Annotated in this window: 44 protein-coding genes and 1 pseudogene (1 of these 45 cut by a window edge); 14 read left to right on the top strand and 31 right to left on the bottom strand. The window is 72.9% G+C overall.

What is annotated here, in order from left to right:
* The 7 genes from CRP52_RS40650 to CRP52_RS31590 form a co-directional block, all read left to right on the top strand.
* Positions 1-647 carry the 3' portion of a glycoside hydrolase family 6 protein gene (locus tag CRP52_RS40650; RefSeq protein WP_097239519.1) on the top strand. Its footprint begins 1,363 nt before the window's first position, so 647 of the gene's 2,010 nt are visible here — the last part of the coding sequence; the start codon falls outside the window, past its left edge; the stop codon is at positions 645-647.
* A 73-nt stretch (positions 648-720) separates the two neighbouring features.
* Positions 721-2,265 carry a cellulase family glycosylhydrolase gene (locus CRP52_RS31615; protein WP_097239518.1) on the top strand — a complete coding sequence of 515 codons (1,545 nt, stop codon included), beginning with the start codon at positions 721-723 and terminating at the stop codon, positions 2,263-2,265.
* 103 nt (positions 2,266-2,368) lie between these two features.
* Positions 2,369-3,373, top strand: coding sequence for a LacI family DNA-binding transcriptional regulator (locus CRP52_RS31610; protein ID WP_097239517.1), 1,005 nt, complete (start codon positions 2,369-2,371; stop codon positions 3,371-3,373).
* Positions 3,374-3,565: 192 nt separating this feature from the next.
* The gene (locus CRP52_RS31605; RefSeq protein ID WP_097239516.1) at positions 3,566-4,495 is read left to right on the top strand and encodes an ABC transporter ATP-binding protein; all 930 of its coding nucleotides are present in this window, start codon (positions 3,566-3,568) and stop codon (positions 4,493-4,495) included.
* Positions 4,492-5,238 (top strand): ABC transporter permease, encoded by a 747-nt coding sequence (locus CRP52_RS31600; RefSeq protein WP_218893143.1) that lies wholly within the window; start codon positions 4,492-4,494, stop codon positions 5,236-5,238. The genes CRP52_RS31605 and CRP52_RS31600 overlap by 4 nt, the downstream gene beginning before the upstream one ends.
* Before the next feature lie 46 nt (positions 5,239-5,284).
* A complete protein-coding gene (locus CRP52_RS31595) occupies positions 5,285-6,406 on the top strand; it encodes a sensor histidine kinase (RefSeq protein WP_179852987.1) in 1,122 nt (373 codons plus the stop codon).
* A complete protein-coding gene (locus CRP52_RS31590) occupies positions 6,403-7,005 on the top strand; it encodes a response regulator transcription factor (protein ID WP_097239514.1) in 603 nt (200 codons plus the stop codon). Before CRP52_RS31595 ends, CRP52_RS31590 begins: the two co-directional genes overlap by 4 nt.
* Before the next feature lie 19 nt (positions 7,006-7,024).
* Here the strand turns inward: CRP52_RS31590 and CRP52_RS31585 are convergent, their stop codons facing one another.
* From CRP52_RS31585 to CRP52_RS31530, 12 genes are all read right to left on the bottom strand, one after another.
* Positions 7,025-8,131 carry a thiopeptide maturation pyridine synthase gene (locus CRP52_RS31585; RefSeq protein ID WP_097239513.1) on the bottom strand — a complete coding sequence of 369 codons (1,107 nt, stop codon included), beginning with the start codon at positions 8,129-8,131 and terminating at the stop codon, positions 7,025-7,027.
* On the bottom strand, positions 8,128-10,527 hold the full coding sequence (locus tag CRP52_RS31580) for a lantibiotic dehydratase (protein ID WP_097239512.1): 2,400 nt from the start codon (positions 10,525-10,527) through the stop codon (positions 8,128-8,130). Before CRP52_RS31580 ends, CRP52_RS31585 begins: the two co-directional genes overlap by 4 nt.
* Positions 10,524-12,377, bottom strand: a complete 1,854-nt coding sequence (locus CRP52_RS31575; RefSeq protein ID WP_097239511.1) for a TOMM precursor leader peptide-binding protein — start codon at positions 12,375-12,377, stop codon at positions 10,524-10,526. Before CRP52_RS31575 ends, CRP52_RS31580 begins: the two co-directional genes overlap by 4 nt.
* A 14-nt stretch (positions 12,378-12,391) precedes the next feature.
* The gene (locus CRP52_RS31570; protein WP_097239510.1) at positions 12,392-13,837 is read right to left on the bottom strand and encodes a nitroreductase family protein; all 1,446 of its coding nucleotides are present in this window, start codon (positions 13,835-13,837) and stop codon (positions 12,392-12,394) included.
* Between the two features lie 5 nt (positions 13,838-13,842).
* Positions 13,843-14,820, bottom strand: a complete 978-nt coding sequence (locus CRP52_RS31565) for a thiopeptide-type bacteriocin biosynthesis protein (protein ID WP_179852986.1) — start codon at positions 14,818-14,820, stop codon at positions 13,843-13,845.
* Between the two features lie 67 nt (positions 14,821-14,887).
* Positions 14,888-17,560, bottom strand: coding sequence for a lantibiotic dehydratase (locus CRP52_RS31560; protein WP_097239508.1), 2,673 nt, complete (start codon positions 17,558-17,560; stop codon positions 14,888-14,890).
* Positions 17,557-19,143, bottom strand: coding sequence for a SagB family peptide dehydrogenase (locus tag CRP52_RS31555; RefSeq protein ID WP_179852985.1), 1,587 nt, complete (start codon positions 19,141-19,143; stop codon positions 17,557-17,559). The genes CRP52_RS31560 and CRP52_RS31555 overlap by 4 nt, the downstream gene beginning before the upstream one ends.
* A gap of 11 nt (positions 19,144-19,154) precedes the next feature.
* A complete protein-coding gene (locus CRP52_RS31550; protein WP_179852984.1) occupies positions 19,155-20,828 on the bottom strand; it encodes a TOMM precursor leader peptide-binding protein in 1,674 nt (557 codons plus the stop codon).
* Positions 20,821-22,803: a hypothetical protein gene (locus CRP52_RS31545; RefSeq protein WP_097239505.1), complete on the bottom strand. Its 1,983-nt coding sequence runs from the start codon at positions 22,801-22,803 to the stop codon at positions 20,821-20,823. Before CRP52_RS31545 ends, CRP52_RS31550 begins: the two co-directional genes overlap by 8 nt.
* A gap of 120 nt (positions 22,804-22,923) precedes the next feature.
* On the bottom strand, positions 22,924-23,091 hold the full coding sequence (locus CRP52_RS31540) for a thiomuracin/GE37468 family thiazolyl RiPP peptide (RefSeq protein ID WP_097239504.1): 168 nt from the start codon (positions 23,089-23,091) through the stop codon (positions 22,924-22,926).
* 61 nt (positions 23,092-23,152) lie between these two features.
* A complete protein-coding gene (locus CRP52_RS31535; RefSeq protein WP_097239504.1) occupies positions 23,153-23,320 on the bottom strand; it encodes a thiomuracin/GE37468 family thiazolyl RiPP peptide in 168 nt (55 codons plus the stop codon).
* Positions 23,321-23,387: 67 nt separating this feature from the next.
* Positions 23,388-24,452 (bottom strand): LLM class flavin-dependent oxidoreductase, encoded by a 1,065-nt coding sequence (locus CRP52_RS31530; protein ID WP_097239503.1) that lies wholly within the window; start codon positions 24,450-24,452, stop codon positions 23,388-23,390.
* A 328-nt stretch (positions 24,453-24,780) separates the two neighbouring features.
* Between CRP52_RS31530 and CRP52_RS31525 the strand changes: the two genes are divergently transcribed.
* Both CRP52_RS31525 and CRP52_RS31520 read left to right on the top strand, forming a co-directional pair.
* A complete protein-coding gene (locus CRP52_RS31525) occupies positions 24,781-26,835 on the top strand; it encodes a radical SAM protein (protein WP_097239502.1) in 2,055 nt (684 codons plus the stop codon).
* A 212-nt stretch (positions 26,836-27,047) separates the two neighbouring features.
* Positions 27,048-27,467: a winged helix-turn-helix transcriptional regulator gene (locus CRP52_RS31520; protein WP_097239501.1), complete on the top strand. Its 420-nt coding sequence runs from the start codon at positions 27,048-27,050 to the stop codon at positions 27,465-27,467.
* A 197-nt stretch (positions 27,468-27,664) separates the two neighbouring features.
* Here the strand turns inward: CRP52_RS31520 and CRP52_RS31515 are convergent, their stop codons facing one another.
* The 3 genes from CRP52_RS31515 to CRP52_RS31505 all read right to left on the bottom strand — a co-directional run bounded on the left by CRP52_RS31515 (position 27,665) and on the right by CRP52_RS31505 (position 32,393).
* Positions 27,665-28,915: a D-arabinono-1,4-lactone oxidase gene (locus CRP52_RS31515; RefSeq protein WP_097239500.1), complete on the bottom strand. Its 1,251-nt coding sequence runs from the start codon at positions 28,913-28,915 to the stop codon at positions 27,665-27,667.
* Between the two features lie 80 nt (positions 28,916-28,995).
* Entirely contained in the window at positions 28,996-30,924 is a 1,929-nt protein-coding gene (locus CRP52_RS31510) for a phosphatase PAP2 family protein (RefSeq protein WP_097239499.1), read from the bottom strand.
* Positions 30,925-31,031: 107 nt separating this feature from the next.
* On the bottom strand, positions 31,032-32,393 hold the full coding sequence (locus tag CRP52_RS31505; protein ID WP_097239498.1) for a jacalin-like lectin: 1,362 nt from the start codon (positions 32,391-32,393) through the stop codon (positions 31,032-31,034).
* Between the two features lie 274 nt (positions 32,394-32,667).
* Between CRP52_RS31505 and CRP52_RS31500 the strand changes: the two genes are divergently transcribed.
* Complete coding sequence (locus tag CRP52_RS31500) at positions 32,668-35,085, top strand: SpoIIE family protein phosphatase (protein WP_097239497.1); 2,418 nt, start codon at positions 32,668-32,670, stop codon at positions 35,083-35,085.
* A gap of 127 nt (positions 35,086-35,212) precedes the next feature.
* Here CRP52_RS31500 and CRP52_RS31495 read toward each other — a convergent pair whose 3' ends face one another.
* Positions 35,213-36,556 carry a DUF1254 domain-containing protein gene (locus CRP52_RS31495; protein WP_179852983.1) on the bottom strand — a complete coding sequence of 448 codons (1,344 nt, stop codon included), beginning with the start codon at positions 36,554-36,556 and terminating at the stop codon, positions 35,213-35,215.
* Positions 36,557-36,986: 430 nt separating this feature from the next.
* Here CRP52_RS31495 and CRP52_RS31490 point away from each other — a divergent pair, with 430 nt between their 5' ends.
* Both CRP52_RS31490 and CRP52_RS31485 read left to right on the top strand, forming a co-directional pair.
* The gene (locus CRP52_RS31490) at positions 36,987-37,682 is read left to right on the top strand and encodes a FadR/GntR family transcriptional regulator (RefSeq protein WP_097239495.1); all 696 of its coding nucleotides are present in this window, start codon (positions 36,987-36,989) and stop codon (positions 37,680-37,682) included.
* 10 nt (positions 37,683-37,692) lie between these two features.
* Entirely contained in the window at positions 37,693-38,685 is a 993-nt protein-coding gene (locus tag CRP52_RS31485; RefSeq protein WP_257032954.1) for an RICIN domain-containing protein, read from the top strand.
* Between the two features lie 115 nt (positions 38,686-38,800).
* On the opposite strand, the gene CRP52_RS31480 is transcribed toward CRP52_RS31485, so the two are convergent.
* Positions 38,801-39,379 carry a helix-turn-helix domain-containing protein gene (locus tag CRP52_RS31480; protein WP_097239494.1) on the bottom strand — a complete coding sequence of 193 codons (579 nt, stop codon included), beginning with the start codon at positions 39,377-39,379 and terminating at the stop codon, positions 38,801-38,803.
* Between the two features lie 42 nt (positions 39,380-39,421).
* On the opposite strand from CRP52_RS31480, the gene CRP52_RS31475 reads away from it, so the two are divergent.
* The gene (locus CRP52_RS31475; protein WP_257032953.1) at positions 39,422-40,678 is read left to right on the top strand and encodes an alpha/beta hydrolase family protein; all 1,257 of its coding nucleotides are present in this window, start codon (positions 39,422-39,424) and stop codon (positions 40,676-40,678) included.
* 199 nt (positions 40,679-40,877) lie between these two features.
* Here the strand turns inward: CRP52_RS31475 and CRP52_RS31470 are convergent, their stop codons facing one another.
* The 10 genes and pseudogenes from CRP52_RS31470 to xylB all read right to left on the bottom strand — a co-directional run bounded on the left by CRP52_RS31470 (position 40,878) and on the right by xylB (position 50,933).
* The gene (locus CRP52_RS31470; protein WP_257032952.1) at positions 40,878-41,876 is read right to left on the bottom strand and encodes an aldo/keto reductase; all 999 of its coding nucleotides are present in this window, start codon (positions 41,874-41,876) and stop codon (positions 40,878-40,880) included.
* Complete coding sequence (locus CRP52_RS31465; protein ID WP_097239492.1) at positions 41,873-42,637, bottom strand: SDR family NAD(P)-dependent oxidoreductase; 765 nt, start codon at positions 42,635-42,637, stop codon at positions 41,873-41,875. The genes CRP52_RS31470 and CRP52_RS31465 overlap by 4 nt, the downstream gene beginning before the upstream one ends.
* A gap of 11 nt (positions 42,638-42,648) precedes the next feature.
* On the bottom strand, positions 42,649-43,500 hold the full coding sequence (locus CRP52_RS31460) for a fumarylacetoacetate hydrolase family protein (RefSeq protein WP_097239491.1): 852 nt from the start codon (positions 43,498-43,500) through the stop codon (positions 42,649-42,651).
* A gap of 34 nt (positions 43,501-43,534) precedes the next feature.
* Entirely contained in the window at positions 43,535-44,296 is a 762-nt protein-coding gene (locus CRP52_RS31455; protein ID WP_097239490.1) for an SDR family oxidoreductase, read from the bottom strand.
* The gene (locus tag CRP52_RS31450) at positions 44,293-45,336 is read right to left on the bottom strand and encodes a zinc-dependent alcohol dehydrogenase (protein ID WP_097239489.1); all 1,044 of its coding nucleotides are present in this window, start codon (positions 45,334-45,336) and stop codon (positions 44,293-44,295) included. Before CRP52_RS31450 ends, CRP52_RS31455 begins: the two co-directional genes overlap by 4 nt.
* A gap of 80 nt (positions 45,337-45,416) precedes the next feature.
* Positions 45,417-46,298, bottom strand: coding sequence for an amidohydrolase family protein (locus CRP52_RS31445; RefSeq protein WP_257032951.1), 882 nt, complete (start codon positions 46,296-46,298; stop codon positions 45,417-45,419).
* Between the two features lie 41 nt (positions 46,299-46,339).
* A complete protein-coding gene (locus tag CRP52_RS31440; RefSeq protein ID WP_097239487.1) occupies positions 46,340-46,687 on the bottom strand; it encodes an L-rhamnose mutarotase in 348 nt (115 codons plus the stop codon).
* A pseudogene (locus CRP52_RS31435) lies at positions 46,684-47,929 on the bottom strand (hypothetical protein); the annotation flags it as partial. The pseudogene CRP52_RS31435 and the gene CRP52_RS31440, both read right to left, overlap by 4 nt.
* Positions 47,930-48,234: 305 nt before the next feature.
* The gene (locus tag CRP52_RS31430) at positions 48,235-49,428 is read right to left on the bottom strand and encodes an ROK family transcriptional regulator (protein WP_097239486.1); all 1,194 of its coding nucleotides are present in this window, start codon (positions 49,426-49,428) and stop codon (positions 48,235-48,237) included.
* 74 nt (positions 49,429-49,502) lie between these two features.
* Complete coding sequence (gene xylB, locus CRP52_RS31425; RefSeq protein ID WP_097239485.1) at positions 49,503-50,933, bottom strand: xylulokinase; 1,431 nt, start codon at positions 50,931-50,933, stop codon at positions 49,503-49,505.
* A 94-nt stretch (positions 50,934-51,027) separates the two neighbouring features.
* Between xylB and xylA the strand changes: the two genes are divergently transcribed.
* Entirely contained in the window at positions 51,028-52,200 is a 1,173-nt protein-coding gene (gene xylA / locus CRP52_RS31420) for a xylose isomerase (RefSeq protein WP_097239484.1), read from the top strand.
* Positions 52,201-52,272: 72 nt separating this feature from the next.
* On the opposite strand, the gene CRP52_RS31415 is transcribed toward xylA, so the two are convergent.
* From CRP52_RS31415 to CRP52_RS31400, 4 genes are all read right to left on the bottom strand, one after another.
* Positions 52,273-53,361, bottom strand: a complete 1,089-nt coding sequence (locus CRP52_RS31415) for an aldose epimerase family protein (RefSeq protein ID WP_257032950.1) — start codon at positions 53,359-53,361, stop codon at positions 52,273-52,275.
* Positions 53,362-53,443: 82 nt separating this feature from the next.
* Positions 53,444-54,952 carry an L-arabinose isomerase gene (araA, locus tag CRP52_RS31410; protein ID WP_097239483.1) on the bottom strand — a complete coding sequence of 503 codons (1,509 nt, stop codon included), beginning with the start codon at positions 54,950-54,952 and terminating at the stop codon, positions 53,444-53,446.
* An 11-nt stretch (positions 54,953-54,963) separates the two neighbouring features.
* Positions 54,964-55,641 carry an L-ribulose-5-phosphate 4-epimerase gene (locus CRP52_RS31405; RefSeq protein WP_218893142.1) on the bottom strand — a complete coding sequence of 226 codons (678 nt, stop codon included), beginning with the start codon at positions 55,639-55,641 and terminating at the stop codon, positions 54,964-54,966.
* A complete protein-coding gene (locus CRP52_RS31400; protein WP_257032949.1) occupies positions 55,638-57,335 on the bottom strand; it encodes a ribulokinase in 1,698 nt (565 codons plus the stop codon). Before CRP52_RS31400 ends, CRP52_RS31405 begins: the two co-directional genes overlap by 4 nt.
* Positions 57,336-57,671 lie beyond the last annotated feature (336 nt).

The following is a 57,671-nucleotide window of genomic DNA, read 5'->3' as shown; positions in this document are numbered from 1 at the left end:
CGCAGTTCCGGCAGCTGGTGCAGAACGCCTACCCGGCGTTCGGCAGCACCGGCGGCGGCACCGGCCCGACCGCGCCGGGCGCCCTGACCGTCACCGGCACCACCAGCAGCAGCGTCTCGCTCGGCTGGACGGCGTCCACCGACCCGGCCGGCGTGACCGGCTACACGGTGTACCGCAACGGCACCAAGGTCGCCACCGTGACCGGCACCAGCTACACCGACTCCGGGCTCTCGCCCGCCACCGCGTACCAGTACACCGTCACCGCGCAGGACGCGGCCGGGAACGTCTCCCCCGCCTCCGCAGCGGTGACCGCCACCACGGCGACCTCGGGCGGTGGCAGCAGCAACGGCTGCTCCGCCACCTACGCGGTCGCCAACGACTGGGGCAGCGGCTTCACCGCCAACGTGACCGTCACCAACACCGGCACCGCGGCGACCAAGTCCTGGACCGTCAACTGGAGTTGGGCCGGCAACCAGCAGATCACCAACAGCTGGAACGCCACCACCGCCCAGAGCGGCAGCGCGGTCACGGCCACCAGCCAGTCGTACAACGGCGCACTGGCGCCGAACGCCACCACCAGCTTCGGCTTCCAGGCGACCTCCGCGGGCGGCAACACCGCTCCGTCGCTGACCTGCACCGCGAGCTGACCTCACCCGGCCGGGGCCGCACCGGCGGCCCCGGCCCCCACCCCGGCCCCGGCCCACCCCCGAGGAGCTCGGCATGCCCGGAACCGCACCTCCCCGTACCACCGCCGCCCTGGCGGCCGCCACCGCCGCGTGCGCCGCCCTGGCCGTACTCCCCCTCACCGCCTCGGCGGCCCCCGCCACCGGTCTTTCCTGCAACGTGACGTACGCCGTCGGCAACGACTGGGGCAGCGGCTTCACCGCCAACCTCACCATCACCGACACCGGCACCACCCCCATCAACGGCTGGACCCTCGGCTACACCTACCCCGGCAACCAGACCCTCCAGAGCGGCTGGAACGGCACCTGGACCCAGACCGGACACACCGTCACCGTCACCAACCCCTCCTACGCCCCCACCATCAACCCCGGCACCGGCTACACCACCAGCGCCAACTTCTCCTACACCGGCCCCAACACCGCCCCCACCACCTTCACCCTCAACGGCACCCCCTGCGGGCCGCAGTCGACCCCGTCGCCGCGCCCCACCCCCACCCCGACCCCCACTCCGCCCCCGAGCGGCCCGGCCCCGGCCGTGCACGTCTCGGGCAGCACGCTGGCGAAGGCCGACGGCACCCCGATCACCCTGCACGGGGTCAACCGCTCCGGCGCCGAGTTCATGTGCGTCCAGGGCCACGGCATCTTCGACGGCCCGGCCGACCAGGCCTCCGTCACCGCGATGAAGTCGTGGCGCGTCAACGCCGTCCGCGTCCCGCTCAACGAGGACTGCTGGCTCGGCCACGCCAACGTCGACCCCGCCTACGCCGGCCAGGCCTACATCGACGCGGTGCGCGGCTACGTCGACCTGCTGCACCGCAACGGCCTGGTGGCGATCCTCGACCTGCACTGGACCGACGGCGCGTACACCGGCCCGTCCGCGGGCTGCTCCGACGCCGACGCCACCTGCCAGAAACCGATGCCGGACGCCGCCGGCGCGCTCCCGTTCTGGACCTCGGTCGCGCGGACCTTCAAGGGCGACGACGCGACCGTCTTCGACCTGTTCAACGAGCCGTACCCGTCACGCGCCACCGGGAGCGAGGACAGCGGCTGGGCCTGCTGGCGCGACGGCGGCAGCTGCCCGGGGATCGGCTTCCGGGTCGCCGGCATGCAGGCGATGGTCGACGCGGTGCGCTCGACCGGGGCGGACAACGTCCTGATGCTGGGCGGTCTGGAGTACGCCAACGACCTCACCCGGTGGGCCGCTTACCAGCCGGCCGATCCCCTGCACAACCTAGCCGCGTCCTGGCACTCGTACAACTTCAACAGCTGCAGCACCGGCTCCTGCTGGGACGCGCAGATCGGCCCGCTGGCAGCCCAGGTGCCCGTCGTGGCCGGCGAGTTGGGCGAGAACGACTGCGCGCACGGCTATCTGGACACCCTGCTGCCGTGGCTGGACCGGCACGGCGTCTCCTATCTCGCCTGGACCTGGAACATCTGGGACTGCAGCAGCGGCCCGGCGCTGATCAGCTCCTACGACGGCACGCCGACGGCCTTCGGCGCCGGCTACCGCGCCCACCTGACCGACCTGACCGACCTGACCGGCCTGACCGACCTGACCGGCTCAGGGCGTCGGATCCCTTGACGCGGGTCGTTCAACCGACCAAGCTGACACACGTGGTGGCCTGCTGTGGGGCGCAGGTCCGGGGTGCGGTTCCCGTGTCGAGGATCGATCCAGGACGGCCTCCGTGTCCCAGCCCTTCCCGAGCACCGACCCCGCTCCGACCCTGGCCGAGGTAGCCCGCCGGGCCGGTGTCTCCATCGCGACCGCCTCCCGCGTGCTGAACCGTTCCGCCCGGGTCTCCGCCGAGGTGGCGGCCCGGGTGGAACGGGCGGCGCGCGAGTTGGCGTACGTCCGCCGCCGGGCAGCCAGTGCCCGGGGGACGGGCGTGGTGGCCGTCGTGGTCTTCGCCGATCCGCTGCAGTACCACGCGGACACCTTCCCGGTCCGGCTGCTGACCGGGCTTCGGCGCTCCCTGCCGGGCGCGGAGCGGGAGTTGGCCGTCTTCACGGTGCCCAGGCGCTCCCGGCGGCCGCCGCTGGTGCGCTACCTGTGCGGCGGCCACGTCGACGGCGTGCTGCTGGTCGGCCCCTGGGGGGACACCGCGCTCATCCGGCTGCTGCACGCCGCCCGGGTCCCCGTGGTGGCGCTGGGCCGGCCGCCGGAGCCGGGCACGGTGGCGTTCGTGGACGCGGACAACCTCACCGGCGCCAGGGAGGCGGTACGGCGGCTGTGCGCGTCCGGGCGGCGGACGGTGGCCACCATCGCCGGGCCGCCGGACACCGCCGCCGGGGCGGACCGGCTGGCCGGCTACCACCAGGCGATGGCCGGGTCGGCCGCGGTCCGGCCCGCCGTGGCGTACGGCGACTTCAGCAGCGCCTCCGCTGAGCACGCGATGCAGTGGCTGCTGGACCAGCGCCCCGAGCTGGACGCCGTGTTCGCCGCCTCCGACCAGATGGCCGCGGGAGCCCTCAGGACCCTGCGCCGGCACGGCCTGCGGGTGCCCGAGGACGTGGCGCTGATCGGCTTCGACGACGCCCCCGTCGCGGCGCGCTGCCGCCCGGGGCTGACCACCGTGCGCCAACCGGTGGAGGAACTCGGAGCCCGCGCCCTGGAGTTGCTGCTGCGCAACCCGGCACCATGCGAATCGGTGGTGCTCCCCACCCGGCTGGTCGTCCGGGCTTCGGGGTGAACGCGCCCGGCACCTCCCCCGTCCTCGGCGCCGGACAGGCCCTTGTGGGTTCACCAGCCCCCGCTATAGTGCGGGCACGCCCCATCGCCGCTCCCGAGGACGCCCGGGCCGGCCGGGGTTGACATTTGTCATCTCGGGCTGGTGACGGGGCGGCACTGCCGAGCGCCGTCACCGGCCGGGAGTCTGGTGACCATGGAAACGACACAGGCGGTGCTGACGGCCGAAAGCCTGCGGTACCGGTACGGAGAGACGGTGGCGCTGGACGGCGTGGACCTGCGGGTCGACCCGGGAGAGTGCGTCGCGCTGCTCGGACCCAACGGGGCCGGCAAGTCGACGCTGGTGATGCTCGCGGTCGGGCTGCTCGCACCGCAGCAGGGCACCGTGCGGATCCTGGGCGGCGATCCGCGCCGCGCGAAGACCCGCCGGCACCTGGGCGTGGCGCAGCAGACCCTGGGATTCCCGAGCACGCTGACGGTCAGCGAGCTGGTGGGCGGCGCCGCCGTCCGCGGCGGGCTGCGGGCCGCGGCGGCCGGCCCGGTCCTGGCGGAACTCGGGCTCACCGAGCTGGCGCGCAGACGGGCGTCGAAACTCTCCGGCGGCCAGAAGCAACGCGTGCAGCTGGCGATGGCCCTGGTCACCGACCCGGCCCTGCTGGTGCTGGACGAACCGACGGTCGGCCTGGACACGCAGGCCCGGCGGCACTTCTGGCAGATCCTGGCCCAACGCCGGGCGCAGGGCACCGCCGTGCTGGTGACCACGCACCTGATCGAGGAGTCGGGCGCGGTCGCGGACCGGGTGGTGGTGCTCGACCGCGGTCGGATCCTGGCGGACGCTCCGCCGCAGGAGCTCGTCTCCCGGTTGCCGGACCGCACGGTGACCGTCCGGACCGCCCTCGACCCGGACGGACTGGAGCGGCTGCCGGGCGTGCTCCGGGTCGGCCGGGAACGCGATCTGGTGACGATCCAGACCCGTTCGCCGGAGCAGCTGCTGCGCCTGCTGCTGGAACAGGATCCGGAGTTGTCGGAACTGCGGGTGCAGGACGTCGGTCTGGCGGAGGCCGTGGTCGCACTGACCGACCACCGTGAGCCGTCGGAGAACCCCCGGGAAGGCAGGGCGGCATGAGCGTGCTGATGGGACGGGTCTTCCTTGGCGAGCTGCGGGACGAACTCCGCTCGATCGTGCGGGAACCCACCTCGTTGTTCTTCGGCGTCCTGATGCCGGTCGGGTTCTTCGTGCTGTTCAACCTGCTGTACGGGCACGACGCCGTGCAGGGCCTCTCGGCCGGTACGGCGATGGTGGCCACGTTCGGCACCTACGGCGTGATCACGGTGGCTTCGCTGCAGCCGGGGGTCGGGGTCGCCCAGGACCGGGACCTGGGCTGGCTGCGCATGAAGCGGGTGTCCGCGGTGCCGATCTGGATCAGCCTCGCAGCCAAGGCCACCGCCGCGCTCCTCTACGGGGTGGGCGTGCTGGTGCTGATGGGGGTGGCGGCCGCGGCGTTCGGCACGCTCCACGCCTCGCCCTGGGCGCTGGCGCGGGTGGCGCTGGTGCTCCTGCTCGGCAGCGTCCCGTTCACGCTGTTCAGCGTGGCGGTCGGTTTCCGGTTCCGCCCGGGTGCGGCGATCGCGCTGCTCAACGCGGTGCTGTTCCCGCTGGCGGTGCTGTCCGGGTTGTGGATCCCGATCCGGCTGCTGCCCTCGGCCGTGCGGGAGATCGCCGAGTTCCTGCCCACCTACCACCTCGCCCAACTCGGGCTCGCCCAGCTCGGTGACGGCACCGCGCTGATCCATGTGCTCGCCCTGGTGGTCACCACGGTGGTGGCGGCCGGTGCGGCGGCGACCTCCTACCGGCACGCGCGGCTGTGACGCCCATGCGACCCGGCCCGACCATCGGAACCGACCTGGACGAGACGTGAACACGAGCGACTTCGACGGCACCGCCGCCCGGTCCGTGGCCGAGCGACTGCGGACCTGGGAGTGGATCTACCTCGGCTACCTGCTGTTCCTGCCGGCGCAGCCGTACTTCTCGCCGGACCCGGCGTGGTGGGAGTGGCCGCTGACGATCACGGTGTGCGCGGCCACGGTCCTGCTGTACGCGCTGGCCCTGCTGCGGGGCCCGTCCGGGTGGAACCTCTGGGCGTCGCTGGTCCCGATGGCCGTGCTCGGCGCGCTGGCCACGCCGTTCAACGCCGCCGCGAGCGTGCTGTTCATCTACGCGGCGGCCGCCGCGGGCAACGCGCTGCCGTGGCCCGTCGCGCGGCGGTGGTTCACCGCGCTGACCGTCCTGGACTGCGTCACGGCGCTGCTGTCGCAGGTGCCGCTCCTCTACCGGCTGCTGGGCTTCGCGTCGGCGCTCGTCATGGTCTGGGTGGTCGGGCTGCTCGAACTTCAGCAGCGCGACCGTCGGCAGGAGCTGGAGAACCAGCGGCTGCGGACCTCGCAGGTCGAACTGCTCGCGACGCTGGCGGAGCGCGAACGGATCGCGCGTGACCTGCACGACCTCCTCGGGCATTCGCTGACCGCCGTGGTGATGCGCGCTCAGCTCACCAAGGAGCTGGTGCTCGCCGATCCGCAGCGGGCGCGCGCCGAGGCCGAAGAGATCGAGCGCAACGCGCGGGAGGCGCTGGCCGCGGTGCGCAGCACGGTCACCGGCTGGCGGCGGACCAGCATCCGCGCGGAGCTGGAGGTGGCCCGGCGTACGCTGGCCGGGACCGGGGTGGCCCTGCAGGTGAGCTGCGCGGAGGAGCCGGCCCTGGTCGCGGCGACCGAGCACGAACTGGGGCTGGCGCTGCGGGAGGCGGTGACGAACGTGGCCCGGCACGCGCGGGCCTCCACCTGCCGCATCGGGCTGGACACGGACGGGGAAAGGGTGCGCTTGGTGATCGCGGACGACGGGATCGGCGGCGACGCCGCGGAGGGCACCGGGCTGACCGGGCTCCGGGAGCGGGTCGCGCGCCTCGGCGGCGCGGTGCAGCGCTCCGGGTCGGCCGGGACGACGCTGACCATCACGGTGCCGAAGGCGGTGGTCGGATGATCCGGGTGGTGCTGGCCGAGGACCAGGGCATGGTGCTGGGCGCGTTCGCGTCCCTGCTGGACCTCCAGGCGGACATCACGGTGGTGGCGACCGCGACCAACGGCGACGACGCCCTCCTCGCGGTGCGCGAGCACCGGCCGGACGTGCTGGTGACCGACATCGAGATGCCCGGCCGTACCGGTCTCGACCTGGCCGTGGAGCTGAACCGGCTGGGCGACCCGACCCGGGTGCTGATCGTGACCACGTTCGCGCGCAGCGGCTACCTGCGGCGGGCGGTGGATGCGGGGGTGGCCGGGTACGTCCTCAAGGACGCGCCGATCGGTGAGCTGGCGGCGGCGCTGCGCCGGGTGCACGCGGGCGAGCGGGTGGTCGCGCCCGAACTGGCGGTGGCCGCCTGGGACGCGGCCGATCCGCTGACGGAGCGGGAACGCGAGCTGCTGCGGGCGGTCGCCGAGGGAGCCGGCAATGCCGCGATCGCGGCGCGCCTGTGCCTGGCCGAGGGGACCGTCCGCAACTACCTGTCCAGTGCGATGGCCAAGTTGGGTGCGCGCAACCGGACCGAGGCGGCCACGATCGCGCGCACCCGCGGCTGGCTCTGAACGCGGGTGCGCGAGCCGGTCACAGGCGGCCGCCGCTGTCGACGAAACCGATCAGGTCCTCGATCCGGCTCATCGCGGTCACGCCGTGGACGTCCTCGACGGCCCGGGAGACCACGTGGCAGATCAGGTTGCGTTCCAGCTCGCCGATGCCGATCCGGTTCATGGCGAGGTAGAGCCAGTTGAGGACGACCCGGTACTGCTTGAAGGTGTTCCAGCCGCCGAGTTGGTCGGCCGCCGGGCGGTGGCTGCCGAGCGCCCGGTGGAACGGGCTGCGGTCCGACCAGGCGCTCCAGCTCGAACCCCAGTCCTCCGGCTCGCCGTTCGGGTCGGTGTCGAGGGCCAGCTCGCCGGTGCCGATCAGCCCGTCGGCCTGGTTGCGGTAGCGGAGCAGGGTGTCGAGGAGGGCGCTGAACGGCACGACCTCGTGGTGGTCCGCGGCGCCGGTGATCTCGACGACCCGCTGCCGGAAGGTCTCGGCGTTGGCCTCGTAGATCCCGTCGAAGCGTTCGCGCAGGCCGTCGGGCATCTTCGCCAGGAAGGCGTCGGCGTGCCCGCGGTAGGACATGTAGCCGTAGGTCACCGGCGGGAGGAACCGGTTCGCCGCCGCGATGAACAGGTCCACCGCGAGCGCCATCTTCGAGCCGCCGCCGCGGATCCAGTCGAGGACGTCGAACACGAGGTCGTTGGTGTCGACGTAGTAGTCGGCGAGCAGGTCCGCCGCGGCCGGGCTGCCGAGCACGTGCTCGCGCCGGTCGTGGGGCTCGGTCTCGACGGTGTTGTTCGGCGCCCACGGAGTCAGCAGCCCGCGTTCGCACTCCTGCGCGGCCAGCCGGACGTGCTGGGCGTGGGCCGCCCCCTCGTCGAGGACGACCGTCGACGGATGCGCCCGCAGGTAGGGCTCCAACACGCCGGCCACGGCCGGTGCGACGACCTCGTCGAAGACCTCGGGGCTCGCCTGGATCGGGATGCGGACGTGCGGCCCGCGCCGCCAGTGCGGCTGGAAGTACACCCGCTGCACCGAAGGGGCCACCCGCGCGATGAACGGGCGGACCGCGTCGAGCAGCAGACCGGTGCGGTCGTGCTCGTGGTGGAACACGTTCACGGTCCGCCACGGGGTCTCGGTCATTCCTGGTCTCCTCGGCAGTTGAGCTCGATGACGTACTCGGTCACTCTCGGCACCTTCTGGTGGTCGAGGAGCGCGGTCTCGGGCCCGGGCGTGACCTCCTGGAACACGGCCGCGCTCGCCGGATCCCTGGCCAGTCGCTCGAAGGCCAGGACGAGCGGCGGCGAGCCGATGTCGACGTACACCGGCTTGCGGCTGCGGTCGCCCGCGAACGGACCGGCCCCGGAGGCGCCGGTCCGCAGCACGGACACGAAGAACCGCAGGGGGAGGCCGTGTTCGGTCAGCCAGGCCGTCAGCGCGAGCAGGAAGTCCGCGTCGGACTGGCCGGCCGCGCGGCGCGGCAGTGTGCCCGGCTGCGCCACCCAGGTGGCCCGCCGCAGCACCACGCGTCCGATGCTCAGCCGCGGCGCGTGCAGGAGGCGGCCCTGCCCGGTTCCGGCGCTCGCGTCGTGCTGGAGCGGCTGGTCGGGCCGCAGCAGCAGGGGGTTCTCGCCGAACGCCTCGATCAGCAGCGCCATCACCGGCGGGAGCTGCCGCTCGTAGGACAGTCCGCCGTGGACCGGACGGACGATCGATCCGCCGTCGAACAGGGCCGGCAGTCCGTCGCCGTCCACGCCGACCGTCAGCCGGGCGGGTGGCGGGTAGTCGAGCCGGTCCGGCAGGGCCGGTTCGCGCTGGTTGAGCGAGGTGGCGAGGGTCTGGGTGAACTCGGCGTACGTCGGTGCGCCCGGGTGCACCACGTCGACCGGGAGCGGGTCGTCGGAGAGGTGGCGCAGCAGTCGGCGCAGCTGCGAACGGGCCCGGCCGAAGCCGGAGTTCACCGCGTTGACGATCAGTTCCTCGCCGTCGCGCTGGGCGTAGACGGCGACCGAGCCGACCGGGCGCACCCAGGCCGGCAGCGTGGCGAGCACCTTCTCGATCCGCTGACGGTCCGGCATCGCGCGCCGGACCTCGGCGATCAGGTCCACCAGCCGGCGCACCTCCGGGACCGGGCCGGCCGCGAGGGTCGCGGCCGGGGTCGGGTCGAAGGCGATCGCGGCGGGGTGCAGCCGTCGGACCTCGTCGCCGTCGCGGAGGAGGTCCGCGTAGAAGCGGTCGAACGGGACTCGCGCCCCGGTGCCGTAGTGCTCGCGGACGAACGCGGCGACCGCCAGTTTGAACGGCAGCGTGCAGTCGAAGACCGCGAGCAGCCGGCAGGCGAGGGCCAGGTCGTCCAGGGCCTCCTGCCAGGACGGCAGGCCCGCCTCGACCACGGTTCCGGGGATGACCGACTGCTCGGTCACCACGTCCCGCAGTTTGCCCGTGATGCCGAGGCCGTTCAGCTGCTCGTGGAGCGCCTGCCCGAGCAGGACGCGGTCGGCTCCCCGCGCGCCGGCGTACGACCGCAGTTGCTCCCGGACCGGGGCCAGGGCGGGGATCCGCTCGGCCAACTGCCGTATCGGATCGATGCCGTGGTCGTCGAAGTCCGGCTGGAGCAGGAGCAGTCCGCTCGCGAGGAGTGAGCGCAGGTACCCGGCCGTCTGCTCCGGCGGCGCGGGGAAGCCCGCCGCCAGCGCGGCGAGGGTCGGACGGCCGGCGGCGGCGCGCAGGCAGTGCCGCAGCGGTGGGGTCAGCGGCAGGGTGAGGAGGTCCTCCGCCGGTGCCGGGCCGAGGAAGCGGACGGTGTCGGCTTCCAGGCGCGCGCTGGGGTTGACCCGGACCGTCGGCTCGGTCGCGGCGGCGGCCAGCGGGGTGAGGACCGACAGGTCGAGTTCGACGATCGAGCGCGCCGGTTCGGTCGTGGCCCAGTGCAGGGCCGGACCGTCCGGGACGAACCGGCCGAGGCCGCCGGCGGTGAAGGTGCTGAACGGGCTGGTCTTGACGGCGGCGCGCGCGGCGTAGCCGGCCAGCCGGATCAACTCCGCCCGCCCGGGCCGCCGTCGGAGCACCGTGTGCAGGGTGGGGCTGGCGTGGGCGAGGCCCTGGTCGAACCGGGGGTCCGCACCGATCTCGCGCAGGGCCGCGTCGACGGCCCTGGTGGCTTCGGCCAGTACGGTCGGCAGCTGTGCGCGGTCGGCGCGGTACCGGCCCAGCTTTCGGCCGAACCCGGCGATGTCCGCGGTGAGTTCGACGCCGAGGGCCGAGGCGACCGGCGGTTCGGCGAGCAGCCGGGCCGGATCGCGCAGCTGGTGGACCGTCCGGCGCAGCGCGACCAGCCGGGGCTTGGCCGCTGGGTCGGGCAGCGCGCCGATCACGGCGTGGCAGCGGTCGGACAGCGCGGCGGCGTCGGCGGTCAGTTCGGCCGCCGTGCGGGAGAGCGCGACCAGCTCGCGCCGCAGCCGGTGGTCGACCAGGCGGTCGACCACGTCCGCGGGCAGGCCTGCGACGCGTACTGCGAAGGTGGTGGCGTGGGCGGTCATGGGAACGGGTGGGGGTGGGGGTTCAGGTCGGCCTCGGTCAGCGGGCGCGGCGCGTGGCCGAGCCGGTGGGGCACCTCCCGCAGCCGGGGCAGCCCGGCGGTGCGCCGGTTGCGGTGGCCGAAGGTCATGGACAGGGCGCCGGGCACGATCACCTTGACGCAGTGCAGGTCGGCGGCCCGGTGCAGGGGCGAGGTCTGGTCGACGACCACGACGTCCATGCCGCCGGCCAGCATCCGGTCGACGGCCTCGGTCAGGTCGTCCCGCAGGTCGGTGTTGAGCGGCCAGGGGTTGCGGGCGATCACCTCGTCCCAGCCGGTCAGGCGGTCGCCGTCGAGCAGGAAGGAGAAGCGGTCGAACGCCGCGGGCGTCGCGTTGGCCAGCGAGTGGTCGGTCATGATCCGCACGAGTTCGGGGTCGGCGGCCATCCGCCGGGCCCGTTCGGCCTCGGCCGGGTACCTGGCCTGCTCCTGTTCGACGATCGGCGCCAGCTCGCCGAGGGCGGTGAGCACGGCGGCGACCGGGTCCAGCGCCGAGCCGCTGGTGCAGACGACCTTCGGCCGGGTGCCGTCGCCGGTGGTGTCCTGGGCGAGGACCCAGAACGCGCGGATCCCCTCGGTCAGGGTGATGTCGAAGGCCCGCGCCCGGCACCCGGTGCGCTCGATGCGTTCCACGAGCAGCCGGATGCGCGGGTCCGGTGCCCGGGCGAGGTCCACCTCGGGGACGGGCAGCCTGGCGTACCAGGTCATCAGGAACGCGTCGCGCTCCACGACTTCGAGGATCCCGTGCAGGACCGCCTCCTCGACGCAGCCGCCGAGCGCACAGCCGTTGGAGATCTCGAAGGTGAACGGCTTGTCCGACCGGGCCCCGGGCTGGAACTGCGTCCGGTAGTAGGCGTGGGTCTCCGGCACGAGCACCGGCCGGGCCCGGCCGAAGGAGTAGGCCCACACCCAGGACACCACGGCGTCCTCGGTGAACGGCTGGTGGGCGCAGTCCGGTTCCAGGTAGCGCTCCGGGGCGAGCAGGCCGAGCGAGCGCGGGTCCAGGGCGTCCCCGGCGAGTTCCGCGTAGCTGCCGCGCACGACGGTCCGCTTGCCCCAGGGCCACTGGCCGCCGAGCCGTTCCAGTGCCTCGGCGACCGCGGTGGCCCGGCTGGAGGCGAAGTCCCGGGTGCGTCCGAACCCCGCCTCGCCCCGGTAGCCGTACTCGGCCAGGACCGATTCGGTCAGCGGGACCATCGAGTCGCGCATCCCGCGCGGCGGGGCGACCACCCCGGTCTCGGCGTCCACGTAGAGCTCGGTCAGCCGGGACTCGGAGAGTTCGCGGATCCGGCTGGAGCGGGCCCGGGGCTTGGGCCGGGCGGCGGGCACGATCACGGCCCGTTCCGCGGTGTCCTCGGGCAGTGCGCCGCAGACCGCGCACAGCGGGTCCGGGAGGAACGCGTGCCGGGTCAGCGACAGGTCGCGCAGGTCGAGGTACCAGCAGCAGTCCGCGGCGATGCCGGAGTGCAGCACCTCGCACACGGCCTCGGCGGCGAAGCCGGACAGCCAGCCGGACGGGCTGGTCGCGATCCGGTCGTCCGCGCGCAGTTCGGCCGTCCAGGGCGCGCGTTCGGGCGCGGCGGCCCGCCAGGTCTGCACGCACCAGGCGCAGCCGCGCTCGCCGGGCCGGACCAGCGGGCCGATCACCACCCGGTCGAGTTCGGTCCACACCGGCAGCCACGGCTCGCCCCGGTCGTGCGCCGCGGTCCAGTCGCCGGTGTCCCAGCCGTCGCGCGCCACCACCAGCATCGAGGGTGGGCGCCGGGCGATGGCGTCGGCCAGCAGGCCCTCACCGAGGACGGTGTCGCTCACGAGTGTGGTCCCCCTCACCAGGTCAGCCGGAACTCGGGGCGCAGCCCGGCGGGGTGCTCGGTGCCCAGTTGCGCCACCAGCAGGCTGCGCTTGCGCCCGTCCAGGCCGAACCAGGCGTCCAGCAGGTGGGTGAGCACGTCGTTCTGGATCCGGCCGGCCACGTCGACGGCCGCGGCGGCGAGGCAGGCCCGGTGCAGTGCGGCGCCGGCGGCGGCCTGCTGCACGCGGTACCAGCGGGGGCCGAACCGCTCCTCGGCCGCCTCCGCGTCGCCCACCGGCAGCAGCCACAGGTTCGCCGTGCGGGCGCCCTGCTGGGTGAGCGCGGCCAGCGCGGCTTCGCGCAGCCGCCGGCGCGGGTCGCCCTCGGAGACCAGCTCCAGGCAGTGCTCGTCGGGAAGGTAGCGGTACGCGCCGTCCGGGACGCCGGCCACGTCGGCGATGACGCAGTAGAACTCGACCAGGTTGGCCGGCAGGTCCCAGCGTTCCTGCCGCCCGTAGGCGGTGAGGATCGTGGCCAGCCTGCCGATCGGCAGGGTCTCGCCCTTGAAGCCGCGCATCGCCGCGTGGCGGGTCCGCGTGCCGGCGCGCAGGTCCACGGCCGCGTGCGGCAGGGCGATCCGCCCGACCTCCCCGGCGGGCGCCTCCCCGGCGGGCGCCTCTCCGGCGGGCGCGGACGGCAGTGGTTGCGGGGCGGGCCGGCTCTGCCGGAGCACGGACGCGTGCGCGGCGAGGGCGCGCGGGAAGGCGGCCAGCGAGGGGCCCTCGAACGCGGCGGGCACCGGGGCGACCAGCTCGACGACGGCGTGCACCCCTTCCGCCCTCGGGTCGAGCCCCAGCAGTTCGGTGAGGTCGGCGTCGGGGAAGCACAGCCGGGCCGTGGCGTCCTCGTCGGTCCCGACCACGAGCGCCTGGGCCACCTGGATGCCGGCCTCCAGGCAGGCGAGCCGGTAGTACATCTCGCCGTACTTGGCGGCCAGCCGCCAGAAGACGCTGGTGTGCACCAGGACGGTGGTGGCCGGCCGGGAGGCCACCCGGCTCAGGTAGTCGCCCGACCGCAGGCGCACCAGCTCGTGCCGGGCCGGGTCGTAGTAGTGGACGCCGGTCGGGACCTCGGAGTCGGGTCCGGCGATCACGTACCACTCGGCGCTGTACCGGGCGCCCCCCGACGGCGTCGGACGCCGGGTCACCAGCCACTGCAGCGGATCGTCGTCCGGGATGGCCTCGAAGCTGTCGGTGAACGGCAGCATGTCCAGCGGGGTCAGCCACTGGGACCGGGTGATGCCGCCGAGCTCGGCGAGCAGCCCGCCCAGCCGGTGCGCGGACTTCTCGGGCGGCCAGGGCAGCGGGTGCCGTGGTGCGCCCGGGTAGCTCTTGACCAGTCGGGGCGGGTACGCCTCCGGGTTCGCCACCTCGGTCGGCGTGTGCACGCTCTCCTGGTAGCGGGTCGCCTCGTCGCTCATGGGGGTCACACCGCGCACAGGTCGAAGGCGGTCCTGGTCAGCAGCAGCCGCAGGTGGGACTCCTGGGCCAGGCTGATGCCGAGGCGGTTGCACATCAGGTGGGTGCACCGCTCCACGATCAGCTGCGGGACCAGGTGGTTGATGTGCTGCAGCACGTCGGCCGGGGCCTCGAAGTCGGGGTAGGCGTCCAGCCGGCCCAGCAACTCCAGCTCCACCAGGGTGTCGTTGGCCTCGCGCACGGTCCGCAGCCAGCTGCCGGCCACCGACGCGTCCGGCAGCGCCACTCCCCTGGTCGCCGCCCACACCTGCTCCAGGGAGGCGCGCAGCTGGGGCTTGTTGGCCTCGAAGTGCCGCTCGAAGTCCGGCGCTCCCAGCAGTTCGGCCGCGGTGCCGCCGCTCTCGACCATGAACCGTGCCTGGTAGGCGAGTTCGGGCAGGATGCCGGTGAAGACCGTACGGTTGGCGGCCAGCATGGCGAAGGCGTCCATGGCGCGCTGCCCCGGGGTCCGGCCGCGGGCGATCAGTTCGAGCGCCAGCACGCTGGACGCCATGAACTGCTTCTCGACGGCTTCCAGGGACCGACCGGTGCCGAACGCCGCGGTCTCGGGGACGTAGTCGATGAACGCGACCGAGTTGTCCGGGTGCAGCACCGCGTCGTAGTCGGCCATCCGCTCCAGGGCGGCGAGTCCGGCCGCGGACTCGGCGTAGGCCTGTTCGGTCAGCGTGGACGTCGACGGCAGGGTGCGGTAGAGCTCCGCGGCTGACTCCTCGATGACCGAGCGGACCTCCTGGACGTGCTCCGGCCGGGTGCGCAACCGCACGCGGACGTGCGGGCCGCCCTCCCAGTAGCGGAGGAAGAAGAAACCGTCCACCAGTCCGGCCCGGCCCAGCCGCTCGACGGCGGGCTTCACGGCGCCGACGATCACGGCGTCCTGGTCGCCGTGGTAGAAGAGGTGGGCGCTGACCCATGTGTGCGCAGACACCACCTCAGGCACCTCAGGCATCTCGGTCGTCTCGGACAGCTCGCGCGTGTCAGGCATCTCGGACGTGTCAGGCATAGGTGACTCCGGGCTCGTTCAGTTCCACGATGTACTCCGCCACGTGCTCGCCGCGGACCTGGCCGGGATCCGGCAGCATCTCGCTGATCTGCACGATCGCGTTCGGCTCGGCGAGCCGGCGTTCCAAACCGAGCAGCAGCAGCATGCTCGCGAAATCCACGTAGTTCGGTTTGGTGTCATTGCTCGGCCCCCGGCCGTTCCCGCCCCCGCCCAGGGCGGCCGGGTCGAGGACGGTGACGAAGCACCGCTCGGGGATGCCGTGTTCGGCCAGCCAGGCGGCCGTCCGCAGCATCCAGGCCGCGCCGGTCTCGGCGTCGGCCCGTCGGGGCAGCCGGTCCGCGCGGGTCATCCACATGGCGCGGCGCAGCACCACGTTGCCCACCATCAGCCGGGGCAGGTGGCGCACGCCGTCGTCCGTGCGCGGGTCGGCGGTCATCCTGAGCTCGGTGTGCGCACCGAACCAGGTGTTGGACTCGCCGAAGGCCTCGATCATGAACCGTGCGGCGGGCGGCAGCAGCCGGTCGGCGCCGAGGCCGGGGTGCACCGGGCAGATCCGTCTGCCCAGCCGCCGCGACACCAGCGCGAGCAGCCCGTCCTCGCCGCACTCCACGTGGAGGTCGTTGACCGGGAGCCGGTCCTCGTCCGCGCGCGTGCTGCGCACACCGGGGTAGTCGACGACCAGCCGCACACCCGGCTTCCTGACGTTGACGGCTGAGCGGGCCACGGCCTCGAACTCGGCGAAGAGCACGCCGTCGTGCTCCGCGGCCGGCCCCGGTTCGTCCGGGACGCCGGCGTGCAGGTCGAGCACGTCCATGATCTGCCGGACCCGGTTGCGGCCGCGGCCGAAGCCGCATCCGATGCTGTTGACCACCAGTTCCGGGCCGTGCGCGGCGTCGGCGAGCTGGCAGTAGACCGCGAGCGAGGTCGGTGTGCGGACCCACTCCGGCCATTCCCCGGCCAGCTTGCGCACCTCCTCGGGGTCGACGCGGACCACGCCGTCCCGGTCGGGCGTCCGCTCGCCCAGCAGGCGCTTTCCGGCGGTGCGCAGGCGGTGCAGCTCGCGCACGGCCTCGACCGGGCTGTCGGCGTCGGCGAACCGGCTGTGCGCCAGGCGCGAGCCGCGCCCGGCCGGGCCCGGGACGGCGGCGGACTGCTCGGCCAGGACGTCCCGGTAGAACACCAGCAGCGGGATCTGCGCGCCGGCCGGGTACCTGCTCCGGAACAGCGAGCCGAGCGTGAGCTTGAACGGCAGGTCGGGACCGATCAGGCCGAGCAGGGTGCGCACCGCGTCGAGGTCGTCCAGCAGCGGTCGCCAGCTCTCCCGGTCCAGCACGGCTGCCGTTCCGGGGTGCACCGCGTTCTCGTAGAAGCTGTACCGGCCGAACTCCTGGGCCATCTTCGGGTTGTGGGCGTGGGCGTGGTCGCCGACCTCGCGCAGTGCGGTGTCCAGGGTGCGGACCACGGCGTCGCGGACGGCGACCCGGTCGCCGGGTTCGGTGATCGTCGGGTAGCTCGACAGCGCCTCGGCCAGCTCCTGCAGGGTCCGGTCCAGCCGTTCCAGACCGGGTCGGCGGCGCCGGTGCAGCCAGGCGCGCAGGTCGGCGACCGGGTCCGCGGACTGGTCGGCGAGCGGCGGGACCAGCTCCAGCAGGCCCAGCGTCACCAGCCGGCGCAGGAACACGTCGACCTGGTTCCCCTCGGCCGCCAGGGCCAGCAGCGTGCCCCGCAGGTCGTCGAAGGTGCTCCCGTCCGCGGCCAGTTGCAGCACCCGGCGCAGGGTCGGGGTGAGCGCGAGGCCGTGCACGTACTCGCCCGGCCGGCGGCCCAGGAACAGCAGGGCGCCGTCGAAGACCGTGGCGCTGGGGTTGATCCGGATCCGGCAGCCGCCGAGGAGCTCCGGGCGTTCGCCGACGGCCCGCGCGATCCGGTGCAGCGATCCGACGCTGACCTCGGTCGCGGTCACCGCGGCGGGCCGCCCCGCGGCCGGTCGCCCGGCCGGCTCGACGATCTCCTCGGCCCGGCCCCAGGCGGCCAGGCCACTGCTGGTGAACGTGGAGTACGGGCTGGTCTTCGCCGCGGAACGGGCCAGGTACTGCGCCAGGCGCAGCACGGTCTGGCGCTGCGGTGCGCGGCCGGTGTCGAACCACTTCCGCAGGGCCAGGAACACGTCCGGGTTGGCGTGCACGAGGCCGAGTTGGAAGGCGGGCAGCCGAGCGGCGTCGAGCAGGGCTTCGTAGCTCGCGGCCCAGTCCTGTTCGAGGTGCTCCGGCAGTGCCGCCATGAGGCGGTCGCGCTCGGCGACCCGTGCCGTCCACGCCCGGACCGGAGCCGCCAGGTCGGCGGGGACGTCGGCCAGCCGTGCCGGGTCGACCCGGCGGCCGCGGTGCACGGCCCTGCGCACGGCGACGAGCCGGGCCTTGAGCACGCCGTCTCCGGTGGCACCGATCGCCGTGTGCAGCAGCCTCGACAGCTCGTCGGCCTCGGCGGCGATCTCGGCGCGCAGCGGCACCAGCGCGGTGGCGGTGCGCCAGCTCCGTGTGCACCGCAGTCCCTCCAGGGCGGCGACCGGGCTGCCGGCGAGGCGGACCACGGCGGCCGGGCCGGGCACGTACCGGGCCGGCTCGGAGCCGGCGCCCTTCGGTGCGTCCCGCTGTGCGTCCGTCATTCCGCCGCCTCCGGCTCGACGGGCACGATCACGCGGCCGCCCGGTCCGGTCCTGGCCAGCAGGATCTGGAAGAGCGGGGAGTGGCGTGGCTCGGTGAGTCCGAGCGCCGTGCGCACGCCCTCGGCGTGGTAGGCGTTGACGATCCGGCCGGAGAGGCCCTGTGCGGCGGCGGCGACGCACACGCGGTGCGCGAGCAGTCCGGCCTCCTGGTTGAGCACCCGGTAGCCGCGGTCGCCGAAGGTGTCGAAGGCCCAGTCGCGGTCGGCGACGAGATGGATGACGGCGTTCATGTCCTTGAAGACCGGGCCGGGGATGGTGACGCGTTCGATCGCGGTGACGGCGTCCGGGCCGGAGTCGGCCGGGCCGACCGGGTGCAGTGCGCCCGTGTGCCGGTCGAGCCGGTAGCAGCCGGCCGGTACGCCGGTGAGGTCACCGACGGTCAGGAAGACCTCCACCGGCACCGGTGCGCCCGCCGGGACGGCGTCGCTGCTGACCCCCGTGCGGAGCCGGGCCAGTCGCGCCCACAGTTCGAGGCCGTCGACCTGCGAGGCGACCGGCCGGAAGATGCCGGGACCGGAGTCGCGGGCTCGCAGCACCTCCGCCAGGTTCACCTCCGGCACCTCGGTCGCGGGCAGGGCGAGCGGCTCGGCACCGGGTACGGCAGGTACCACTGGATCCGGCGGTTCGGCTGTCGCGAAACCCGCGGTGTCGGTGCGGAAGGACGCGCGGTTGACCGCCGTCAGCCGCGGACAGGCCTGCACGACGTCCAGTCCGCTGCGGACCACGGACGGCTCGATCGGGTCGATGGTCGCGGCCAGTGCCGCCGCCGTCTCCGTGCCCTCGCGGCGCCGGATTCCGGCCTCGGCAGCTGCACCGGTGCCGGCGAGGTGGAGCGGCAGGACCACGAGCGCCGGCTCCTCGTCGGGGTCGAGCCCCAGCAGCTTGTTCACCGGCTCGTCCAGGAACTGGTGGTGCACGTGTGCCCGCAGCCCCATGGGCCGCGCGACCAGGTCGAGGTTCCCGGTGAGCAGACCGGCCTCCTGGGTGCACAGCCGGTAGGCGTAGTCGCGGTAGATGTAGGCGGCCTTGGAGAACAGCCCGGAGAGCACGAACACGGCCTCCGGCAGCTCCGCCGCGGTGCCGGTCGCCCTGGACAGCAGCTGTCGGTGGTCCCCTTCGCGCAGCAGCACCAGCGCGTGGTGCGGGGCGTCGTAGTGGTAGACGCCGTCGGCCAGGCACACGTACAGCTGGATGGCGAACAGGCAGCGTGCGGATGCGACCATCCGGTGGTAGGGCCAGGTCCCGTTGGTGTCGAACTCCTGCCGGGAGATGCCGTAGCCGTAGTGCAGCAGCGTCGACAGCGCCGACGCGTCGAACGCCTCGACGCCGCCCAGCTCCCTGGGCACCCTGGTGGTCAGCGGGCGCCGGGGCCGGCCGCGGTAGATCTTGAACTTCAGCGGCTCGTCCGGATTGGCGTACTCCGACTGCCGGGTCTCCATCGCCTCGGCGAGGTCCTCCAGGCTGACCCGCAGGAACTCCCGGCCGACGCCGGCCCCGTGCCGGCTCAGGTCTGAATCGTTCACGGTCGCCTCGATCACGGAAAGGGATGCGGGTGCGGATTGCGCACCTCGGGCAGCCTGGGCAGCCCGGTCACCCGCCGCGCCGCGTGTCCGAAGGTCATCGGCACCGAACCCGGTGCCATCACCTTGACGCATCTGAAGCCTCCCGCTGTCTGTTCCATGGAGGTGGTGTCGACGGCGACGACGTCCAGGCCGGCCGCGGCGAAACGCCGCACGGCCTCGTCGAGGTCCGCACCGATGTCGGCGTTGCTCGGCCAGTGCCAGCGTTGGAGTCCCTGCTGCCAGGTCGATGTCACGGGGTCGTCGAGCAGGAAGGAGTACCGGTCGAAGGTGGCCGGGTCGGCCGCGCAGAGCAGGTGGTCGGCCATCGACACGACGTCGTCCGGGTGCTCGGCCAGGTGCCGGGCCCGCTCGCTCCACTGCGGGTCGAGCGCGAGGACGGTCACGTAATCGACGGTCTGGCTCAGTTCGTGCAGCGCGGCCAGGATCGCCTCGGCCGGACGCAGCCCGCTGCCGCCGGTCGACACGGCCCTGGGCCGTCCGGTTCCGCTGACGTCCTCGGCGAGGGTCCAGAACGACGGGATCCCGTGGTCCTGTGTGGTGTCGAAGACGTGCACCCGGTACCCCTGGCGCTCGATGCGTTCGGCCACCAAGGGGATCCGGCGGTCGGGGACCGTGGCGAGGTCGATCCGGGGCAGCGGGGTCCGCCCGTACCAGGCCATCAGGAAGGCGTCGCGTTCGGCGACTTCGAGGACACCGTGCAGCACGGCCTCCTCGTAGCAGCCGCCGAGCGCGAAGCCGCTGGAGATCTCGCAGGCGAACCGGCGCTCGCCGTCGGGCATCGGCGCCCGGTAGTAGACGAAGCTCTCCGGTACCAGCACCGGCCGGTCGCGGCCGAAGGAGTAGCCCCACACCCAGTCGGTCGGCGCGTCCTCGGTGAACGCCCGGTAGGGGAAGTCCGGGACCAGGAACCGGTCGTCGGGGTACAGGCCGAGCGTGCGGGGATCGATCGCGGTGTCGGCCACGTCGGCGTAGCCGGCCCGGACGCCGGTCCGTTTGGCCGGCCCGTACCCGGCGAGCCGTTCCAGCGACTCGGCCACCGCGATGGACCACGCGGACGCGAAGTCCCGGGTGCGGCCGTAGCCGGCCGGCTCGGTCGAGGCGCCGGGCACGGCCAGGACGGCCCCGGTGAACGGGAAGGCGTGCCGGGTGTAGGAGGTGACCGACGGGATCAGGCCGCTCTGCGCGTCGACGTAGGTCGCCCGCAGTGCGTCCTGGTCCAGCGGGCGCAGGCGGCTCGACCCGGGCGACGGCTTGGGCCGCGCGTGACGGACGGGCTTCGCGCCCTGCTCGGTGTCGGCCGGGAGCACCGAACACGCCGGACAGTGCGGATCGGTGAGGAAGGAGTGGCGGGACAGGGCGAGCGTGGCCGTGTCGACGATCCAGAACCGCTGCGCCCCGGGCCGGGCCGAGGCCAGCCCGGCGACGGTGTCGGCCAGGAAGCTGGGCAGGTTCCGGTCGGGTGCCGCGGCGAGCGTCCCGGTGGCCGTCCCGGCGGCCATCTCGGCGGTGCGTTCGGTGGAGGCCGAGGCGGCGCGTCGGGTGCGCAGGCACTCCGGGCAGCCCGGCGCCCACGGCCCGACGACCACCTGCTGCGGTTCGCGGAGCACCTGCGGCTGGTCAGCCATGGACGACCACGGCACGCGCCACGAACGGACACAGCCGGGCCAGGGCGGCATCGTGGTCCAGCGGGACCGCGACCACCCGGCCGCCCTCCCCCGCCAGCCTGCCCACGACCTCGTCCAGGGTCACCGAACGGGGCGGCGCCGCGACTGTACCCGGGGCGCCGGGCCCGCGCAGGTGCGCGGGCAGCTCGGGCACGGGCGCCGGCGCGTAGCCGGGCTGGTCGGTGGCCCGGGCCTGGTAGGCGAGCAGCGTCCGCTCCAGCCCCTGCTCCAGCGCCACGGCGGCGTCCAGGTCGCTCACGTACGCGACCGTGCCCGCCAGCGTCGTGAACGCGAACGTGGGCAGCCCGACCAGTTCGGACAGGTCGTGGACCTGGTACGACTGGCCGACGATCTCCAGCAGCTTCCGGTAGCGCTCACCGCGCGGGGTCAGCTCCGCGGCGGCCGGGTCCAGCCGCGGCAGCGGTCCGGTCGCGGTCGCCAGTGCCGCGGCCACGGTGTCGTTGGCCGCTGCGACCACCGCGGCGCGGACGGCGTCGGACCAGTCGTTCCCGGAGGCCGCGGTCCGCGCGGGGAAGACCTCCGCGGCGTCGACCGCGACCGGTTCACCGGTCAGCACGTCCAGGCCGTGCAGCCGGTCGCCCTTGCGGGAGTCGACCATGACGGCCGCGTAGCGCTCGACCGCATGCCGGACCGCCCGCTGGCGGGACTCGACCACGCTCTCGCCGCAACCGTGGACGGGGAACGGACCGCCGGCCAGGCCGACCGGGTCGGAGACCACGACCTCGCTGACGAACAGCGGCAGTTGTTCGTAGTCGCGCTCGGTGACCTCGGCGAAGACACCGGTCCGCGGGTCGACGAACTCCACCGCACGGCGGGCCAGTTCCTCGTCGTCGACGGGCGCCGCGGCTGCCAGGGCGGTGAGCCGTGCCGGGTCGTCGGGAACCACGGGCAGGGCGAGCGGGTGCGGCAGGAACGCGTGCTTCGAGGTCTCCAGCGTCTCCAGGTCGAACCGGACCAGGTGGTCGGCCCCGGCGCCCTCGTCGATGCCGGTGAGGTGGCGGAAGGCCGCGAAGCACAGCTGGTTGGCGACCAGTGCGACGGTGGGGCCGCGCAGGAACTCGCTCGGGGCCGCCTCGGGGTGGTCCCGCAGATCCGCGCCGACCAGGTCGGGTGTGAGCGCGAACAGTCGACGCCATGCCGAGTCCCAGGCGGTGGCGTCGTCGCTGCTGCCGATCACCGGGCCGACCCAGGCCTCGTCACCCGAGACGACCGCCTGGGCGAATGCGGCCCCCGCGGCGACCGCGGCGGCGGGCAGCCGCCGGGCGCGGTCGATCATCGGCCGGTCGGCGACGTGCAGCACCATGGCGGCGCCCGCGGTCACCCGGTCGAGCCGCTGGGCGTCGGCGTCCAGGTAGACGATCCGCTGCTCCGGGTCCTGCGCCCGGGACGCGTCCAGGTGCTCCGCGACGCGGTCACGGTCGAACGGAGACTCGCCGAACGGCGCGAGCGGGACCGTGCGCACACCGGCGCGCAGCTGCGAGTGGGCCAGGGCCTGCAGCAGCGGGCCGGATCCGGCCAGCACGACGGGGCTCTCGCGGTAGGTCTCGAAGCGCAGCTCGGGTGAGTCGGTGAAGTACTCGATGAAGGAGATGTTGGCCGCGTAGGTGGCGGCCAGCTCGCCGGACAGCGTGTGCGGACGGTCGTCCAGCACGTTCTTGACGTACCCCTTGGCGAGCAGGAGCGTGATCAGTTTCGCCACCGCGGCGCGGCTCGGCTCCGGCACGACGGCGCACAGTTCGCCGAGCGTCCTGGTGCCGTCCAGCATCGGCGCGATCCGCTGGATGAACTCGTAGGTCGACGCGCCCTTGAGCATCGACCCGCCCAGGTTGCTGCGGATGTACGCACCCTCCGGAACGCGCATGACGTAGACGTCCCCGCGCAGTCGCGGCCGTACCCGCTCGACATCGACTCCCATGACCACCGCTTCTTTGCGAACTCATTGATGACTGGCCAGCAGGAAGGACCGAGAGCCACCCGGTCCCCTTTGATGAACACGCACCGGCTAGAGCACATGTGCTGGGGGATCAGCACCGGATCAGGTGCAGGAGCAGCACGGACAGCAGCAGCAGCAGCTGCTGGCGCCGCCGGAAGCGGACAGCTCCGTGAGGCCGTAGCCGGCGGTCACCGACGCGGGCACCACCTCGCCCAGGTCCACCAGCTCGAAGGCGCTGTCCTCCAGCACCAGGTTGTCGAAGTCCTCCATGTCTTTCACCTCCTCCGCCGATCTCGTGTCACAAGCGCGTGGGTCGTGGCCGAGCACCGGATCAGGTGCAGGAGCAGCACGGGCAGCAGCAGCAGCAGCTGCTGGCGCCGCCGGAAGCGGACAGCTCCGTGAGGCCGTAGCCGGCGGTCACCGAAGCGGGCACCACCTCGCCCAGGTCCACCAGCTCGAAGGCGCTGTCCTCCAGCACCAGGTTGTCGAAGTCCTCCATGTCTTTCACCTCCCTTCCGTCGTCAGGTCGATGCGGCCCACACCCACATCGGGGCCGCCACCGAGGGTCAGAGTGCTTTCACCTCCGGCAGGACCCGGTCGCAGAAGAGCTCCAGGGTCTGCCGAGCTTCGGGGAGCGGCATCGCGCCGAAATCGACCTGCCAGAGGATCTGGTCGACGCCGCCGATGGACTCGTTGAAGGCGCGGATGCGGTCGACGACCGTGGCCGGCGATCCGACGATCGCGCCGCCCTCGGTGTAGAGCTTGCGCGGCTGCATGCCGCGCAGCATCCAGCCGAACCCGGAGTAGCCGCGGTAGGCGGTGGACTCCCTCCGGTCCCACGGGCTCACGGCCTCCGCCCACACGTCCAGGTAACGGCGCAGGTAGGTCTCGGCGATCTCGGCCGCGCGCTCGTCGGTCTCCGCGACCACCAGCGGCAGGCTGGCCGTGACCCGGGGCCGCAGCCCGGAACCGCCGTGCGCCGCCTCGAAGGCGTCGCGGTAGAGGGTCAGCTGGTCGCGGAACTCGTGCGGCGAGATCATCGGCGTGATCAGCAGCCCCAGTCCCTCCGTGCCCAGCCAGCCGAAGCTCTCCGGCGTGCGCACCGCGGCGCCCCACATCGGCGGGTGCGGTTGCTGGGTGGGCCGCGGCAGTCCGGTCACGTCGCGGTAGGAGAAGAACGGGGTCTGTTCGCTGACCTTCTCCTCGGTCCAGATCCGCCGCACCGCGCGGATGGTCTCGCGGAACCGGTCGACGCTCTCGTCCATCTCCACGCCCAGGGCGTCGAATTCGTCCGGCAGGTACGCCCGGGCGAACCCCACGTCGAGCCGGCCACCGCTGATCGCGTCCACCTGCGCGGCTTCCGCCGCCAACTGGATCGGGTGGTGGAAGACCGGGAGGACGCATCCGGTGATCAGCCTGACCGAGCTCGTCCGAGCGGCCACCGCGGACAGGAAGCCCAGCGGGCTGGGGCAGTAGCCGCCGTAGTGGTGGAGATAGTGCTCGGTCATCTTGACCGAATCCAGACCACCCGCCTCCGCCTGGACCGACAACTCCAGCGCATCGCTGAAATAGGCCTGCGGAGTTTTCGTCTCCGGAGTGCAGTCAGGAAGAAAAGAAAGCCCGAAGCGCACCGATACCACTCTCCCCATAACAGCCGGATTTCCACCAGATGAATCCCGGGGGTTCGTCACCCGAGCACTCCGAGGCCTGTCGGCACGCCACCGGGTGTTTCGCCGCTGACGCTACATCGGGCCCCCAGGGCCGTCAATGACGACCTGCATTCGCGGTCCAGCCTCAAATAAAGCTCAAATGGCACCGGTATCCCCGGGGATACCTACGGTGCCGGGAGTGCGTTATTGACGGCACTGCCCGGCGCTGGAAATGTTGGCAGCCGCCGGCAGCCCGAATAGCCGGGGCCTTACGCCGACGTGAACGGCACAGGAAAACGGACGGGTAGTCATGACCTCCACCATCGACACGAACGACGCCGCCCACGTCGGCGAGCAGCCGGCACCGGTGCCCGACGGGCGCAGGGCTGTCCAGCTCGTCGAGTTCACCGCGATGCAGGGGGTCCGGTACAGCATCACGCTCGGCTACCTCAAGGCGACCGCGGTCGCCGACCCCGTCCTCGACGCGGCCTGCGACTTCGAGATCAACGTGCGCGAGCAGAGCGGCGGGGAGCAGGCCACGAAGGAGCTGCTCGACACCTGGGACGAGCCGTTCGTCGTCGCCCTGACCGTGTTCTTCTGGAACCGCGCCCAGTCCCTGGAGCTGGCCCGCCAGGTCAAGGAGCGCTGGCCGAACTGCCGCGTCGTGGTCGGCGGCAACGACGTCAGCTACCAGCAGGAGCCGCTGTTCGCCGAGGCACCCTGGCTGGACGTACTGGTGCACGGCGAGGGCGAACTGCGCTTTCGCGACCTGCTGCACGCCTTCCTGACCGACCGGGACCTCGCCGCGGTTCCCGGCATCAGCTACTGGCGCGACGGCTCGGTGGTGACCACGCCGGACGCGGAGCGCATCACCGACCTCGACCGGGTCGTCTCACCGATCCTCACCCCGGTGTACTCCGACGAGGAGATCACCGGTTCGTCCATGATCGTCTACGAGACCAACCGGGGCTGCCCGTACGGGTGCGCCTTCTGCTACTGGGGCGGCGCGACCAACTCCAAGGTCCGCCAGTTCGACCTGGAGCGGATCTTCGCCGAGCTGGACCGGCTGATCCGGCTGATGCCCATGGACGCGACGCTGTTCATCGCGGACGCCAACTTCGGCATCCTGGCCCGCGACCGGCAGATCGCCGAGCACATCGTGGAACTCAGCCGGCGCCACGGCAAGCGCCTGATCGTCAGCACCAACTGGGCGAAGAACGGCAACGAGCGCATCGTGGAGATCGCGAGCATGCTCCACGCCGCCGAGCTGACCGGCGCGATCACGCTGTCCGCACAGTCCTTCGACGCGGACGTCCTGAAGATCGCCAACCGCGCCAACATCCGCACCGACCACTACCGCCGGCTGCTGTCCCGCTTCCGCGAACTCGACGTGCCCACCTACACCGACCTGATCTGGGGCCTGCCCGGAGAGACCTTCGACTCGTACCTCGACGGCATCGAGGAGGTGCTGACCGCAGGCGGATCCCCGGTGATCTATCCGCTGCTGCTGCTGAACAACACCGACTACTCGCGCGAGGCCTTCCAGGACGAGCACGCACTGCGGACGCGCTGGATGCCCGCCGACATCACCAACCCCGAACTCGTCGCCGACGTCGTCGTCGGGCACTCCGCCATGACGGCCGAGGAGTGGGTGCGCGGCATGGAGTTCCGGGTGTCCATGACGCTCTTCCAGAAGATCCTGCTGCGCTGCGCACTGCGCGTCCTCCACGCGACCACGGGCGTCCGCATGGTCGAACTGTGCCGGCACCTGTGGTCGTTCCTGCTGGACGACTGCACCGACCCGTTCCTGCGGGCCGTCGCCCGCGACGTCGCCGTCGTCTACCGGGACCCGTCCGCCCTGGACATGGCGCTGCTGAAGACCGTCATCGGCAACCAGGCCGTGGTGCCCGAGGAGGTGCACTACCAGGCGCTGCTGTGCCGGGCCGTGCGCACCGAACGCGCCACCGCCGATCTGCTCCACGCAGCCGTCGACCACCTGTGCAGCCGGCTGGCCGGCTCCGGGTTCGAGGTCGACCGCGTCCTGGTCGACAGTGCGCTGACCCTCGACCTCGCGGCGACGACGATCCTGCGCGCGAGTCTGCGTGGTGACCTGGTCGAGGCGGAGTTCGCCGTCCCGCGGCGGGGCTGGGACCTGCTCGTCGCGGCCGGCGACGTGCCGTCGAGCCTCGACACGAGCAACCAGGGGAACACCGTGCGCGGCACGGTGTGGGCGCCGCCACGCTGGGTCCACTACCCGATCAGCGTCTATGCGCTGTCCATCTGGCACGGTACCGGCCGGCCGCTGTACGACCTGCTGTTCGCGCTCCCGGACCAGCTGCCGAACCAGCTGCCGACCGTCGCGTGACCGCGGGGCACCCGGCGGGTTCCGGTCATGTCCGGGTCCGGGCCCGCCGGGAATTGACAGGCCCTCATCACCATGAACATCATGGGCACATCACACGCATCGCATATCTTGCGTACATCACGTGCATCATGCGCATCACGTACATCACGCACAGCCTGGGACACTCGCATCCTCCCAAGGCTGCAGCCGTGTCCCGTGGATGTTGGGGGACCATGACCACCGAAAACCCCGTCTGTTGCTCCGATGGCGCCGCCCGCCCGATCCTCGACCAGATCACCGACAAGTGGTCGATGACGGTCATGGCGGTGCTCGACGAGCCCCGGCGGTTCAACGAGATCAAGCGCCGCATCGACGGCGTGACCCAGCGGGTCCTGACCCAGACCCTGCGCCGTCTGGAGCGCAATGGGATGATCATGCGCCGGGTGCTGCCCACCTCGCCCGTCGGGGTCGAGTACTCCCTCACGCCACTCGGCGAGTCCCTGTGCGAGCCGTTCGGCCGGCTGTACGCCTGGGCCCTCGCCAACACGGAGGAGATCCGGGCGCATCAAGCGGACTACGACCGGCGGACGCACGGCTGCCGAAGCCAGGAGCCTTCCGTGCCACGGGAGTTCGAGACCTCGGAACGCTCCTGAGGTGGGGCGACGGGCGCACGGCTCCGACGCTCGGCTGCCGGGAAAACCGCACTCCTGCGGCAGTTGAGGACTCCTCGCAACTGATTGCGCGTCACTTCTCGCTGCGCCGGCTCCGATCCGTACCTGCGCGAAGAATTGAAAACATCACAACGGGCCCTCACGGCGGCTCAGGACCGACCGGTTGCGCGCCTGGCGCACTATCCGGCGGGGAAGTGACGGGCGAGGAAGCCGTTGCGGAACCTGCCCGCCGGATCGAACTCTTCCAGCAGCCTCCGGAAGTCCTCCCACCGCGGGTAGGACTCCCGGATCGCCTCGGGCGCCGTGCGGAAGACCTTGCCCCAGTGCGGGCGGGCGGCGAAGGCGGACAGCGCCTGCTCGACCGCCTCGACCGCGTCCGCCACGGCCACCGGATCGGGGTGCCAGGTGAAGTGGAAGGCGACGCAGTCGCGTTGGTAGGCGGGGCTGAGCCAGAGCGCGTCGGCCGCCACCGTGCGGATCTCACCGATCTGCAGGGCCGGCGCGATCCGCTCCCGGACGGCGTCCAGCGCGTCGAACGCGGCGACGGCGTCGGTGCGGGCGACGAAGTACTCGGACTGCAGTTCGTCGCCGCTGCTCGGCGTGAAGTCCGGCCGGAAGTGCGGGAGCCGGGTGTGCCACCGGCCCGGAACGCCCAGCTGTCCCGTGCAGGGTTCGGGCGGACACCCCGGCACGGGATGGCGCGGGCCGTCGGCGAGCACCGCGCCGAGCCAGGCCCCGGGGGCGTCGGGGCCTCCCCGCTGCTTGAGCCAGACCTGGTCGATCCGGTCCGTCCGCCAGCCCGTGAAGAGGCTGACGCTGTACGCCGCCGCCATGATCTCGTCGAACCGTTCGCGCAGCACGGCCGTCGGCAGGCCCTCGTAGACCCACTGCCGGACCTCGAACGCCGGCACCACGTCCAGGGTCAGCCGGGTGACCACGCCGAGGGCGCCCAGGGCCACGACCGACCCGGGGAACTCCGCGGCGCCCCGCTCGATCGTCACCAGGGCGCCGTCCGCCGTGACCAGCTCGACGGCGCGCACCGCCGTGGCGAGGCAGCCGTTGGCGCTCCCCGAGCCGTGCGTGCCGGTGGCACACGCGCCCGCCACCGAGATGTGCGGCAGCGACCCGAGGTTGTGCAGCGCGAGCCCCACCCGGTCCAGCACCCCGGCGACTTCGCCGAACCGCATCCCGGCGCTGACCGTGACCGTGCCGGCCCGCTCGTCCGGCTCGACCACCCGGGGCAGGCCGGCGACGGACACCAGGTCGCCCGTGGTGTCGGCGATCGCGTTGAACGAGTGCCCCGTCCCGAGGACCCGCACGGACCGGGCGCCCGCGACGATCCGCCGCAACTCGGCCACGGAGCGCGGCTCGTGGAACCGCTCGGCCCTGAACGTGATGTTCCCGGCCCAGTTGGTCGCGGCGACGGTCATTGGGTTGTGCCTCCTCGGTCTCGGGAGCACGCGGTCCGTTCGGCAGCGCACGGGGCGTGCTCAGCAGCGCACAGGAGTGCTCAGCAGCGGGTCAACCGCACCGCGAGACCGTCGTGGGAGTACAGCGGCCTCACCTCGTACCCGTCCGCGTCGACGGTGATGCTGCCGAACTCGCCTTGCAGCGTACGCCCGTTGAGCAGCGGCAGCACCACGTCCTCGTCCGGGTCGAGGGTGTCCGGCAGTTGCAGGAGGAGCTGGGCGCCCCGGCCGAGCGTCACCCGGCCCGCGACAATCAGTGCCGGGGAGTGGCAGTGGTGGAGCGTCAGCTCCAGGCCCGTCCCGGCGGCCTGGAGGAGGTCGCCGTGCACCCGGACGGCACCCCGCTCGGCGTCCACCCGCAGCGTGCCGCCGCGGACCTGGACGCTGCCTCGTCCGAGGGCGTCGCGGGACCCGGTCACCAGGACTCCGCCCGCCACCACGGTGGCACCGGTGTAGCGGTTGGTGCCGGTCAGGGTCAGCGTCCCGGTGCCGCGCTTGGTGAGACCGCCGGGGCCGGCGATGTCGTTCTGCCACGCGTCCGCCGCACAGAACCCGCCGTCGGCGGCGTTCAGCTCCACCGTCACGTCCCGCTCGAACGCGCCGTAGCCGTCGGCCGCCGCGAACAGGTTGAGCCGGCCCCACATCTCCGGGCCGTCCAGCAGGACGTAGCCGGAGGGCAGGGCCGTGGTGCGCAGCACCTCGCGGCGCTGGGCGGCGTCCAGGTAGGGCAGGCGGGTCTCCAGCAGGACCTCGGCGCCCTTGGGGACGGTCATCGGGACGTCCCGGCCGCTGCGGCGCAGGACGTACGTCAGCTTCGGCGTGACCTGCTCGGCGTTGGCCTCGCGGTCGGCGTACGGGTCCTCGGCCGAGGTGGCCCGGTGGGCGTAGGCGTACAGGGTGTCGGCGGTGCTGCCGGTCTTCGACCGGAAGTACGCGGCGGCCTGGCTGCGGGCGGCGGCCTTGAGGGTGGCGTTGCGCGGGTCGGCGAGGGTGGCGGCGGCGAGCGCGGTGGCGAGCGTGCGGCCGCCGATGACGTCGAGCGGGGAGTGCATCCCGGACATGATCCGGGTGTGGCTGAGCTCGAACGCCCGGGCGATCAGCTCCTGGAAGCGCTCGGGCACCGCGTAGGCCAGGGCCAGCGCGGACAGGTGGAAGGCGTTGGTGTGACCGCTCACGAAGCCGCCGTCGTCCGCCGGGGAGTTGCTGCGCTGGCGCAGCAGCTGCGGGGCGACCACGACGTCCGAGGCGTAGACCGGGTAGCCGAGGGCGTCGGTGGCACCGGTGTCGACCACCGCGCTGTCCTCGTTCATCCGCCACGGGCGCGGGTAGCGATAGGCGTACTTGGCCGGGTTGCCGGAGGCGTACGGTCCGCGCAGCGTGTTGACCAGGGTGACCACCTGCCCCAGCTCCGAGTCGACGGCCCCGGGGCCGATCGCGGACCCGGCGGGCGCGCCGGCCGGGACGGCGTCGTCGATCTTCGCGGGCGGGGTGGAGTCGGGCGCCGTGGTGATCGAGGTGACGGCCCGGGCACCGGTGCGGTACAGGTCGGCGAGCGGGCCCAGGCCGGCGATGACGGCGTAGCCCTGGTGCTGGCGGTCGTAGATGAACGCCTCCTTGGCCTGGTCCGCCGTGCGCTCGGTGGTGATCTCCACGCAGTAGCGCACGTTGGCGCGCAGCACGTCGGCCATCAGCGGCGAACCGTCGTTCCAGGACGTGCCGGTGTGCCAGATCCGGTTCATCCCGGTGAGGATGCGCACCGCGGCGTTCCCCTCCGGGGTGAGGTCGGCCATCGTGTTGGTGGCGTAGGAGTCCACGAAGGCCGCACCCGGGACGGGGCCGGCGGGTGCCGCGGCGGCCCGCTGCGGGGCGGCCAGCAGGCTCAGGGCGGTGGGCGCGGTGAGGAGGCCGACCGAGGTGGCTGCGGAACTGCGCAGGAAGCGGCGGCGGTTCAGGGTGGGCTGCTCGTACATTGCTGGTCTTCCTGCTGTGGTGTGCCGGGCGGGCGGAGCGGTGTGCGGGAGGGAGAACGCAGGTCCCCGGCCCGGGTGGCGGCCCGGGCCGGGGACGTGAGGGGCGGTCAGCGACGGGTGAACAGGAAGCCGAGCTTGTCGACCTCGTCGCCGGCGCGTCCGTGGAACCCGGCGAACTGCCAGCCGTCGGGCGCGGTGCGGGTCACGCAGTCGGAGGTGGTGGTGCCGCCGGCCAGGGACCGGCCCAGGTTGGTGCTGAACGAGGCGTAGAAGATCCGGGTGTGCCCGTTGTAGGAGCCCTGGCAGAGGGTGGCCGCGCTCACGTACTCGCCGCTGCCCAGGGTGAGCGAGGAGGCGGTGCCGCCGGAGCCGCCGTGGGTGAGGGTGGTGCCGTCGGCGAGGGTCAGGCCGACCTGGTCGACCCGGCTGCCGGCCCGCAGGCTGACCGTGGCGGCCCGGGCACCGGCCGGGATGCGGTCGATGTCGTCGTAGAAGTCGCCGTGCGGGCCGCCGAACTGATCGCTCGCCAGGTACGCCTGGTTCCGGCTCCAGCTGAAGCCGACGGCGACCGGGTCGTGGTCGGAGAGCATCTTTCCGGCGCCGTCCAGGAAGTCGGCGTGCTTGTTGGCGTACGAGGTCGCGGTCAGCGAGACGAGCGGGCTGCTGCGGTACAGGACCTTGTCGACGATCTCGCAGGTGTCGGTGGGCGCGTTCTGGTCGCACAGCAGCGGGTCGGCGCCGCGGGTCGGCGCCACGCCGCCGCGCTTCAGCTGCACCCACGCGTCGGTCAGCCGGTTGTCGGCGGCGAAGGCGGCGATGGTGTCGTCGGCGCGGGTGTAGCGCGTGTTGGTGTCCCCCATCACGACGACGGCGTTCCCGGCCGAGTGGGTCCTGACGTAGCCGGTGAGCTGCGCCAGGTTGGCGGCGCGGGCGGCCTCGTCGCCGGGCTCGGTGCCCGCGTTCGCGTGGAGGTTGTAGAAGTCCACGTAGACGCCCTCGGCCAGCCGGGTCCGCATGAAGGTGAACCCCTTGGGCGTGAGGCAGTCACCGGAGTCCAGCTGACAGTCGTTCCACTTGACCCGCTCGAAGTCGTCGGTGTCGTAGGCGAGGGCGGACAGGGTGTTGAGGCCGCTGCCGATGCCCGCCCCGCCGCTGGTCGCCGTGCGGTTCGGGTGGGAGTCGGCGGCGTACAGCGCGGCGTGGTAGTTGAAGTCCTCCTGGACGTGCACAACGTCGTACGGGGCGAGCCGGCTGCCGATGGCGGTGGTGCTGCTCTGCCGCTCGGTCGAGGAGCTGTTCACCACCTGCGGCAGGCCGGCGACGTTGTACGTCAGCACGGAGAAGGCCCCTCCCCCGGCGGCGGCGTGCGCGGCCGGCGCACCGACCAGGCCGGCGAGCGCGGTGGCCGCGCCGAGCGCGCCCGTGAGGACGGCGCGGACGAAGGGATGGCGGTGGCGGGGCTTGGACATCGGTGCTCCGTTCGGAGGACGGCCGCGGGGATCCGGTGCCCCGGAGCGTATGAGCGAACAATGAGCGCGTCAACACGGCCAACAGACCGCCATGAAGCTTCTGACCTGCAGTTTTACGATGCCATGCCAGGTTCTGCACAAAGATTCTGTTAGCGTTAACAGACTGTTCGTGGTGCGGCCGGACTCGGGAGCGCGCGCCCCGGAGGGCGGACCTAGGCTGTAGCCAGGCGCCGGGGTCACTCCGGCCTGCACGGCTGCCCGGACGGAGGCGCGCGTGGAGACGACCGGCGAGCAGGACGCGCCCACCGCCGTTGTCACGGTCGGCCCGGACGGCGTGGTGACCGGCTGGAGCGCGGGCGGGGTCCTGTTGCTGGGCTGGTCGGCGGAGGAGACCGTCGGCCGGCCCGTGGCCGACCTGCTGGTCGATCCCCCGCCCGGATTCCCCGGGAGCGACGGCGTCGGACCCACCGGCCTGATCACGCTGCGTCACCGGGACGGTTCCACGCTGGACGCCGTGGTGACGGCCCAACCCCTGCGCGACGCCGACGGCCGGACCCTGAGCCGGGTGGTGACCTTCCAGCGCTGGGACCGCCGCCCCGTGATCGCCGACCGGGCCTTCGAGCAGAGCCCCTTCGCCCTCGGCGTCTACGACCCCGACCTGCGGTTCCTCTGGGTGAACGCCGCCGCGTGCCGGGTGATCGCGCACACCGAGGAGCAGCTGCGCGGTGAGATGTACCGCGAGCTGTTCCCCGAGCTGGAGGGCGTCCCGTACACCGACAAGCTCTCCGAGGTGGCCAGGACGGGCGTGCCCGCGCGTCTCATCACGATCTTCAAGCCGCTCGGCAGCGCCTACGCGAACGCCTGGGCCACCAGCATCTGGCCGGTCCGGGACGCCGAGGGCACGGTGCGCGCGGTCGCCAACTGGGGCTTCGACATGAGCGCCGAGTACTGGGCCCGCCAGCGCCTGCTCATCCTCAACGAGGCCACCCGGGGCATCGGCCGGACCCTGGACGTGGTCAGCACCGCCCGGGAGCTGGCCGAAACCCCGGTGCCGGGCTTCGCCGACCTGGTCACCGTCGACCTCTTCGACGAGGTGCTGCGCGCAGAGGAACCGCCCGCCTCCGCCGCGGTCGCCGCCGGCGGCACCGTCACGCTCATCCGCGCCGCCCGGCACAGCGCGAAGCAGGCCCCCGAAGGATCCCCGGGACCGGCGGGGCCGGTCGGCTACGCGCCCGGTTCCGTCGTCGCCCGCTGCATGTCCACCGGCCGGTCCCTGGTGCAGCTCGCCGGCGAGCCCGACGAAGGCGGCGAATGGGCCTTCGGTCCCGGTCTGGCCGCCGACCCCGCCCACTGGCCGCCGGGACTCCCGCTGATCGACCGGTCCATCGCCGCGCAGGGGTTCACCGGCAAGATCACCGTGCCGCTGCTGGCGCGCGGCGCCGTGCTCGGCGTCGTGGCGTTCGCCCGCCGCGACCGGCCCGAGGCCTTCACCGCCGACGACCTGATCCTCGCCGAGGAACTGGCCGCCAAGGCCGCCGTCGCCATCGACAACTCCCGCCGGTACTCGCGCGAGCACACGACCGCGCTGACCCTCCAGCGCAGCCTGCTGCCGCAGCGCCTGCCGCGTCAGGAGGCGATCGAGGTCGCCTCCGGCTACCTGCCCGCCGGGGCCGGCGCGGGCGTGGGCGGCGACTGGTTCGACGTCATCCCGCTGTCCGGCGCCCGGGTCGCCCTGGTCGTCGGCGACGTCGTCGGGCACGGCCTGCACGCCTCCGCCAGCATGGGCCGGCTGCGCACGGCCGTCCGCACCCTGGCGGACGTGGACCTGCCGCCGGACGAGCTGCTGACCCACCTGGACGACCTGGTGCTCCACCTCCCCGACGACTCCCGGCCCGAGGACGGTTTCGAGTCGACCGGCGAGGCCGGGGCTACCTGCCTGTACGCCGTGTACGACCCGGTCTCCCGCCGCTGCGCCATGGCGAGCGCGGGCCATCCGCTGCCATTGGTGATCGCGCCGGACGGCGCCCGTACCCCGGTCGAGGCACGGTCGGGGCCCCCGCTCGGCGTCGGTGGGCTGCCGTTCGAGGCGGTCGAGGTCGAACTGCCCGAGGGCAGTCTGCTCGCCCTCTACACCGACGGACTGGTGGAGAGCCGCGAGCGCGACGCCGAGCAGGGCGCCGCCGACCTGCTCCGGGTCCTGAGCGAACCGGCCGCCTCGCTGGAGGCGCTCTGCGACACCGCGATGAAGGCCATGCTCCCGGAGCACCGCACCGACGACGCGGCCCTGCTGCTCGCCCGTACCCGGGCGCTGGACCCGGACCACGTCGCCGGCTGGGAGATCGAGCCCGACTTCGAGCAGGTGGCCCGTGCCAGGCGGCTGGCAGCCGACCAACTGGCCGTCTGGGGCCTGGAGGAGACGGCCTTCGTCACCGAACTGGTCGTCAGCGAGCTCGTCACCAACGCGATCAAGTACGGCCGGCCGCCCATCCGGCTGCGGCTGATCCGCAACAGCGCGCTGATCTGCGAGGTCTCCGACGGCAGCGCCACCGCCCCGCACCTGCGCCGGGCGCGTGCCTTCGACGAGGGCGGCCGCGGCCTGATGCTGGTCGCCCAGCTCACCCAGCGCTGGGGCACCCGGCACGCCACCGACGGCAAGACCATCTGGTGCGCGCAGACCATCGAGTCGACCTGACACCCGGACCGGCCCTGAGCCGTGCAGACCGCCGGCCCGCACGCGGGGTGGCCCGCCCGGGGGGATCCCGGGCGGGCCTGGACGGCGGGCGGTCTCGCGGGCCGTCGGCCGCGGTGCCTTCGGGCCGTCAGGCCGAGTGGTGGCGGCCCTTGACCTGCACCAGCGGCGGGGGCCAGCTCGCGGGGATGTCGTCGGTGCGCGGCGCGTACAGCCGCAGGGTCACCGAGAAGTTCCCGCTGGTCGGGATGGGGAGCCAGTTGGCCGTCTGCAGGGCGGCGTCGGCGGGCGGTTCGGCCTGGACGTACAGGGTGGTCGCTCCCGTGACCGGATCGGCCAGGGGCGGGGTGTAGTGGCCGATGGCGTAGATGTCGTCGGGGTTCTCGACGAGGAAGCTGTCGGAGTCGTAGGCGGTCAGCGACCAGAACGCGTCGACGGGCGGCAGTTGGCCGGCGGGGAAGGTCAGGGTGTAGCGGAGCGGAGCTCCGGTGCTGTCGGCCGCCGCGCCGCTGATGCTGGGGTAGAGGGCGTCTTCGGGGAGGTTGGCGCCGAGCCCGATCGCGGCGATGTAGGCGCGCTGGAGGTAGTGGAGGCCGTAGTACCCGATGTCGGTCCTGGTGAAGGTCCAGCCGTTGACCGGCTCGGAGGCCTTGTGGTTCTTGATCAGGACGAGGCCGTGGTTCTTGGCCAGCTCCAGCCGCTCGTCGGAGGGCAGCTTGGCGGGGTCGTACGGGAAGACGCCCAGGTCCCGGAGGGCGGCGGACATCCAGGGGTCCTGCGGGTTGAGCGGTGTGCGGGTCAGCAGGGCGGCGAGTTCCTTGAAGAACTCGGGGCCGCTCATCGTGACGTTGAGCTGGTCGGAGGGCGGTGCGGTGGGCAGGTCGGGGTCGTAGGTACCGTCCGGAGGGTCGTAGCTGCCGTCGTTGGGCCACGCGCTGACCGGCAACAGCCGCATCAGGTCCTGGTAGCCGTTGACGGTCTGGATCTCGGCCTGGCTGTCGTCGAACACCTCCGTGCGGCCGAGCAGCCAGACCGTGTTGGTCGGCATCGGCAACTGATGGACGCCGTCCGGCAGTTCGCCCTGCCAGTCGGGGCCGGTCAGCGCGTAGGAGTAGACCTCGGCACCCGTGGCCGGGTCGGTGACCGGCGCTGCGAGCGGGTTGAGGCTGCTCGGGTCGCCGACGACGTTCGTCCACGCGTCCAGGATCTCCATCAGCCAGTAGCGGCCCTCGTCCATGACCGGCACCTCAAGCACCATCGGCTCGGCCGTCAGGTCCAGCCACGCCTGTGTGTACAGGGTGTCGACGTTGGGCCGGACCACCTCCTTCGTCTCCGGCGTGGCCAGCGCGGTGTGCTGGAGGAGCTGGTTCGTCGGCGCCGCCGACGAGCTCACCTCCACGGTGTTGGTCTCCAGGCGGCGGGTCAGCTCCATCAGGACCAGCGGGTATCCGAAGACGTACACCTCCGTTGCCATGCTCGCCGGGTCCTTCGCGGAGTCGGGCGTCGTTGAGGCCATGCCATCGTCCCTTCTGGGCGGTCGGAGCGCCGACGCTACCGTCCGCATCCGGGGCGTCACAGGTGTAGAACAAGCCATCCGTGGAGGTTCCCCCTCAATCGGAATGTTCTGATTCCCCTCTCCCGAACGGAAGTTGATGACAAGTCACTTATGCATGTGGAGAAACGGTGATGGTGGCCCGGCGGGTTCGGCGATCCACTCGCAGGCTCCCGCCGAGCCCACCGCATCATCCCGACCGGCGAACCGTCGTCAGGACGGCCGACCGGGCGAGGCTCGCCTGTCGATACGCGCACTGCGGGGGCGGCCACCCGGACGTCGGAAGGCCGCCCCCGCAGCGGGTTGGGGTGCTGTTTACTTGAGAAGATCAGATGACCAGGAAGGCAAGACCGTGCCCGTCACCGATGAGGCGATCGAGAAGATCAAGGCCATGATCGTGAGCGGCGAGCTCCGTCCCGGCGCGCGCCTCCCGAAGGAGGCCGACCTCGCGGAGCGGCTCGGCCTGTCCCGCAACTCCCTGCGGGAGGCGGTCAAGGCCCTTTCGCTGATCCGCGTGCTCGACGTGCGCCAGGGCGACGGCACGTACGTGACCAGCCTGGAGCCCGAAATCCTGCTGGACACCCTCGGGTTCGTCGTCGACTTCCACCAGGACGACACGGTGCTGGAGTTCCTGGAGGTCCGACGCATCCTGGAGCCCGCCGCCGCCGCGATGGCCGCCCGGGTCATGCCGGACGAGGAGATCGCCGCCCTGGGTGAGGTGCTCGCGAGCCTGGACGCGAACGCGTCGCTGGAGGAACACATCGCCAACGACCTGGAGTTCCACCGCAGGATCGCGGCCGGGTCGGGCAACACCGTGCTCTGCTCGCTGATCGACGGCCTGTCCGGACCCACCTTGCGGGCCCGGGTCTGGCGCGGGCTGACCGAGGAGAACGCAGTGACCGACACCCACCGGCAGCACCGCGCGATCCTCGACGCGATCGCCGGCCGCCGCCCGGAACTCGCCCACTCCTGGGCCACCGTGCACGTCGCCGGGGTCGAGCAGTGGCTCCGCGGCACCCTCGGCGAAGCGGGATCGCCGCTCGGCTGACGGGAGTGGCGTGGGCCCCGCGCCCTACGCCGGCGGGGACCATCCCTGTCCCGACACTCCGTGGGCCGGCATCTCCCTCGGCTGGGGCTGGCAGTCGGCGGCCAACGCCGAAGGCAACAACAGCATCAGCTTCAACCGGCTCGGCAACGTGATGAACCGGCTCTGCGACTCCGCCGGCATCTACCACCTCTCGAACGACCCGGGCACGGTGCTCAACGGCAACTACATCCACGACGTGGTGCGGAGCCCGGCCGCCTGCGGCTCGCCGGTGCACGGCATCTACCTGGACGAGGGCTCGGACGGCATGACCGTCTCGAACAACGTGCTGTCGCACACCGACGGGTTCATCCACCAGAACCGCAACGGCTCCCACATCACCCTCACCGACAACACGACGTCCGGCGACTCGGTGATCAAGGCCTCCGGCCTCGAATCCGCGTACCAGTGGCTGGCCGCGACACCCAACCTCGCCGCCGGCAAGCCGGCGTCCTCGTCCTCCGTCGTCGGCTCCGGCTGGGAGGCCTCGAAGGCCGTCGACAACAACGCCTCGACCGGCTGGTCTCCGACCGGGAACGACACCTCCGCCTGGTGGCAGGTAGACCTCGGCAGGTCCTACCAGCTCGGCCAGTTCGCACTGACCACCCGTCAGGACGTGGACCGGCCCGAGACCCGCGGCAACTTCGAGGTCCGCCAGGCCTTCCGCTACGTCCGCGTCGCCAAGACCGACGGCTCGTACTTCTTCCTCGCCGACTTCAGCGTGCAGCAGGCGGGCGGGGCACTGGCGGCCGCGACCGGAGCGCCGACCACCGACCCGTCGACCTTGTACACGATCAAGAACGTCAACAGCGGGCAGATCATGGACGTGTCCGGCCGGTTCACCGCCGACGGCGCAAGCGTCATCCAGTGGCCGAGCAACGGCGGTGCCAACCAGCAGTGGAACATCGTCCGGGTCAGGGTTGAGCACAGCGCCTACCTCGCCTCCTGCGGAATACGGCCCTGGTGATCGGCGTCTCCAACCACCCCAGGCCCCGTGACGATCAAGGACGCCGGCAGGTCACTCGATCTGGGTGGCTCGTGATCCTCGCGATCCTGCTGCCGGTCCGCACGATGCGTAGTCGTCAACGGGGTGGCTGCTCGGCTCCGCTCGTCGGCCACTCGGTTTGCTGGTGCGGAGCTTCCACCGGGAAGTGAATGGGGCTGAGCAGGTATTGCGTCCGCTCGGGGCTGGGCGGGTTGGCCAGTCTTGGCGCGATGGCCTTCCTCAGGTCGCTGATCATCTCCGTCAGTTCCGTCGGGCTGAGCCAGAGGGCATGCTGCCGGTAGCCCACCTGGTCGACTACGGGGTCTGCCTCTTCGCGGTCGAGGTAGGCGTTGAACTCGGCCAGGAGAGCGGTCATCGCCGTGGCGAACGCCTGCCGATGCTCCTCGGGGGCGAGCGCGCGGACCACCTCGGCGCCGATGACGGCCCGCTCCTGGCACAGCCGGTAGTGCCGTTCCACCGCCCCACGCACCTTGTGTTCCTCGGCCACCTCCAGGATCCCGCCGCCGACCAGCAGATCGATGTGCCGGTAGACGGTGGCCTTGGAGGCTTCCGGGATTCGCGCGCACAGCTGAGCGGTGGTCAGCAACCGTCCACCGCCCATCGCATGCACGATCCGCAGCCGGATGGGATGGGCCAGCAGTTTCAGGGAGTCCACATCCAAACCTTCTCACAACTGCTACCGTTCTCAATTATGCGAATGGATGGGAATGGGGTGCTGGAGATGGCGCGCGGCTTCGCCGCGCTGCTGCGGGCAGAGTGTTTCGACCAGATCGTGGAGCTCTTCGCGCCCCCGCTGCGGGCTGCGGTCTCCCCTGAGGCGCTGCGGCTGACCTGGGCGGCCGAGGCTGCCGGGCACGGCGGGATCCAGGCGGTCCAGGAGCCGGAGATCGAGGACGGCGGGACGGACCCGGTCCGGGTACGCATCGCGATCACCTGCGCCGACGGGAGCTTCACCGTGGTCACGTCGGTCGGTCGCGACGGTCTGCTGCACGGGCTGCGACTCGATCCGTACGGTGGCGCCGTGTGGCATCCGCCGCACTACGCGCAGGAGGACCGGTTCGCCGAGCGGGAAGTCCTGCTCGGTACCGGGCCGCTCGCGGTGCCGGGCACGCTCACCCTGCCTGCCGGCGGCGGCCCGTGGCCCGCCGCGGTCCTGCTCGCCGGCGGCGGGCCGTTCGACCGGGACGAGAGCATCGGCCCGAACAAGCCGCTCAAGGACCTCGCCTGGGGTCTCGCCTCCCGTCAGGTGGCCGTGCTGCGCTTCGACAAGCCGACCTTCGCGCATCCCGGCCGCTTGCCCGCCGACTTCACCATGACCGACGAGTACCTGCCGCCCGCCCTCGCCGCCGTTCAACTGCTGCGGCAGCAGCCCGAGGTGGACCCCTGCCGGATCCATCTGCTCGGCCACAGCATGGGAGGCAAGGCGGCGCCTCGGATCGCCGCCGCCGATCCGTCGATCGCGGGCCTGGTGATGCTCGCCGCAGACGCGCAGCCGATGCACCAGGCGGCCGTCCGGGTGGCCCGCTACCTCGCGGACCTCACTCCCGGCCCGAGTGCCGAACGGGCGGTGGCCGCGCTCGCCCGGCAGGCCGAGTTGGTGGCGGGCCCCGCACTCACTCCCAACACAGCGCCGGAACTCCTGCCCCTGGGACTCTCCGCCGCCTACTGGCTCGACCTGCGTGCCTACGACCCAGTGGCCACGGCGGCCGCACTGGCCTGCCCGATGCTGATCCTGCAGGGCGGGCGGGACTATCAGGTGACCGTCGCCGACGATCTGGAACTCTGGCAGCGAGCTCTGGCACACCGTCCCAAGGTAGCCATCCGGGTCCACCAGGACGCCAACCACCTCTTCCTGCCCGGCAGTGGCCATCCGACCCCAGCCGAGTACGCCAGGCCAGGGCACGTCGACCCGGCGGTGGTCGACGAGATCGCGACCTGGCTGGCACGACACTGAGGGAGGTCAAGTCACCGCCTGTTCACCCTGCCCCAACCGGAAACGCCCTCAAGCCGAAAATCAACAAGGCATCACAGAACACCCACTCAAACCTGGCCGTCGGCGTCGACGACGATGACATCCAGGGTGCGGGGGCCGTGCACACCCTCCACGCGGGCGAGTTCGATGCGGCTGGTGGTGATGAACAGCGCGACGCGCATCAGCACTCCTCCTGCGGGGTGGGGACGCCCGGCGGCAGCAGCCCGCTCTCCTTGAGCTCCGCCCAGAGCGTGTCCGGGACGCGGTGGCAGAGCATGGCGGCGGCGTCCCGGACCTCGGTGGCGTTGCGGGTGCCGACGAGGACCGAGGCGACGGCGGGATGCCCGAACGGGAAGCGGAGCGCTGCGGCACGTAGCGGCACGCCGTGGTTCTCGCACACGGCTTTCAACCGCAGTGCCCGGTCGAGGAGTTCGTCGGGTGCGGTGGCGTAGTCGAAGGTGGCGCCGGGCTTCGGGTCGGCGAGCAGGCCGGAGTTGAAGACCCCGCCCATGACGACGCCGACGCCGTGCTCGGCGGCGAGCGGCAGCAGTTCGGCGAGGCCGCGCTGGTCGAGCAGGCTGTAGCGGCCGGCCAGCAGGACGGCGTCGATGTCGGTCTCGCGGACGAACCGGGCGGGCAGCTCGGCCTGGTTCATGCCGACGCCGATCGCGCCGAGCAGGCCTTCGGCGCGCAGCCGTTCCAGTTCCGGGTACGCCTCGGTGAAGGCCTGCTCCGCGTGGTCGTCGGGGTCGTGCAGGTAGACGATGTCGATCCGGTCCAGGCCGAGCCGTTCCAGGCTGTCCTCGATCGAGCGGCGCACGCCCACGGCGCTGAAGTCCCAGACCCGTTGGTGGGTGGCGGGCACGGCGAATCCGTCGGCGAGGTCGTCGCCGTGGGGTTCGGGGGCCGGGCGCAGCAGTCGGCCGGCCTTGGTGGAGATCGTGTACTCGCCGCGGGGGCGGCCCCGCAGAGCCTGTCCGAGCCGCCGCTCGGACAGGCCCAGTCCGTAGTGCGGGGCGGTGTCGAAGTAGCGCACGCCCGAGTCCCAGGCGGCGTCGACGGCCTCCCGCGCCTGCTCGTCCGTGACCGGTGTGAACAGGTTGCCGATGCCCGCCGCTCCGAAGGCGAGCTCGCTGACCGCCACCGTGCTCCGGCCCAGCGGCCGCAGGCGGGGGCTCACCGGGTGGCCTCCGCCCGCAGGCGCAGGTTGGCCATGCCGCCGTCGACCTGCAGGACCGTCCCGGTGGTGCTTGCGGCGGCCGGGGAGGCGAGGTAGGCGATGGCGGCGGCCACCTCCTCGGGGGTGACCAGGCGGCCGTGGGGCTGGCGGGCGTTCAGGGCGGCGCGTTCGGCGGCGGGGTCGTCGGCGGCGTCCAGCAACCGGCCGACCCAGGGGGTGTCCACGGTGCCGGGGCTGACGCAGTTGAAGCGGATGCCCTCGCGGACGTGGTCGGCTGCCATGGACAGGGTCAGGGCCAGGACCGCGCCCTTGCTGGCCGCGTACAGCGCGCGCTGCGGCAGACCCGTCGTGATCACGATCGAGCCGAGGGTGACCACCGAGGCGTGGGCGGAGCGGCGCAGGTGGGGCAGGGCGGCCCGGGTGGTGCGGACGACGCCGAGCAGGTTGACGTCCAGGACGCGCTGCCACTGCTCGTCCGGATTGTCCTCCACGGTGCCGAGGGCGCCGATCCCGGCGTTGTTGACCAGGACGTCGATCCCGCCGAGCGCCTTGGCCGCGGCGTCGACCGCCGCGCGCACGGAGGCGTCGTCGCCGACGTCGGCGGTGAGGCCCAGCAGCGGCTCCTTCACCGCCTCCGGGTCGAGGTCGAGGACGGCCACCCGCGCGCCGCGCTCCGCGAGCAGCGTGGCGGTGGCCAGGCCGATCCCGGACGCGCCGCCGGTGACCACGGCCGAGAGGCCTGCGAGGTCCTTCGTCGTCATACGGGTGCCTTTCACGCGTGGACGAAGGTCTGGCGCTGGGCGCCGAGGCCGTCGATGGACAGCTCGACGGTGTCGCCCGCACGCAGGTAGGGGGTGCCGGGCAGGCCGAGGGCCACGCCGGCCGGGGTGCCGGTGTTGATGACGTCGCCCGGGCGCAGCACCATGAACCGGCTCAGGTACCAGACCAGGTAGGCCACGTCGAAGACCATGTTCTTGGTGTCGCCGCTCTGCCTCGTCCGACCGTTGACGGCCAGGTGCAGGCCGAGCGCCCGCGGGTCGCCGGCCTCGTCGGGGGTGACCAGCCAGGGGCCGAGGGGGTTGAAGGTCTCGCAGGACTTGCCGAGGTCCCACTGCGCGGAGTACTCCAGCTGGAACTCCCGCTCCGAGACGTCGTTGCTGATCGAGTACCCCGCGATGTGCGCCGGTGCCACGTCCGGGCTCGCCAGGTAGCGGGCCTCGCGGCCGATCACCACGGCGAGTTCGACCTCCCAGTCGGTCTTCACCGAGCCGCGCGGGATCAGCACCGGGTCGTACGGACCGACCACGGTGGACGGGTCCTTCAGGAACACCACCGGCCGTTCGGGGACGGCGGCGCCGGTCTCCTCGGCGTGGTCGCGGTAGTTGAGGCCGATGCACACCACCTTGCCCGGCCGGGCGACCGGTGCCCCGACTCGCGCACCGGCGGTGTCCAGCGCGGGCAGCGAGCCCTCGGCCAGGGCCGCCCGGACCCGGTCGATCCCGCCGGAGGCGAGGAACTCCCCGTCGATGTCACCGGTCAGCTCCGACAGCGCGAACACCCGGCCGTCCTCGGCGAGAACCGCCGGGATCTCCGATCCCGTGTCGCCGATCCGAAGCAGTTTCAAGAGGACTCCCAACTGGACAGCGGAACAGGGGTGGTCAACGGCCCAGCCATCCGCCGTCGACGGGCAGGACGGTGCCGTGGACGTAGGCGGCGGCGTCCGAGGCCAGGAAGACGGTGGCGCCGGCCAGGTCGTCGGCCCCGCCCCAGCGACCGGCCGGGATCCGCTCCAGGATCGCCGCGTTGCGGACCGGATCGGCCCGCAACGGCGCGGTGTTGTCCGTGGCGATGTAGCCCGGTGCGATGGCGTTGACGTTGACGCCGCGCCCGGCCCACTCGTTGGCCAGCGCCTTGGTCAGACCGGCGACGCCGTGCTTGGCGGCGGTGTACCCGGGGATCGTGATGCCGCCCTGGAAGCTGAGCAGCGAGGCCGTGAAGATGACCTTCCCCCGGCCCCGGGCCGCCATCGCGCCGCCCACCGCCCGGGCCAGCGCGAACTGTGCGCTCAGGTTGACCTGGAGCACCAGGTCCCAGTCCTCGTCCGGGTGTTCGGCGGCGGGGGCACGGCGGATGGTGCCCGCGTTGTTGACCAGGATGTCCACCGGCCGCTCGCGGCCCGCGAGGTCCGTGCCCAGGGCGCGCACCGCGTCCGGGTCGGCGAGGTCGGTGCGCAGCGCCTCGAAGGTGCGGCCGGCGGCCAGGACGTCCTTCTCGACCTCGCTGCCGGTCTCCTCCAGGTTGGCGCTGACGCCGATGACGTCCGCGCCGGCTTCGGCCAGGGCGCGGGCCATGGCCCGGCCGATGCCCCGCCGGGCGCCGGTGACGACCGCGAGCCTGCCGGTCAGGTCGAAGGCGTTCACGCTGTGACCTCCTGGGTGTCGCCGGTGCAGTCCACCAGGATCTTCATCACGTCGCCGCCGCCCTCCAGGGCCTCGAAGGCCGCGGGCGCCTCGGTGAGTGGCACGATCTTGCTGATCAGCCGATCGGCCGGGATCGTGCCGTCGGCGACCAGTGCCACCGCCCGCTCGAAGTCGGAGCGGTCGTACAACCGGGCTCCCACCAGGGTGAGTTCACGCCAGAAGAAGCGGTGCAGGTTCACCTCGCGGGGCCGGGGGTGGATCGCCACCAGGCACAGCCTGCCGCGCACCCCCAGGACGTCGACCGCGGTGTCGACCCCGGCCGCCGCGCCGGACACCTCGAAGGCGACGTCCGCGCCGGCGCCGTCGGTCCACTGCCGGACCGCCTCGGGTACGTCCTCGGCGGCCGGGTCCCAGGTGGCGAGGCCCGACTCCTCGGCCTGCTTCCGCCGGTGGGCACTCGGCTCCACCACGCGCACCTCGGCCCCGGCCGACCGCGCGACCAGCGCGATCAGGATTCCGACCGGACCGCCGCCCACGACGACGACCCGCTCCCCCGCCAGTACCTGGGCCCGCCCGACGTCGTGCACGGCCACGGCGGTGGGCTCCACCAGCGCGGCCCGGTCCAGCGGGAGGGAGTCCGGCAGCCGGACGAGCGTGTCGGCGGGGACCGTCCAGCGCTGCTGCATCGCACCGGGCGAGTCGATGCCGATGAAGTCCAGGTTCTGGCAGACGTGCCGGTGGCCGCTCCGGCAGGCCGGACAGCTGTCGTCCCAGCGCAGCGGCATGACCGTCACCGCGTCCCCGGGCTGCCAACCCTCCACCCCGGCGCCGACCCGCACCACGCGGCCGGACATCTCGTGGCCGAGGACGGCCGGGGCGGCGACCCGGGCGTCCATGTCGCCGTGGAAGATGTGCAGGTCGGTGCCGCAGATCCCGACGTACGCGGGAGCCAGCAGCACCTCGCCGGGGCCGGGCTCGGACGGTTCGACCGGAGCGGTGTCCAGCGTGCGGGCGGCCGTGTATCGCACAGCAAGCGTCATCGTGGTTCCCGGGTCCCTTCGGAACGGGTGGGGTTCGGTGCGGGTGGGGTTCGGTGCCGGTGGGGTTCGGTGCCGGTGGGTCAGGTACGGGCGAGGCGGTAGAAGGTGGTCGCGGTGCCCGCGAGGATCGCCGAGGTCTCCTCGGCGGAGCACTCGTCGAGCAGTTCGTCCACGGTGGCGGCCCAGCGGTTCCAGCCGCCCGCGAGGTTCGCCACCGGCCAGTCCGAGCCGAACATCAGCCGGTCGGCGCCGAAGGCGCTCAGCAGGACGTCCCAGACCGGGCGGAGGTCGGCGGTGGTCCAGGTGTCGTGGTCGGCCTCGGTGATCAGTCCGGACACCTTGCAGACCACCTGGGGGTGCCCGGCCAGCTGCCGCAACCGACCTTCCCAGTCCCCCAGTTCGCCGCCGGCGATGTCCGGCTTGCCGGCGTGGTCGAGGACCTGGGGCAGCTCCGGGAAGCGTTCGGCGAGCCGGATCGCCTGGTCGAGCTGGTGGCTGCGGACGAGCACGTCGTAGCCCAGCCCGCGGTCCCCGAGCGCCGCCAACCCGCGCTCGACGTCGGGGCGTTGCAGCCAGTGCGGGTCCGACTCGCCCTGGACCAGGTGCCGCAGCGACCGGAGGTGTCCGCCGCCCGGTCCGGCGAGCAGCCGGTCGAGCTCGTCGCCGATCGCGGGGGACCTGAGGTCCGCCCAGCCGACCACGGCGTCGATCAGCGGGTCCTGGGCGGCGAGCGCGAGCAGGTCCGCGGTCTCGGGCACGTCCGGGATGCACTGCACGACGACCGTGCCGTGCAGCCGGCGTCCGGCCACCTCCCGGGTGGCGGTGGCGCGCAGGTCATCGGGGGTGAACGTGCGGCGGATCGAGGTGAGATCGGGGTCGTCGAGCCAGGCTTGCGGGCGCCGGTCGAGGTCCCACAGGTGGTGGTGGGCGTCGATGAGTCCCGGGGGTGGCGGGGTGGTCACGGGAGGCTCCGGTTCGGGTGGTCGGTCCGGTGCGGGTCTGGTCAGCCGGCGGTGTGCTCGCCGGGTTCGCCCAGGTGCCAGACCTCGGCGAGTTCGGTCCATTGGCGGGAGTCGCCGCGGTCGGGCCAGGGCTCCTGGCAGGGGTCGGTGAGCTTCCACCATTCCTGGGTCACCGGGTCGGCCTCCAGTTCCGCGATGTCGGCGTCGAAGTCCTCGCCGTGGTACTCGAAGTAGGCGAACAGCACGTCGCCGTGGAGGTAGATGCTGTAGTTGCGGATCCGCGCCCGGTGGAGGGCCGCCTCGACTCCGGGCCAGACGGCGGAGTGGAGTTCGAGGTACTTCTCCCGGTGCTCGGGGCGGAGCCTGATGGTCTGGGCGAAGCGCCTCATGCAGATTCCTCCGATGTTTGGACGTTCGACACCTCGACCGAGGCACCGAAGGGCGAACGATAGCCGGGGGTCCGGGCGCGCAGCTCCAGCCGGAGCGTGAGCCGGATCCGGGTGGAGGCGGGCATCCGAACCGTCAGGTAGGCGTCATGGCAGGCGGCTACCGACTCGCCGACCACCGGCTCGGTGTGGCCGTAGCCGTACATGTCGCCGATCCAGCCCTCGTCCGCACACGTCGTGTACCGGACCGAGGTGATGCTGTGCTCCGCGAAGGCGCCCGCCTGAAGGATAATGGTCCGATCTTTGTCTGGCGAGAGGTTCACCAACTCGACCGTGGTCGCCTCGGGGTCGATGGAGGTGACCAGGGCGGCCACGTCCTGCGGCAGCCCCGCGCGGCGGGCCTCGGCGTCGTGGTAGCGCAGCCGGGCCTGCTGGAGGCCGCCGTTGTAGAGGCACCTGGGGGCCGCCCCAGGTCAGCTGGACGAGGGCTTCGGTGGCCACCGGGTTGCACTGCTGCCACACGTGGATGTCGGCCTCCTCCACCTCCAGGTCGCGGTAACGCTCGATCCGCCGCAGCCGGTGGCGGACCTGCGCCTGGGCGGCGGCGAGGATCCGCTCGGGGTAGCCGGGGTCGTCGCCGGCGAGGAAGGCGAACCAGGCCTTCTCGTGCCCGGACTCCTCCTTGGCCCGGAACGGGCGCACCGTGCTCCAGTCGAGCTCGTCCGCTTCGCGCAGTCGCTCGATGCGGGCGCGGTCGGTGTCCGAGGCGGTGTGGTGCCACAGCGCCATCGGCACCGACAGGGTGACCGGGTTGTAGTCGAACCAGCCCGAGTCGTTGCGCCGGAACGGGAGGTGGAGCGTCGGCCGGTCGCGGTCCGGGCCGAGTTCGACCGCCCACTTGGACGGCAGGCTGGAGTCCGCCTCGGCGAAGGGCATCACCTTCGCCCGGGAGATGATCTCGTCGAGCGAGGTGCCGACCATCGCGAGGTAGTCGTCCTCCCCGGTGCTCACCGCGGCGGCGAGCGCCGCCACGCAGGCCGCGTGGCCCACGCTGTGCCAGCCGTGCGGCCAGGACCAGCCGTAGTGGCCGCCGTACCAGCGTCCTTCGAGCCGGCTGCCGACGACCCCGTCCGGGCCGACGTTGTCCGGGATGAGACCGCCGTTCGCCTCGGTGCGCTCCCGCCAGGCGCCGACGTAGTCGACGATCCAGTCGCGGTAGCGCTGCTCGCCGGACAGGATCCAGGCCGCCCTCGGGGGATTAATTAGCCGCCCTATCGAAAGGTTCGTCAAGAGTTCTCACAACCTCATTCGGAACGAGTTCCGACGGGTGGCCGACTCGTGGTGGCGCTAACACGAGGCAATTCATCGCATTTGTCCGAGACGAACTCGGCTTGGCTCTTGCGCGAGTTCTTGTGGATCCAACCGCACGGGTTGCAGCGTATGGAGGTGTACGGGGCGGTCGTGGTCGACCACGACTGACCACTGACCTGACCACTGACCGCGCGCGGAGCAGGCCCGGGCGCGCCGGGCCTCCCGCTCCCGGCCCCGGGTCAGCCGACCGGCAGCAGCGTGGGGTCCGCCATGATCCGGCGGACCGTGGTCTGCGCCGCGCCCAGCACGGGCCCGCGCCGACCCAGGGCGGACGGGCGCAGCGCCTCCGGCGCCCAGGGCCGGACGGTGACCCGCTCGCCGAGTTCGGCCCGGACCGGCGGCAGCAGCCACTCGGCCAGTTCGGCGTAGGTGCCGCCGAGGACGAGGCCGTCCGGGTCGATGAGGTCGACGGCGGAGGCGAGGGCGAGGCCCAGGGCCCGGCCCGCGCGGTCCAGCGCCGCCAGGGTCGGCGCATGTCCGGCGGCGGCCCGATCGGCCAGCAGGGCGACCGGGTCGCCGGCCTCCGCGGGACCGGCCGCGCCCGGGCCGTGCTGCGCGAGGCCGGCCTCGCGCAGCACGGCCGCCTGGCCCGCGTACTGCTCCAGGCAGCCGCGCGCGCCGCAGGCGCACCGGACGCCGTCCGGATGGACGGGGACGTGGCCGAGCTCGCCGGCGAAGCCGCGGGCGCCGCGGAACAACCGCCCGTCGATGACCAGGGCGGCCCCGATCCCGGCGTCCGCGGAGACGTGCACGAAGGTCTGCTCGGCCTGCTCGGCGTTCCAGTACTCGGCCAGCGCCCCGAGATTGGCCTCGTTCTCCGGCTCGGGCACGGTGCACGGGTCGGGCCAGTGGTCGGCGATGCCGACGGTGTGCCAGCCGAGGTTGGGTGCGCGTTCGACCCGCCCGGCCGGTCCGTTCGGCACCACCCCGGGCACGGCCAGGACCCGGCCCTCGACACGCAGTCCGAGGTCGCGGGCCTCGGCCTCCGCCTCGGCGGCCAGGGCGGCGGTCTCCGCCAGGACCTGCCCTGCCGGTCGGCCGGCGTTGGCCCGGTCCACCCGGCGCCACACCCGGGGTTCGCCGCGCAGGTCCACGACGCACGCGCCGAGGTGCGTGACGCCGATCTCCAGACCGAGGCCAGCCGGGCCCCGGTCGCGCACCGACAGCGCACGCCCGGGGCGGCCGACCCGTCCGTCGGGCGCGGTCTCCGCCTCGGTCAGCGCACCCCGTCCGATCAGTTCGTCGACCAGCGAGGAGACGGCCGCCCTGGTCAGTCCGACCCGGCCGGCGACGTCGGCGCGGGACAGCGGCCGGGCGAGCGGGTCGTGAGCGCTGACCGCGCCGAGGACCACCGAGAGGTTGCGCCGCCGCATGTCCTGTTGCGACGCGGGCCCGCCGCCCTGGCTGTTCCTCGCTGTGCCGACCACTGTCACGCGCGCGCCCCCTCCTACCGGTCCCCGGCCGGAGCTCCCTGCAAGGCCCCGGCCCGACGCAGGGTATCGCCGATCCGTTCGAGCGCGGCCGCGTCCCGGGCCACGGGCTCCAGCACCGGGCCGTCGGCGGTGCGCCAACGGCGTGCCACCGCGTCGGCGGGCTCGCCGGTGAGCAGGGCGGCGGCCTGGGCGGCGGCGCCGAGCGCGACCAGTTCCCGGGCGTCGGGCACCCGGACGGCCCGGCCGGAGAGCCGCAGCACGGTCCGCTGCCAGGTGCGGCCGCGGGCGCCGCCGCCGATCAGCAGCAGCGGTTCGTCGCCCGCCGGGTCCGTGCCGCCCGCGCGCAGCACGCCGTCCAGGGCGGCGAGCAGGGCGTGGGCGGCGCCGTCGTAGGCGGCCTGGAGCAGCTGTCCGGGGGTGGTGTCGTGGCGCAGCCCGTGGATCAGGCCGGAGGCGCCCGGGAGGTCCGGGGTGCGCTCGCCGTCCAGGTAGGGCAGGACGACGACGGTGCCGCCGTCCTCGACCTCCTCGCGCCCGCGTCCGAGCAGGGCGGCGAAGCGGTCGACGGCGAGGGTGCAGTTGAGCGTGCAGGCGAGCGGCAGCCAGCCGCCGAGGGCGTCGGCGAAGCCCGCGACGGTGCCGCTCGGGTCCGTCGGCCGCTTCCGGCCGACGGCGTAGACCGTCCCGGAGGTGCCGAGGCTGAGCACCGGCTGCCCGGGCCGCAGGCCCAGCCCGAGGGCGGCGGCCATGTTGTCGCCGGTTCCGGCGGCCACCGGGATCCCCGGGCGCAGCGCCGTCCCCGGGCGGACGGCGCCGGCCGGCGCGCCCGGCGTGCGGACCTGCGGGAGCAGGGCCGGGTCGAGGCCGATGCGGTCGAGGACGTCCTTGTCGTAGCCGTCCGGCCCCCACCAGCCGGTTCCGGAGGCGTCGCCCCGGTCGGTGACGGCCTCTCCGGTCAGCCGTTCGGTGAGGAAGTCGTGCGGCAGGCGGACGGCGGTGACGCGCTCGGCGGCGGCGGGCTCGTGGGCGCGCAGCCAGGCCCACTTGGGGGCGGTGAAGGCGGCGGTGGGGACGCTGCCGGTGCGGTCGGCGAGTTCCGCCGCGCCGATGGCGGCCCGCAGCTCGGCGGCCTGGGGGGCGGAGCGGACGTCGTTCCAGAGCAGGGCGGGGCGGACGGGTGCGCCGGTCGCGTCGAGGGTGACCAGCCCGTGCTGCTGGCCGCCGATCGAGACGGCGGCCGCGCGCCCGGCCCAGCCCGTCGCCGCGGTGGCCTCCTCGAACGCCCGCCACCACTGCTCCGGGTCGCTCTCCCGGCCGGCTCCCTCGCTGACGGTGTGCGGGGCGCGGCCCTCGCCCAGGACCGCGCCCGTGTCGAGATCGACGGCGAGGGCCTTGGTGGACTGGGTCGAGCTGTCGACGCCGATCACGACACGCTGCTCAGCCATGCGTTCCTCCGATGGGGTTCCTTCTGACGTCCCGGCATACTAATTTGTTGAGAGCCCTGACAAACACCCTTCCGCACCGATCCGGAGCCGTGCCATGTCCAGCGACCCGCTCGTCCCCACCCCCGCGCACAAGTTCACCTTCGGCCTGTGGACCGTCGGCTGGCAGGGGCGCGACCCCTTCGGCGACGCGACCCGTCCCGCCCTCGACCCGGTCGAGACCGTGCAGCGGCTCGCCGGGCTCGGCGCTTACGGCGTCACCTTCCACGACGACGACCTGATCCCCTTCGGCGCGGACGACGCCACCCGCGAGGAGACCGTCAAGCGCTTCCGCGCCGCGCTGGACGCCGCCGGGCTGAAGGTCCCGATGGCGACCACCAACCTGTTCACCCACCCCGTCTTCAAGGACGGCGCCTTCACCGCCAACGACCGCGACGTGCGCCGCTACGCGCTGCGCAAGACCATCCGCAACATCGACCTGGCCGCGGAGCTCGGCGCCTCCGTCTACGTGGCCTGGGGCGGTCGCGAGGGCGCGGAGTCCGGCGCCGCCAAGGACGTGCGCACCGCGCTGGACCGGCTGAAGGAGGCCTTCGACCTGTTCGGCGAGTACGTCGAGCAGCAGGGCTACGACCTGCGGTTCGCGATCGAGCCCAAGCCCAACGAGCCGCGCGGCGACATCCTGCTGCCCACCGTCGGCCACGCCCTGGCGTTCATCAACGCGTTGGAGCGGCCCGAGCGGGTCGGCCTCAACCCGGAGGTGGGCCACGAGCAGATGGCCGGGCTCAACTTCCCGCACGGCATCGCCCAGGCCCTGTGGCACGACAAGCTGTTCCACATCGACCTCAACGGCCAGTCCGGCATCAAGTACGACCAGGACCTGCGCTTCGGCGCGGGAGACCTCCGGCAGGCCTTCTGGCTGGTCGACCTGCTGGAGTCGGCCGGCTACGACGGCCCGCGCCACTTCGACTTCAAGCCGCCGCGCACCGAGGACTTCGACGGCGTCTGGGCCTCGGCGGCCGGCTGCATGCGCAACTACCTGCTGCTGGCCGAGCGCTCGCGCGCCTTCCGGGCCGACCCGGAGGTGCAGGCCGCCCTCGCCGCCTCCCGGCTGCCCGAACTGGCCCTGCCCACGGCCGGGGACGGCCTGGCCGGCCTGCTCGCCGACCGTTCCGCCTTCGAGGAGTTCGACGTCGAGGCCACCGCCCGGCGCGGCATGGCCTTCGAGCAGCTGGACCAGCTCGCCCTCGAACACCTCCTCGGCGCGCGCTGAGCGGCAACGCGAAGGGGGCGGCGGGCCCCGTCCGGCCCACCGCCCCCCGTTCACCGCCCGCCGGCGGGTCCGCTACTCCGCCGAGCAGCAGTAGACCGTCGTCGAGCGGAACTCCTCCCCCGGGCGCAGGACGGTGGAGGGGTACTCGGGGCGGTTGGGCGAGTCCGGGAAGTGCTGTGTCTCCAGCGCGATGCCCGCGTAGGCCCGGTACGGGCGGCCGGAGCGGCCGGTCAGCGAGCCGTCGAAGTGGTTCCCGGTGTAGACCTGCAGCCCCGGTTCCGTGGTGAGGCACTCCACCCGCCGGCCGCTGGCCGGGTGGCTCAGCACGGCGACCCTGCGGAACCCGTTCCCGTCGAGCACCCAGTTGTGGTCGAAGCCCGCTCCGGCCTGGCGCAGCTGCGGGTCCGGGCCGTCGACCAGGTCTCCGATCCGCCGGGCCTCGCGCAGGTCGAAGGGCGTGTCGGCGACCGGGGCGACCGGGCCGGTCGGGATCAGCTCCCCGTCGACCGGCAGGTACCCGGGGGCCTCCACCCGGAGCAGGTGGTCGAGCACCGTTCCGCTGCCCTCGCCGGCCAGGTTGAAGTACGCGTGGTTGGTGAGGTTGACGACGGTCGGGGCGTCCGTGGTCGCCCGGTAGCCGATCCAGAGCGCACCGGCCGGGTCGAGCAGGTACGTCACCTCGGCGGTGAGCGCCCCGGGGAAGCCCTGGTCGCCGTCGGGGCTGTGCAGCCGCAGGCGCACTCCGGCCCGCCTGCCCTCCCGGACGGGGACTCCGTCCCAGAGCCGGGTGGCGAAGCCGTCCGTTCCGCCGTGCAGGGTGTGGCCGGTGGGCTGGGTCACCAGCCGGTGCGTCGTCCCGTCGATCGGCAGCCGGCCGTCGGCGATCCGGTTGGCGTAGCGGCCGACCGTGGCGCCGAGGTAGGCGGCCTCGCCGAGCAGGTCCTCGACGCCGTCGCAGCCGAGGACGACGTTCGCCCGCCTTCCGTGCCGGTCCGGCGTGTGCAGGGCCTGGAGGCGGGCGCCCAGGTCGAGCACCTCCGCCGTCAGGCCCTCCGGTGAGCCGATCGTCCAGCGGGTGACGGTCCGGCCGTCCGGCAGGGTGGCGGCGACCTCCTGGCTGACCGTCAGTTCGCCCGGGGACACGAGTGCGTCGCTCGGCACGGGGTTTCTCCGTTCTTGCGGGGCCGGTGGAGGACGGGCGGCGCCTGCCGGGCCGGCGGGCAGCGTCGGCCCGGCAGGGGTCTCACAGGCCCTGGGCGAGCCGGTGGTAGGCCTGGTTCCAGCGCAGTTCCTTGGTGAACCGGCGGATGTTCGTGTCGTCGTCGATCACCAGCAGTTCCACGCCGATCATCTCGGCGAGGTCCTCCAGTTCCTCGACCCCGAGCGCGCCGGAGAGCACGGTGTGGTGCGGTGCGCCGGCCGTCAGCCAGGCCTCGGTGGAGGTGTGCAGGTCCGGGCGCGGCTTCCAGACGGCGCGCGCGACGGGCAGGTTGGGCAGCGGCGCCGGCGGCTCGACCACGTCGACCTCGTTGGCGACCAGCCGGAAGCGGTCCCCGAGGTCCGCCAGGCCGACCACCACGGCGGGGCCGGGCTCGGCGTCGAAGACCAGCCGGACCGGGTCCTCGCGACCGCCGATGGAGAGCGGGTGGATCTCGCAGGAGGGGGTGGCCGCGGCGATGCTCGGGCAGACCTCCAGCATGTGGGCGCCGAGGATCAGCTCGCGGCCGAACTCCAGGTGGTAGGTGTAGTCCTCCATGAAGGAGGTGCCGCCGGGCAGTCCGGTGGCGGCCGCCTTGAGGGTGCGCAGCAGGGTGGCGGTCTTCCAGTCGCCCTCGCCGCCGAAGCCGTAGCCGTCGGCCATCAGCCGCTGCACGGCGAGGCCGGGCAGCTGGCGCAGTCCGCCGAGGTCCTCGAAGTTGGTGGTGAAGGCCCGGAAGCCGCCCTGCTCCAGGAAGCCGCGCAGGCCGAGTTCGATCCGCGCGGCGTAGCGCAGCGACTCGTGGCGCTCCCCGCCGGCCCGCAGCTCGGGCACCAGGCGGTAGCGGTCCTCGTACTCCTTGACCAGTGCGGTGACGTCGCCGTCTTCCGTCGCGTCCACGGCGGCGACGAGGTCGTTGACGCCGTAGGTGTTGACGGAGACGCCGAAGCGCAGCTGGGCCTCGACCTTGTCGCCCTCGGTGACGGCGACGTCGCGCATGTTGTCGCCGAAGCGGGCGAGCTTGAGGTCGCGCAGTTCGGCGCGGCCGACGGCGGCGCGGGCCCAGGTGGCGACCCGGCCGGAGACGGCCGGGTCGCTGACGTGTCCGGCGACGGTCTTGCGGGGCACGCCGAGGCGGGACTGGATGTAGCCGAACTCGCGGTCGCCGTGGGCGGCCTGGTTCAGGTTCATGAAGTCCATGTCGATGGTCTGCCAGGGCAGTTCGACATCGGCCTGGGTGTGCAGGTGGAGCAGCGGCTTCTGCAGGGCGTCCAGGCCGGCGATCCACATCTTCGCCGGGGAGAAGGTGTGCATCCAGGCGATCAGGCCGATGCAGTCGTCGGCGGAGTTGGCGTCCAGGCAGATCCGGCGGATCGCCGCGGCGTCGGTGAGGACGGGCTTCCAGACGACCTCGACCGGCAGGAGGAGGTCCCGGTTCAGGGCTTCGGCGATCCGCTGGGACTGCTCGGCGACCTGGCGCAGCGTGTCCTCGCCGTAGAGCCCTTGGCTGCCGGTCAGGAACCAGACCCGGCGGCCGGGCAGTGGCTTCTTCATGGGGTGGCTCCTCACCGGCCCTGGGGCTGGCCGTAGACGTTCTGGTAGCGGAAGTTGAGGCTGTCGATGTCCGCCTGGGCGATCGGCAGGGGCTCGCCGAGCTGGCGGGAGAGGTGGACGGTGCGGGCGACGTCCTCGCACATCACGGCGGCCTTCACGGCGGCCTTGGCGTCCTTGCCGATGGTGAACACGCCGTGGTTCTGCATCAGGACGGCGGGCGAGCGGTGGCCCTTGAGGGTGTCCACGATGCCCCGGCCGATCGAGTCGTCGCCGATCAGGGCGAAGGGGCCGACCGGGATCTCGGCGCCGAACTCGTCGGCCATCGCGGTGAGCACGCAGGGGACGGCCTCGCCGCGGGCCGCCCAGGCGCAGGCGTAGGTGGAGTGGGTGTGGACCACTCCACCGACCTCGGGCAGGTGGCGGTAGACGTAGGCGTGCGCGGCGGTGTCGGAGGAGGGCGCGTGTTCGCCCTCGACGACGTTGCCGTCCAGATCGCAGACGATCATGTTCTGCGGCGTCAGTTCCTCGTAGGAGACGCCGCTGGGCTTGATCACCAGCAGGTCCTCGCCGGGGACGCGCGCGGAGACGTTGCCGGCGGTCCAGACCACCAGGTTGTAGCGGACCAGCTCCTGGTGCAGGTCGCTGACCTGGCGGCGGATCAGGTCGATGGTCGCTTCGGTCGCGTTCACAAGGCCTCGCTCGGGGTGGTGAGGGCGGCGTTCCGGATGTCACGCAGGCGGTGCAGGAGCTTGTCGGCGCCGAGGCCGAAGTGGTCGTGCAGGGCGCGGTACTCGGCGAAGAGCCGGTCGTACACGTCGGCGGCGGCCGGGTCGGGCCGGTAGGCGCCCTGCTGCAGCCGGCCCATGGCCTCGGACGCGGTCCGTACGTCGGGGTACGCCCCGGCGGCGACGGCCGCGTGGATCGCCGAGCCGAGTGCGGGGCCCTGCTCCGACTCGGCGACGGAGACCGGGCGGCGCAGCACGTCGGCGTAGATCTGCATCAGCAGGGCGTTCTTCTTGAGGCCGCCGGTGACGATGAACTCGGTGACGGGGACGCCGCCGCGCTCCAGGGCTTCCACGATGACGCGGGTGCCGAAGGCGGTGGCCTCCAGCAGGGCCCGGTAGACCTCCTCGGGGCGGGTGGCCAGGGTGAGGCCGACGATCACGCCGGACAGGTGGTGGTCGACCAGGGTGGAGCGGTTGCCGTTCATCCAGTCGAGCGCCACCAGGCCGTGCGCGCCGACGGGTTGGGCGGCGGCCTTGCGGGTGAGCAGCTTGTGCAGGTCCCCGCCGTCGGCCTCGGCCTCGGCCAGGTAGTCGGCGGGCACGCCCTGGCGCAGCCACCAGGCGAAGATGTCGCCGACGGCGCTCTGGCCGGCCTCGTAGCCGTAGGAGCCGGCGACGATGCCGTCCTCGACCACGCCGCAGATGCCGGGGACGTCGGCGAGCGTCGCCCCGTTGACGACGTGGCAGGTGGAGGTGCCCATGATGGCGAGGAGCCGGCCGTTGTCGACGGCGCGGGCGGCCGGGGCGGCGACGTGGGCGTCGACGTTGCCTGCGGCGACCGCGATGCCCTCGGGCAGGCCGGTCCACTCGGCGGCCTGCGCGGTGAGCGAGCCGACCCGGGAGCCGAGCGGGGAGAGCGGGTGTTCCAGGCGGGTGCGGGCGAAGTCGGCGAAGTCCGGGTGGAGCGCGGCGAGGTAGTCCTCGCTCGGGTAACTCCCGTCCTGGTGGATGCCCTTGTAGCCGGCCGTGCAGGTGTTGCGGCTCTCGGCGCCGGTGAGCTGCCAGACGATCCAGTCGGCGGCCTCGATCCAGCGGGCGGTCGCGGCGTAGACCGCCGGGTCCTCCTCCAGGACCTGGAGGGCCTTGGCGTACTGCCACTCGGCGGAGATCCGGCCGCCGTAGCGGGAGATCCACTTCTCGCCGCGGGCGTGGGCCAGGGCGTTGATCCGGTCGGCCTGGCCCTGGGCGGCATGGTGCTTCCAGAGCTTGGGCCAGGCGTGCGGGCGGGTCGCCCAGGCGGGCGTCTCGGCGAGCGGGGTGCCGTCGGCGAGCACCGGCAGGACGGTGCAGGCGGTGAAGTCGGTGGCGATGCCGATGACCTGTGCCGGGTCGACGCCGGCGGCGGCGACCGCGGCCGGCACGGCGGTGCGCAGCACCTCGCGCCAGTCCCCGGGGTGCTGCAGCGCCCAGTCGGGCGGGAGCGGCCGGCCGGTGCCGGGCAGTGAGCGCTCGATGACGGCGTGCGGGTAGTCGTGGACGGCGGTGCCCACCTCCTCGCCGTCCCGCACCCGGACTACCACGGCGCGGCCGGAGAGGGTGCCGAAGTCGATGCCGACGACGTAGCGGTCCGGCTCGGGGGCGGCAGGATTGACGGTCACGTGCTCATCCTTCGTACGGGGGAACGGCGTTGACGCCGTGAACAGATGGTGTCGCCCGTCGCCGGTGTGGTCCGTGACCGGGGCAGGGGGGGAGCACACCGGCGACAGGCTCCGTTCCGCTACCTCTCCCTCATGAAGGGCGGAACGAGGGGCCACCGGCCGAGTGCTGGGAAGCGGGTGTCAGCGCTCGGCCGGCGGAGTTGGGAGGCGTCTCTGTTAACGCTCACAGGGATTGTTAACGCTAACAACACCCATGTCAAGAGAAGTTCCCTGGTCGAGCAGCCACCTGCGGAGCGAGGGGGTGGGATGGTCAGGAGCGCGGCGGCGAAACCCGTC

Origin of the sequence: Streptomyces sp. 1331.2, from assembly GCF_900199205.1 — a bacterium.
Taxonomy (GTDB): Bacteria; Actinomycetota; Actinomycetes; order Streptomycetales; family Streptomycetaceae; genus Kitasatospora.
Note: the sequence above shows the minus strand (reverse complement) of the source record. Positions and strands in the feature narration are given on the sequence as shown.

Coding starts and splice junctions, on each gene's coding strand:
- CRP52_RS31505 (WP_097239498.1), bottom strand. CDS start 32,393: ATGTCCAAGCCCCGCCACCGCCATCCCTTCGTCCGCGCCGTCCTCACG.
- CRP52_RS31510 (WP_097239499.1), bottom strand. CDS start 30,924: ATGTACGAGCAGCCCACCCTGAACCGCCGCCGCTTCCTGCGCAGTTCC.
- CRP52_RS31545 (WP_097239505.1), bottom strand. CDS start 22,803: ATGGGAGTCGATGTCGAGCGGGTACGGCCGCGACTGCGCGGGGACGTC.
- CRP52_RS31535 (WP_097239504.1), bottom strand. CDS start 23,320: ATGGAGGACTTCGACAACCTGGTGCTGGAGGACAGCGCCTTCGAGCTG.
- CRP52_RS31615 (WP_097239518.1), top strand. CDS start 721: ATGCCCGGAACCGCACCTCCCCGTACCACCGCCGCCCTGGCGGCCGCC.
- CRP52_RS31590 (WP_097239514.1), top strand. CDS start 6,403: ATGATCCGGGTGGTGCTGGCCGAGGACCAGGGCATGGTGCTGGGCGCG.
- CRP52_RS31495 (WP_179852983.1), bottom strand. CDS start 36,556: ATGGCAACGGAGGTGTACGTCTTCGGATACCCGCTGGTCCTGATGGAG.
- CRP52_RS31450 (WP_097239489.1), bottom strand. CDS start 45,336: ATGACGCTTGCTGTGCGATACACGGCCGCCCGCACGCTGGACACCGCT.
- CRP52_RS31540 (WP_097239504.1), bottom strand. CDS start 23,091: ATGGAGGACTTCGACAACCTGGTGCTGGAGGACAGCGCCTTCGAGCTG.
- CRP52_RS31550 (WP_179852984.1), bottom strand. CDS start 20,828: ATGGCTGACCAGCCGCAGGTGCTCCGCGAACCGCAGCAGGTGGTCGTC.
- xylA (WP_097239484.1), top strand. CDS start 51,028: ATGTCCAGCGACCCGCTCGTCCCCACCCCCGCGCACAAGTTCACCTTC.
- CRP52_RS31580 (WP_097239512.1), bottom strand. CDS start 10,527: ATGACCGCCCACGCCACCACCTTCGCAGTACGCGTCGCAGGCCTGCCC.
- CRP52_RS31440 (WP_097239487.1), bottom strand. CDS start 46,687: ATGAGGCGCTTCGCCCAGACCATCAGGCTCCGCCCCGAGCACCGGGAG.
- CRP52_RS31515 (WP_097239500.1), bottom strand. CDS start 28,915: ATGACCGTCGCCGCGACCAACTGGGCCGGGAACATCACGTTCAGGGCC.
- CRP52_RS31520 (WP_097239501.1), top strand. CDS start 27,048: ATGACCACCGAAAACCCCGTCTGTTGCTCCGATGGCGCCGCCCGCCCG.
- CRP52_RS31560 (WP_097239508.1), bottom strand. CDS start 17,560: ATGACGGACGCACAGCGGGACGCACCGAAGGGCGCCGGCTCCGAGCCG.
- CRP52_RS31525 (WP_097239502.1), top strand. CDS start 24,781: ATGACCTCCACCATCGACACGAACGACGCCGCCCACGTCGGCGAGCAG.
- CRP52_RS31475 (WP_257032953.1), top strand. CDS start 39,422: ATGGATGGGAATGGGGTGCTGGAGATGGCGCGCGGCTTCGCCGCGCTG.
- CRP52_RS31465 (WP_097239492.1), bottom strand. CDS start 42,637: ATGACGACGAAGGACCTCGCAGGCCTCTCGGCCGTGGTCACCGGCGGC.
- xylB (WP_097239485.1), bottom strand. CDS start 50,933: ATGGCTGAGCAGCGTGTCGTGATCGGCGTCGACAGCTCGACCCAGTCC.
- CRP52_RS31600 (WP_218893143.1), top strand. CDS start 4,492: ATGAGCGTGCTGATGGGACGGGTCTTCCTTGGCGAGCTGCGGGACGAA.
- CRP52_RS31585 (WP_097239513.1), bottom strand. CDS start 8,131: ATGACCGAGACCCCGTGGCGGACCGTGAACGTGTTCCACCACGAGCAC.
- araA (WP_097239483.1), bottom strand. CDS start 54,952: ATGAAGAAGCCACTGCCCGGCCGCCGGGTCTGGTTCCTGACCGGCAGC.
- CRP52_RS31605 (WP_097239516.1), top strand. CDS start 3,566: ATGGAAACGACACAGGCGGTGCTGACGGCCGAAAGCCTGCGGTACCGG.
- CRP52_RS31570 (WP_097239510.1), bottom strand. CDS start 13,837: ATGAGCGACGAGGCGACCCGCTACCAGGAGAGCGTGCACACGCCGACC.
- CRP52_RS31430 (WP_097239486.1), bottom strand. CDS start 49,428: ATGCGGCGGCGCAACCTCTCGGTGGTCCTCGGCGCGGTCAGCGCTCAC.